This window comes from Vallitalea longa, assembly GCF_027923465.1.
Classification (GTDB): Bacteria; Bacillota; Clostridia; order Lachnospirales; family Vallitaleaceae; genus Vallitalea; species Vallitalea longa.
In genome coordinates, this window is sequence record NZ_BRLB01000010.1 from 1 (window position 1) to 57,671 (window position 57,671).

General features: G+C 29.9%; 49 protein-coding genes, 1 tRNA gene and 1 rRNA gene (1 of these 51 running past the window's edge). 6 read left to right on the forward strand and 45 right to left on the reverse strand.

Annotated elements, in window-relative coordinates; genetic code table 11:
• A 16S ribosomal RNA gene (locus QMG30_RS14970) occupies positions 1-114 on the reverse strand; the annotation flags it as partial.
• 599 nt (positions 115-713) lie between these two features.
• Here QMG30_RS14970 and QMG30_RS14975 point away from each other — a divergent pair.
• Both QMG30_RS14975 and QMG30_RS14980 read left to right on the forward strand, forming a co-directional pair.
• Positions 714-2,282, forward strand: a complete 1,569-nt coding sequence (locus QMG30_RS14975) for a zinc ribbon domain-containing protein (RefSeq protein WP_281816732.1) — start codon at positions 714-716, stop codon at positions 2,280-2,282.
• A 75-nt stretch (positions 2,283-2,357) separates the two neighbouring features.
• Positions 2,358-3,044 carry a hypothetical protein gene (locus tag QMG30_RS14980; RefSeq protein WP_281816734.1) on the forward strand — a complete coding sequence of 229 codons (687 nt, stop codon included), beginning with the start codon at positions 2,358-2,360 and terminating at the stop codon, positions 3,042-3,044.
• 71 nt (positions 3,045-3,115) lie between these two features.
• Here the strand turns inward: QMG30_RS14980 and QMG30_RS14985 are convergent, their stop codons facing one another.
• From QMG30_RS14985 to QMG30_RS15065, 17 genes are all read right to left on the reverse strand, one after another.
• Complete coding sequence (locus QMG30_RS14985; protein WP_281816736.1) at positions 3,116-4,945, reverse strand: ABC transporter ATP-binding protein; 1,830 nt, start codon at positions 4,943-4,945, stop codon at positions 3,116-3,118.
• Entirely contained in the window at positions 4,945-6,693 is a 1,749-nt protein-coding gene (locus QMG30_RS14990) for an ABC transporter ATP-binding protein (RefSeq protein WP_281816739.1), read from the reverse strand. Before QMG30_RS14990 ends, QMG30_RS14985 begins: the two co-directional genes overlap by 1 nt.
• A gap of 249 nt (positions 6,694-6,942) precedes the next feature.
• Entirely contained in the window at positions 6,943-7,392 is a 450-nt protein-coding gene (locus QMG30_RS14995) for a MarR family winged helix-turn-helix transcriptional regulator (protein WP_281816742.1), read from the reverse strand.
• Between the two features lie 166 nt (positions 7,393-7,558).
• A complete protein-coding gene (locus QMG30_RS15000; protein ID WP_281816743.1) occupies positions 7,559-7,759 on the reverse strand; it encodes a hypothetical protein in 201 nt (66 codons plus the stop codon).
• Between the two features lie 34 nt (positions 7,760-7,793).
• Positions 7,794-8,057: a hypothetical protein gene (locus QMG30_RS15005; protein ID WP_281816745.1), complete on the reverse strand. Its 264-nt coding sequence runs from the start codon at positions 8,055-8,057 to the stop codon at positions 7,794-7,796.
• 243 nt (positions 8,058-8,300) lie between these two features.
• Positions 8,301-8,699: a hypothetical protein gene (locus QMG30_RS15010; RefSeq protein ID WP_281816746.1), complete on the reverse strand. Its 399-nt coding sequence runs from the start codon at positions 8,697-8,699 to the stop codon at positions 8,301-8,303.
• A gap of 724 nt (positions 8,700-9,423) precedes the next feature.
• The gene (locus QMG30_RS15015; RefSeq protein WP_281816747.1) at positions 9,424-9,777 is read right to left on the reverse strand and encodes a hypothetical protein; all 354 of its coding nucleotides are present in this window, start codon (positions 9,775-9,777) and stop codon (positions 9,424-9,426) included.
• Between the two features lie 491 nt (positions 9,778-10,268).
• Positions 10,269-10,427, reverse strand: coding sequence for a hypothetical protein (locus QMG30_RS15020; protein ID WP_281816748.1), 159 nt, complete (start codon positions 10,425-10,427; stop codon positions 10,269-10,271).
• A gap of 38 nt (positions 10,428-10,465) precedes the next feature.
• A complete protein-coding gene (locus tag QMG30_RS15025) occupies positions 10,466-11,278 on the reverse strand; it encodes a creatininase family protein (protein WP_281816751.1) in 813 nt (270 codons plus the stop codon).
• 235 nt (positions 11,279-11,513) lie between these two features.
• Positions 11,514-12,416: a LacI family DNA-binding transcriptional regulator gene (locus tag QMG30_RS15030; protein ID WP_281816754.1), complete on the reverse strand. Its 903-nt coding sequence runs from the start codon at positions 12,414-12,416 to the stop codon at positions 11,514-11,516.
• Between the two features lie 181 nt (positions 12,417-12,597).
• Positions 12,598-14,466 (reverse strand): glycoside hydrolase family 13 protein, encoded by a 1,869-nt coding sequence (locus QMG30_RS15035; RefSeq protein WP_281816755.1) that lies wholly within the window; start codon positions 14,464-14,466, stop codon positions 12,598-12,600.
• Positions 14,467-14,524: 58 nt separating this feature from the next.
• On the reverse strand, positions 14,525-16,111 hold the full coding sequence (locus QMG30_RS15040) for an alpha-amylase family glycosyl hydrolase (protein WP_281816757.1): 1,587 nt from the start codon (positions 16,109-16,111) through the stop codon (positions 14,525-14,527).
• A gap of 18 nt (positions 16,112-16,129) precedes the next feature.
• The gene (locus QMG30_RS15045; protein ID WP_281816759.1) at positions 16,130-17,215 is read right to left on the reverse strand and encodes an ABC transporter ATP-binding protein; all 1,086 of its coding nucleotides are present in this window, start codon (positions 17,213-17,215) and stop codon (positions 16,130-16,132) included.
• Positions 17,216-17,260: 45 nt separating this feature from the next.
• Entirely contained in the window at positions 17,261-18,154 is an 894-nt protein-coding gene (locus QMG30_RS15050; protein WP_281816760.1) for a sugar ABC transporter permease, read from the reverse strand.
• Positions 18,155-20,236, reverse strand: a complete 2,082-nt coding sequence (locus QMG30_RS15055) for an ABC transporter permease subunit (RefSeq protein WP_281816762.1) — start codon at positions 20,234-20,236, stop codon at positions 18,155-18,157.
• A 16-nt stretch (positions 20,237-20,252) separates the two neighbouring features.
• Positions 20,253-20,711, reverse strand: coding sequence for a hypothetical protein (locus tag QMG30_RS15060; protein ID WP_281816764.1), 459 nt, complete (start codon positions 20,709-20,711; stop codon positions 20,253-20,255).
• A 70-nt stretch (positions 20,712-20,781) separates the two neighbouring features.
• Positions 20,782-22,155, reverse strand: a complete 1,374-nt coding sequence (locus QMG30_RS15065) for a sugar ABC transporter substrate-binding protein (RefSeq protein ID WP_281816766.1) — start codon at positions 22,153-22,155, stop codon at positions 20,782-20,784.
• Between the two features lie 431 nt (positions 22,156-22,586).
• On the opposite strand from QMG30_RS15065, the gene QMG30_RS15070 reads away from it, so the two are divergent.
• Together QMG30_RS15070 and QMG30_RS15075 are read left to right on the forward strand one after the other, a co-directional pair.
• Entirely contained in the window at positions 22,587-22,916 is a 330-nt protein-coding gene (locus tag QMG30_RS15070; RefSeq protein ID WP_281816767.1) for a helix-turn-helix domain-containing protein, read from the forward strand.
• A gap of 27 nt (positions 22,917-22,943) precedes the next feature.
• Entirely contained in the window at positions 22,944-23,468 is a 525-nt protein-coding gene (locus tag QMG30_RS15075; protein ID WP_281816770.1) for an ImmA/IrrE family metallo-endopeptidase, read from the forward strand.
• A 186-nt stretch (positions 23,469-23,654) separates the two neighbouring features.
• On the opposite strand, the gene QMG30_RS15080 is transcribed toward QMG30_RS15075, so the two are convergent.
• Positions 23,655-25,688 (reverse strand): glycoside hydrolase family 31 protein, encoded by a 2,034-nt coding sequence (locus QMG30_RS15080; protein WP_281816772.1) that lies wholly within the window; start codon positions 25,686-25,688, stop codon positions 23,655-23,657.
• A gap of 237 nt (positions 25,689-25,925) precedes the next feature.
• Complete coding sequence (locus QMG30_RS15085) at positions 25,926-26,267, reverse strand: helix-turn-helix domain-containing protein (RefSeq protein WP_281816773.1); 342 nt, start codon at positions 26,265-26,267, stop codon at positions 25,926-25,928.
• 499 nt (positions 26,268-26,766) lie between these two features.
• On the opposite strand from QMG30_RS15085, the gene QMG30_RS15090 reads away from it, so the two are divergent.
• Positions 26,767-27,294 carry a P-loop nucleotide/nucleoside kinase family protein gene (locus QMG30_RS15090; protein ID WP_281816776.1) on the forward strand — a complete coding sequence of 176 codons (528 nt, stop codon included), beginning with the start codon at positions 26,767-26,769 and terminating at the stop codon, positions 27,292-27,294.
• Between the two features lie 130 nt (positions 27,295-27,424).
• Here QMG30_RS15090 and QMG30_RS15095 read toward each other — a convergent pair.
• The 10 genes from QMG30_RS15095 to QMG30_RS15140 all read right to left on the reverse strand — a co-directional run bounded on the left by QMG30_RS15095 (position 27,425) and on the right by QMG30_RS15140 (position 39,886).
• Positions 27,425-27,512, reverse strand: a tRNA-Ser gene (locus QMG30_RS15095).
• Between the two features lie 81 nt (positions 27,513-27,593).
• A complete protein-coding gene (locus QMG30_RS15100) occupies positions 27,594-27,791 on the reverse strand; it encodes a cold shock domain-containing protein (protein ID WP_281816778.1) in 198 nt (65 codons plus the stop codon).
• A 380-nt stretch (positions 27,792-28,171) separates the two neighbouring features.
• Entirely contained in the window at positions 28,172-30,577 is a 2,406-nt protein-coding gene (locus tag QMG30_RS15105; protein ID WP_281816779.1) for an ABC transporter permease, read from the reverse strand.
• Between the two features lie 2 nt (positions 30,578-30,579).
• A complete protein-coding gene (locus QMG30_RS15110) occupies positions 30,580-31,254 on the reverse strand; it encodes an ABC transporter ATP-binding protein (RefSeq protein ID WP_281816780.1) in 675 nt (224 codons plus the stop codon).
• A gap of 128 nt (positions 31,255-31,382) precedes the next feature.
• Positions 31,383-32,639, reverse strand: a complete 1,257-nt coding sequence (locus QMG30_RS15115) for a sensor histidine kinase (protein WP_281816781.1) — start codon at positions 32,637-32,639, stop codon at positions 31,383-31,385.
• Between the two features lie 18 nt (positions 32,640-32,657).
• Entirely contained in the window at positions 32,658-33,344 is a 687-nt protein-coding gene (locus tag QMG30_RS15120) for a response regulator transcription factor (protein WP_281816783.1), read from the reverse strand.
• Between the two features lie 119 nt (positions 33,345-33,463).
• The gene (locus QMG30_RS15125; protein ID WP_281816786.1) at positions 33,464-35,566 is read right to left on the reverse strand and encodes a glycoside hydrolase family 13 protein; all 2,103 of its coding nucleotides are present in this window, start codon (positions 35,564-35,566) and stop codon (positions 33,464-33,466) included.
• Positions 35,567-35,601: 35 nt separating this feature from the next.
• Positions 35,602-35,799 carry a hypothetical protein gene (locus tag QMG30_RS15130; protein ID WP_281816788.1) on the reverse strand — a complete coding sequence of 66 codons (198 nt, stop codon included), beginning with the start codon at positions 35,797-35,799 and terminating at the stop codon, positions 35,602-35,604.
• 681 nt (positions 35,800-36,480) lie between these two features.
• Positions 36,481-37,473, reverse strand: a complete 993-nt coding sequence (locus QMG30_RS15135; RefSeq protein WP_281816790.1) for an asparaginase — start codon at positions 37,471-37,473, stop codon at positions 36,481-36,483.
• Positions 37,474-37,528: 55 nt separating this feature from the next.
• Positions 37,529-39,886, reverse strand: coding sequence for an ATP-dependent DNA helicase (locus tag QMG30_RS15140; protein ID WP_281816793.1), 2,358 nt, complete (start codon positions 39,884-39,886; stop codon positions 37,529-37,531).
• A 230-nt stretch (positions 39,887-40,116) separates the two neighbouring features.
• Between QMG30_RS15140 and QMG30_RS15145 the strand changes: the two genes are divergently transcribed.
• Positions 40,117-40,566, forward strand: a complete 450-nt coding sequence (locus QMG30_RS15145) for a YaiI/YqxD family protein (RefSeq protein ID WP_330680761.1) — start codon at positions 40,117-40,119, stop codon at positions 40,564-40,566.
• Positions 40,567-40,641: 75 nt separating this feature from the next.
• Here QMG30_RS15145 and ftsH read toward each other — a convergent pair whose 3' ends face one another.
• The 15 genes from ftsH to QMG30_RS15215 form a co-directional block, all read right to left on the reverse strand.
• Entirely contained in the window at positions 40,642-42,558 is a 1,917-nt protein-coding gene (gene ftsH / locus QMG30_RS15150) for an ATP-dependent zinc metalloprotease FtsH (protein WP_281816795.1), read from the reverse strand.
• Positions 42,559-42,615: 57 nt separating this feature from the next.
• A complete protein-coding gene (gene hpt / locus QMG30_RS15155) occupies positions 42,616-43,140 on the reverse strand; it encodes a hypoxanthine phosphoribosyltransferase (RefSeq protein WP_281816796.1) in 525 nt (174 codons plus the stop codon).
• Positions 43,141-43,151: 11 nt separating this feature from the next.
• A complete protein-coding gene (gene tilS / locus QMG30_RS15160; RefSeq protein WP_281816798.1) occupies positions 43,152-44,519 on the reverse strand; it encodes a tRNA lysidine(34) synthetase TilS in 1,368 nt (455 codons plus the stop codon).
• 353 nt (positions 44,520-44,872) lie between these two features.
• Positions 44,873-47,248 carry a stage II sporulation protein E gene (spoIIE, locus tag QMG30_RS15165; RefSeq protein WP_281816800.1) on the reverse strand — a complete coding sequence of 792 codons (2,376 nt, stop codon included), beginning with the start codon at positions 47,246-47,248 and terminating at the stop codon, positions 44,873-44,875.
• A 233-nt stretch (positions 47,249-47,481) separates the two neighbouring features.
• Entirely contained in the window at positions 47,482-47,775 is a 294-nt protein-coding gene (locus QMG30_RS15170; RefSeq protein ID WP_281816802.1) for an FtsB family cell division protein, read from the reverse strand.
• 39 nt (positions 47,776-47,814) lie between these two features.
• The gene (gene yabQ / locus QMG30_RS25245) at positions 47,815-48,303 is read right to left on the reverse strand and encodes a spore cortex biosynthesis protein YabQ (RefSeq protein ID WP_353511677.1); all 489 of its coding nucleotides are present in this window, start codon (positions 48,301-48,303) and stop codon (positions 47,815-47,817) included.
• Positions 48,304-48,310: 7 nt separating this feature from the next.
• A complete protein-coding gene (gene yabP, locus QMG30_RS15175) occupies positions 48,311-48,592 on the reverse strand; it encodes a sporulation protein YabP (RefSeq protein WP_281816804.1) in 282 nt (93 codons plus the stop codon).
• A 165-nt stretch (positions 48,593-48,757) separates the two neighbouring features.
• Positions 48,758-48,997: an RNA-binding S4 domain-containing protein gene (locus tag QMG30_RS15180; protein ID WP_281816807.1), complete on the reverse strand. Its 240-nt coding sequence runs from the start codon at positions 48,995-48,997 to the stop codon at positions 48,758-48,760.
• A 154-nt stretch (positions 48,998-49,151) separates the two neighbouring features.
• Entirely contained in the window at positions 49,152-49,430 is a 279-nt protein-coding gene (locus QMG30_RS15185; RefSeq protein ID WP_113673183.1) for an HU family DNA-binding protein, read from the reverse strand.
• Between the two features lie 77 nt (positions 49,431-49,507).
• Complete coding sequence (gene mazG / locus QMG30_RS15190) at positions 49,508-50,335, reverse strand: nucleoside triphosphate pyrophosphohydrolase (protein WP_281816813.1); 828 nt, start codon at positions 50,333-50,335, stop codon at positions 49,508-49,510.
• Between the two features lie 392 nt (positions 50,336-50,727).
• Entirely contained in the window at positions 50,728-51,279 is a 552-nt protein-coding gene (gene spoVT / locus QMG30_RS15195) for a stage V sporulation protein T (RefSeq protein ID WP_281816815.1), read from the reverse strand.
• A 217-nt stretch (positions 51,280-51,496) separates the two neighbouring features.
• Complete coding sequence (locus QMG30_RS15200; RefSeq protein WP_281816817.1) at positions 51,497-52,648, reverse strand: peptidylprolyl isomerase; 1,152 nt, start codon at positions 52,646-52,648, stop codon at positions 51,497-51,499.
• A 108-nt stretch (positions 52,649-52,756) separates the two neighbouring features.
• Complete coding sequence (gene mfd, locus QMG30_RS15205) at positions 52,757-56,272, reverse strand: transcription-repair coupling factor (protein WP_281816819.1); 3,516 nt, start codon at positions 56,270-56,272, stop codon at positions 52,757-52,759.
• A gap of 139 nt (positions 56,273-56,411) precedes the next feature.
• Positions 56,412-56,996, reverse strand: a complete 585-nt coding sequence (gene pth / locus QMG30_RS15210) for an aminoacyl-tRNA hydrolase (protein ID WP_281816821.1) — start codon at positions 56,994-56,996, stop codon at positions 56,412-56,414.
• A gap of 94 nt (positions 56,997-57,090) precedes the next feature.
• A protein-coding gene (locus QMG30_RS15215; protein WP_281816823.1) for a ribose-phosphate diphosphokinase crosses the window boundary here: on the reverse strand, positions 57,091-57,671 show its 3' portion. Its footprint extends 385 nt past the window's final position; 581 of the gene's 966 nt are visible here — the last part of the coding sequence; its start codon lies beyond the right edge, outside the window; the stop codon is at positions 57,091-57,093.

Sequence of the window (57,671 nt, forward strand, 5' to 3'; positions counted from 1 at the left end):
CGCTTTCCACTGTCTAAATCACCCGAAGGTTCAATAGTCAGCTTCTCGCTCGACTTGCATGTGTTAAGCACGCCGCCAGCGTTCATCCTGAGCCAGGATCAAACTCTCATGTTTAAGATTTTTTAAGGTTAGAAATTCTTAGCTTCGATTTTCAGTTTCATCGAAACTTAATTATCAAAGGTTAGTATTTCTTAGCTTAAATCATCGTTAAGATTTTTTAAGCTTAGCTTAAATCATCGTGTAAGTTTTAATCTTGACCAGATTGCTCTGGCTTATATTTTATAGACTATCGTCTTTATCCATTAATTTACTAAGGAATTTCTTGGGTTTATAAAAACTTTATTTAATAAAGTTTAGTTGTCTAATATACTATTTATTTTTCATTGTTCAAAACTGCGTCGGAGACTATAATAACAAATTATTATAAAAGTGTCAAGCGTTTTTATAAAAAAAAATTATTAGTAACAATTTTATATTCATTTCATTTACTTTAACCTATGCTTTTTCCCAATTAATTACTTCCTTATTATAATCACAAAAAAGGTATTAATAAATATATAACAATTACATAAGTTAATATTTAATTAATTATCTACAAAAAAACTTTATAAATAACTGGCTTGTGCTATAATTAAATATTATATATTCATTTACCAACTATTTTTTAATAGCTAATAGTTGAGTAATAAATAAGTATTATTTTAGGAGGAATTATGATTAAATATTGTAAAAATTGTGGTAACCCAATATCACCAGGTCAGGTATACTGTAGTAAATGTGGAACTAAAGTTGATGATAATGATAATTTTTCTAGCAACCAGAACCAATATGATTACAATGAATATAATCAAAACCATAATAATAGTGGCACTGGCAAAAGATTCTGGAACATACCTAGAGGTAGATTTTTCAATGGTGCAAAATATTCTTTGAATAAGAATAACATAATAGAAGGTATTATAACAGGAGCTATTTCTTATGGCATATTAATAGCTCTATGCTCTATCCTTGGTTTTATATTATCAGCGAATCTTAACGGTAATATAACTGGAATAAATAGTATTTTATCTATGCTGGACTTAGATCAGATTAATATTACTTTTAATCCATTTGATTTGATCAACTTCTCATTGTTCAATACTTATAATGTAAATATGACTGTAGCAGGTAATGTAGCAAGATTTGTATTAAGTGTTAGATTAATAATATTATTGATATTACCTTTTATTTCTGTATTGACTTCTTTATTTATAATTAAAAAAGTTAAGAAAAAAATCAATGTAAGTTATGATTACCTTATTAGCTCAAGTATAGTTGTAGGTATATTGAACCTAATCCTTATTATTGTAACTGGTAAAAGAGCAGATTTAGGTTATGTCGCTAAACTAAATAATAGTTTTAGCTATTCATATAGTTTATTTATGATTCCTTTACTTATATTCATAATTTCGTACATCTGTTCTTTAATTATGTATAAAGGACAACTTAGACTTCCTTCTCTAGGTTTTCTTAGAGACTTGAAACCATTGTACAAAAAAATATTTATATTATCATTAATATTACTTGTACCTATGTTGATATTTATTATTCGTACATCATATGGTTTGACTCTAGAAAACATTATAACTACATCATTGCTTCAAGGATTAAATATATTAGCATATATACTTTTATCTTTCTTTGGTATTCCCGCTACCATTGGTAATGATATCAATTATAGAAATAAATTATTCAGCTTTTTTGTTAATGGTCACTTTTCAGTTACCTCAACGTTACTATATATTGTTGTCATAATTGGTGTTTTTTATCTTTTATACACCTATTTCCATAATCTCCAAAAGGATAATTATACTCATAACTACATGAAGATAATAAAAGTAATAATATCAATAGCAATAGTTAATTCGATTATCGCATATTTTACAGAAATAACTATTATGATAAGAGCATCTAGGAGAACTGTTCCTGCATACATAATAGGTGTTCCAACATCTATAGCTTTTCCTGTAACAATAATTGTTTGTGGTATTATAGTTTTTCTAAGTAAATATATAGGTAAATATGTTGATAAGTATATTAATATAATTGAAAATAGCAAGAAAAAATTCTATACTTTGTATGTAATCGTTCTACTTGTTATTGCATGTTTAAATGTATTTTTTACACCTGTCAATCCCTCAGCAGAATTAATGGACGATTTCAAAAGTACTATAATGGAGCACAATACTAACCTTAATGAAATGATGGATAATTTTGACGAAGGAGATTTGAAGTCCTATTAAAATATAAAATATTAGATATACAGAAATTGAGGGGTATCAATTCGTACCTGAGTAAACTGAAAGGGATGAATGTTAATGGGGAAAAATAAGACTGTTATAAAAATAATTTTGCTGATATTATTATTTATATTATTTATATCAATTATAGTATTTATTATAAATCATAACAAAAAAATTAAGTACATTAACAATATAGACAAACAAGTTAAGGAACTTTTTCGTCCAGTTATTGAGAACACTTCTTTTAAAATAAATGATGATAGTTTTCTTTTAACGTTTAACGATGCAAAATTTTCTAGGATGAAAGAACTTTATTCTACTAGATTGGAAAATGACGTAATTGTGGAATTCAGTATTTATAAAAATGAAGTTTCAAGAAATAACTTTATTACTAAAGGTACTTATATACCAAGAGTTAAAAGAGACTCTTTTGATAGTCCACTGTATATTGTCAACTCTAAAAGATATAATAATATCGTTAGTTTGCTAGACAATTTTTATTCGACATATTATAGAACTCTTAATTATGAACGTTATGGCTCTCTTATAGATCAACCAGAGTATACAGAATATGAATCATCATCTAAATATGATTATTCTGATGTAATATATGATGACAAAGGTAATTTAATTCAATCAAATACAGTGTTTTTACAAAGTAATTATATAAATAACTCGAGCGAAACCATCTTTTATACTGAATTTGAAATGGTTGCTGATGGTGATAAAATTGAAATACCTATAATAGTAAAAAATAAATAATGTTTTAAAAATAGCCAGTCATTCACCTGATTTTTAAGCTAATGACTGGCTATACTTATTATTTAAATCTTTTAAGCTCCCATTGAAAGTTGATGATATTTCCCTTTTTGTTCTATAAGCTGTTCATGACTTCCTCTTTCAATAATTCTACCGTTCTCTAATACAATGATACAGTCACTATTACGTACAGTAGAAAGTCTATGTGCTATTACAAAAGTTGTTCGATTCTTCATAAGCTCATCCATACCTTTTTGCACTAGAGTCTCAGTTCTAGTATCAATACTAGAAGTTGCTTCATCTAAAATCAATACAGGAGGATCTGCTACGGCAGCTCTTGCTATGGCAATCAACTGTCTTTGTCCTTGTGATAAGTTTGCTCCATCACCAGTCAATTGAGTATCATAACCCTTTGGCAATCTTGATATAAAACTATCTGCATTAGTAAGTTTTGCTGCTTCTACACATTCTTCGTCAGTAGCATTAAGGTTTCCATACCTTATGTTATCCATAATGGTTCCTGTAAATAAATGAGTATCCTGTAATACCAAACCTAGACTACGACGCAAATCAGCTTTTTTGATTTTATTGATATTAATTCCATCAAAACGTATTTTTCCATCTTGAATATCATAGAACCTATTAATCAAGTTGGAGATAGTTGTTTTTCCTGCTCCTGTACTACCAACCAATGCGATTTTTTGCCCTGGCTCTGCATATAATTTTATGTTATGCAATACAAATTTTTCTTCATTGTAACCGAAGTCAACATCATCTAATATGATATCACCCTTAAGTTCTACATAAGTTGTTGTTTCATCTGCCTTATGGTAATGTTTCCATGCCCATGCACCTGTATTTTTAGTAGTCTCTACTATCTTGCCCTTATTGTCTCTAGTTATATTTACCAAGGTTACATAACCATTATCTATTTCAGATTCTTCATCAATCAATTTAAAAATTCTTTCTACACCAGCAACTGCCATTATTGCAGCGTTAAGCTGATTACTTATCTGACCGATTGGTTGGTTGAAATTCTTATTCAATGTCAGAAATGTTACCAAAGTACCTAATGTAAGCCCTGCATAACCATTTAAAGCCAAAACGCCTCCCAGTATAGCACATAAAACATAACTTATATTTCCAAGTTGTGCATTAATAGGCATTAAAATATTAGCATAGGAATTGGCTTTATCAGCGCTATCTCTTAAATTCTCATTTAGTTTCCTGAAATCTTGTATATTTTCTTGTTCGTGATTAAATACTTTCGCTACTTTCTGACCACTCATCATCTCTTCGATATAACCGTTCAATGTACCTATATCTTGTTGTTGTTTGACAAAATATTTTCTTGTATTTGATGCTATCTTAGAAGAAATCAAAACCATTAAGAATACCATTCCCAATGAAAGTACTGTCAAAGGTATATTTAAAATAATCATACTTACCAAAACACTTATAACCGAAATAAGACTACTTACCAGTTGAGGTAAACTTTGACTGAGAAACTGTCTCAACGTATCCGTGTCATTAGTATAAACAGACATAATATCTCCATGAGCATGAGTATCAAAATATTTAATAGGAAGAGATTCCATATGAGTGAAAAGGTCTATTCTCAACTTTCTCATGGTTCCCTGACTTACTGTAACCATTATCCTATTAAACACATAAGCACATATTATCCCTATAAGATAAATCCCTGCAATACCTACTAAAGCTGAAAACAATCCACTAAAATCAGGATTATCAACTTTTGTGAGAGGTATTATATAATCGTCAATCAATGATTGCATGAACATTGTTCCTGTTACTGTAGCCACAGCTGAACCTATTATCCCAATTAATACGAACAATAGATGAAATTTATAATCATGAAATAAAATACCCAATAGTCTCTTCATTACATAGCCCCCTTCTGATCAAAATCACCACTACTATCTCTTTGATTTTCATAGATGGTGCTGTATATTTTGTTAGTTTTTATAAGGTCTTCGTGAACACCAATATCATTTATTTTCCCATCATCAACTATGATTATCCTATCCGCATCTTTTACACTTGAAATTCTCTGAGCTATTATAAATTTTGTGGTATATGGTATTTCTTCTAAAAATGCTTTTCTGATTCTTGCATCAGTAGCTGTATCTACTGCACTTGTTGAGTCATCCAATATAAGTATTTTTGGTCTCTTTAGTAATGCCCTTGCTATACAAAGACGCTGTTTTTGCCCTCCAGATACGTTGGAACCACCTTGCTCAATATATGTTTCATATTTATCTGGAAAAGCTTGTACAAAATCGTCTGCACATGCCATCTTACAAGCTTGTACACACTCTTCATATGTTGCATCCTTATTACCCCAACGTAAATTCTCTAATATCGTACCAGAAAACAGTTCATTCTTCTGGAGAACTACTGCTACCTCATCTCTCAATACTTTCAGGTCATATTTTCTTACATCAAGACCACCTACGCTAACAGTACCACTGTTTACATCATATAATCTACTTATAAGACTTACTAGACTTGTTTTGGAACTACCTGTACTACCAATGATACCTATTGTTTCTCCAGATGAAACTGAAAAATTAATATCATCCAGAACATTTTTAATGCTATCTTTTTTATATGTAAAATTAACATGCTTAAATTCTACACTACCATCTTTTACTGCCATTATTGGATTTTCAGGATTTTTGATATCAGTTTCTTCATCAAGTACCTCAGTGATTCTCTTAGCACTGGACATACTGATTGTTATCATAACAAATAGCATTGAAATCATCATTAAGTTCATTAATATGCTCATAATATATGTAAACAGACTTGTAAGTTCACCTGTAGTAAGTGATCCTCCAACTATAAGATGAGCTCCCATCCATGAAACTGCCAATATGCAACTATATATTGCTAACATCATTATAGGATTGTTTAGTACTATCCTTCCTTCGGCTTTTACAAATTTCTTATATAGATTATCTACGGCATTAATGAATTTCTCATTTTCGAATTTCTCTCGTACGAATCCTTTTACAACTCTTATTCCAGTAACATTTTCTTGAACACTTGCATTCAATTTATCATATCCTTTAAATACCTTAGTAAATATAGGCATGACAGATTTTATAATCGTAAAAAGAGCAATAGAAAGAAACACTATAACTATTAAAAATATAATACTGACCTGAGGTGCTATAATTACAGACATTATCAGTGCACATATCAGCATAAGTGGAGCTCTGACACACAATCTAATTACCATCTGATATGAATTCTGCACATTGGTTACATCTGTTGTCATTCTCGTAACAAGTCCAGCAGTGCTGAATTTATCTATATTAGAAAAAGAGAAATCCTGTATATTAACGAACATGGCATCTCTAAGATTACGTGCAAATCCTGAAGAAGCATTAGCTGCAAATTTTCCAGCAGCTGCTCCACTAAATAATCCTACTAGTACTGCTATAATCATTATTCCCCCATATAAATAGATTTGGGAAATATTTCTCGCTTCAATTCCTTTATCAATGATAGCTGCCATCAATAATGGTATAGTGATATCAGTTACGACTTCCATTGCTGCAAATAGTATTGATAAAAAAGTTGATTTCTTATAATTTTTTACATATTTTATTAAAGTTTTTGTCATAATTCTCCTCCTAACCTTACTTGTAGCAAACTAGAAGATATTATACCAAACTTTCACACCTCAATATTCTATGCAGTTAAGTTAGTTAAAAGAATTATAGGTAGGAAAGTTGTGTTATATATATTAGTTCTATTTTTTTATCTACTAGTTTATTGCTTCATATAAATAACATTTTTAGTTTTGATGCTAATAGTTTTGAACCTAACTATTGATTTATTAATAAAAGTCGCTTATTAGCGACTATTTTTCTTATTGAAATTCTTGTTTAATCTTATTTAGTGTATGGATTAATTGATCTTGTTCCTTTTCAGATAATACTCTAGTGATTCTATTTTCAAAAATGGCTATTTCACTTGTCATTCTTTTATCTATATCAATTGCTTTTTCTGTTAGTATCACTTGTTTTAGTCTCGTATCCTCTTTAGAGTAAACTCTTTTTATAAGTCCTTTTTCTTCTAGGGTACGTAGCTTATTTGAAACTGTCGGTGCGGTTAATGACAAAAAATGTTCTATGTCTTTTTGATAAATTTCTTTATCATTATTTCTAGCTAAAAATGAAATGATTCTTGTATCGGTATGGAAAAGATTACCTTGTTCGCCTAATACTTTAAGTTTAACTTTTTCATGTGTCCTGTCTAGTTCACGTTTTATTAGATGTCCTGAAATCATTAATTGAAAACCGATTTTTTTATCTTCCATTAAAGCACCTCATTTACTTTTGTAGCTAACTGTTAGTATATAAAACAATTATTGGTTTGTCAATGTTATAAATGAGAAACTTTATTTATTTTGTTTATAATATTATACACATATTTAATTAACAATTAATTTTCTGTTAGCATAGTTTGTAATATTGATTTAATCATCAATGATTCCATTCTGTTGTTTTCATACCGCCGTCATTCATTATTCCTAATAAAATTCCTATTGTACATAAAGCTTTTATGATTGTCATTATCTGTTGGTTATTTACTTCTAAGCCAAGGTTTGTCAATATTAATATGACTGCACTTGTTATTCCTAAGACCGTTTTGGTGTTGGTTAATTTTTTAAGTATTTGTTTCATGGAAAAACCTCCTTTCTGTTGAGTATCTAGAATTTCATCTTATATTGCTTATTACTGCTAATATAGTAGCTGCTAAACCTACTATCCAGCCAACATATTCTCTATATGATTTCTTACTATTTGCATAATCTTCAAGTCTCTGTACTCTATCATCAACATCGTTAATTACTTGTCTAAGTCCATTATAATCTCTAATTAATGTCTTGGTTTCTGTCATAGCAATGGTTAAGTCATTGGTCTCTTTGGTGACTTTTTGCATTGCTTTATAGAATTCTTTTTGTGTGACAAGATTATTCATTGGTGTGACCTCCTTTTTCAAGTTTTATGGGATTAAGGTTATTGTAGCATGGAGGGACACGACATTAACACGAAGTATTTTATTAAAAAAACTATTCATATACATTAATGATATTAATATACATCATAAAAAAAATAACCTTCCACAATATTTGAAGTTATGGAAAGTCATTCTGTATTATAATTTATATTTTTTGTAATATGATTTTTATAAATAATTATATAAATAATATTATTATGGAACTTATAAATGTATAGTTTTTTCAAGTCTCTGTACCTGCCTCACTGATAGATATACTTCCTCAGCCGTTTGTTCTTGAGTCATTCCCTGTATAACTCTATGATAAAATATCTTCTCTCTATTACCTTGTAGCTGACTCATTATAGTATCAATATTTTCTTTTTCTTTTTGAAGACGAGTTAACTCTTCTTCATGTAATAATATATGAGAGTCTATTATTCTCATGTCTTTCAAGTAACTTTTGCAAGATATTTTTTCATCCTTAAATACCAGATTGCCTTCTCTTTTATTATTTATTACTTTTAACAGCAAGTCTTTTTCTTTCTTATAAGACTCTAATCTTAGCCTAATAATTGATATTCTTTTAATTAAATCCTCATAAGAACCATATATAATGTTCATATTTAACCTCCTATTTAATGTATCAATATCTCTTACCTATTTTTATATTATTGTAAAAATCAATTTAGTAAGCATAAAAATTGATAATACTTAGCTTTATTTTTCTATGAGAATAATTACAGTACTCAAATTGAGTATTCAAAAGTATAAATATATGCATCTAATCTATATATATAATTATTTTTGTGTCAACTAAATTACTATGTGTTTAGTATAATACTCATTTTGAGTAATGTCAATGCATTTTTATGATATTTTTTATAAAATTAATACATTACGCATAATACATTCTACTACTTTATTGCATTTGAATAAAATAAATCCGTAAAAGGATAGCAAAAGAAATATATTAGGCATATGTAATATATTTCTTTTTGTTGTATATTTGATTTTTTACACTCTTGAGTATCCTTGTTCGAATCTATTCAAAATTATTAATCTTTCTTGTCACAAAGTAAAAAGTTTCATCTAACTTCTGAATATTAATTAGATAATCCCAACATTTTGCGTGCATTTCAAGTATATTATTACTATCTATCAAGTACATTACCTCCTTAAAATTCATGATGTCAGGAACAAAATTATTATCCTGTTTTTAATTATTCTATTGTAAACCATAGTTTCTCTTAAGGTATATCCAATTAACATTATCTACATTTTATTTAACTTCATATTATTAGCCTAATGGGTAGTTGGTTAATTAGCAATATACTTAAAAACAAAACTACTTCATCTGATTTATAATAGCTTGTAGCCCTGTTAAATTTCTATTTTCTAGCGTAGAATAATACTCAATGTGTTTTTGAACTGCATCTAAAGCATTTTTAAAAGAATCCTCACCATAATCCTTCCTGATGCTTTCTAACAGAAATTTATTCGTATCATTATTAAATGCTCTTTTATATTCCTCTCCATTCATCATAGCCAAAAATATAGTAATAAAAGCCTGTGCTGAACCCACATTCATGCCAGTAGTCTTATTTATCTCAAACTTTCCTTCACTTCGTGTCACTTGTCCTGAATATACTTTTTTTGCTATTTCATAAGCACCTTTACTCATTTCAATAGTAATCTTCATATTTTTATCCTCCTCTTGTATAGTTGAATTAAGAATTCACCATAGATCCTATCAAAGTTTTTCTTCATTCCATTAAAAATTGCAATTTCCACTAATATACATTATATGTATTATCAAACTCTATACAACTATCATATCAAACAAAAAACATTTATACAACATAACACAATTTAATTTGTCAAATATATACATAATAATATTTTATTTGTTTAATTGTTGCTTAATATTCTGATATTTCCCTCAGCCTATGTTAAATTTGCTTATTCAATAATTACCTCCTTGTTATTATCATCTCTTTTATATCCATCTTTAAGGTATATAATTCATTTAAATACCTTTTTCTCTTTTACTAATTTTCATCATAAAAAATATAGGGCAAATAGCAACATACTTCACTATTCACCCTATAAAAATATCCTTCACTCATATCATATATTCCAATTCACATTACCTTTTTCAATCATAGTTTACATAAATACACTTTTTATTAATTAATTCAACTGACTACAAGCTACAGAAGCTTTCTTTTTATTGCTGAAAACAATTTTCTTAACACCATCTTCTATATAAATACTCGCTTTCACATATGCATATAACACTAATATTGTTCTTGTCAATGAATCTAGTTGCAATTCGTCCAATGAATTCATTTACAATAATACCTTTTAGCTCAACTATATACGTCATTCTATTTGACCAACTGTTCAATAGCATCCGTAATATAACCTACAATACAATCATTAATTTCCTTTGCTTTTGATAAATTTATCTTTGAAGGATTGCCACAATATCCATTAGGTATCAATTTTTTTGAAACTTCTCCCCCCTTGAATAGAACTGAAAAATCTTTTTCAGTTACTTCTGTTGGTTTTAGAGTTTTGGCTAATTCTTGGTCAACCAATTTTGGATATTCATTAATCATATAACTTGTTTCATAACTGCCTGCGTGAATATCTACATAATCCTCTTCTTCAATCTCAATCTCGCTCTCAATTGACAACAAATAATCTTCTTTACCAGTATATCCATGTAACTTAACCATATTATCTTGTAATGGTATATGCACATTAATATTGTGTTTCGACATACATTCTTTAGCTACTTCTATTATAACCTTATTATGTAAATAATCATTATGACCACTGATAGGTATAATTCTATTGAATCCCCACTTTTTCAAACACAGAATTATTTCTATTAGCATATTTTTCATTGTAGATTCCTTTGACGTAAATGACCCTGTAAATGCACTTGTTAAATGATTAATTCCCCAATAAAACGGTGGTACAATAACTGAATCAATACCCTTTTCATTCAATTTCTGTTTGATTTTAAAAGTCACATCATAACTTCCATAAACATCTGTACCTAAACACATATGCGGTCCATGTTCTTCAATGACAGCTATTGGAAAAAATACAATCGTTCCTTTAGAAGCTGCTTCTTCCACTTGTGTATATGTCATATCCGCCATAGTTCCTTCAAAAATAGAATAACTCATTATTTGTCCTCCTTAAATGTGTTGAGTCCAATTATACGAGATTAACTCAAATAATGGTAGTCTATTAATTTTATTATATTTATAGTATAATATATACATAAGGTAATATATATTTTTCTCTTTAAAATAATTATTTTCATAAAAAAATTATAGGGTAAATAGCAATATACTTCACTATTACCCCTATAAAAATATCCTTCACTCGATTCATATATTTCATTTCACATTACCTTATTTAATCATGGTTTATATAAATATCCTTTTTCCTATCATACTTTTTATTAATCAATTCAATCAACTGACTACAGGCTACAGAAGCTTTCTTTTTATTGCTGAAAACTATTTTATTAACACTATCTTCTATTAAATACTCGCTTCCACATATGCATATAACAGTGATATTGTTCTTGTCAATGAATCTAGTTGCAATTTGTCCAATGAATTCATTTACAATAATACCTTTTCTATCTTTATTCTCTTCTAGGAATTTTTTTAATCCCTCAACAGAATCCATTTCATAAACAAGTTCTCTTTTAAAAGTTTTCTCAATATATTCCATAAAACTCTTGTTATTAAACTTGTTGGTTACAAGAAATAGATCTTCTTTTTTATAATTCTTTTTGATAGAAGCTACTGCTTTTTCTATATTCCAATTTATTTTATAAAAATAGGTATCATCAATTAAGCTATCAACTATAACGAGAGGTGCTGATATCTTAGTTGACAACTTATAAAATATGTCTCCCCTCACATTAATCAAAAATACTCCTTCTATTTCTCTCTTTGGTACAATATCAATTTTAGGTCTTGAAACGCTAACGGTACTTAAAATGATGTCATAATTATTCCTACTCATGATTTTTACAATCGCCTCTATAAAATCTAGGTATAAAAACTTTTCCCAAGGTTTCTCATTATCATTTTTAATGATAACAATCCCCATAAGAGAAGATTTTTTATTTACAAGAGTTCTTGCCGCTATGTTAGGAACATAGTTTAGATCATAAGCTGTTTCCAGAACCTTTTCCTTTATTTCCTTACTTATCTTTTGATTAGTCTTATTATTTAGTACATATGAAACTGTTGCAATGGATACACCTGCACGGCTGGCAATATCCTTTAGCGTAACTTTTTTCATTATATCACCTATATATGTTGAATCAACATTAATTGATTCAACTCATTTTCTTAATATTAAAGAGAGATTTAACTTATTAAATTGATGATAATAAAACTCTAGTGGATTATACAGATTAGTGTAAATATAAAACTTACTTCCTTTAGTTTTATTATACTATATTATTATCACTAAAATAAATTTATTCTTTTTCAAATATTAAAAAAGATTTCTCTTTCATTATTACTTCATCAGTTAACATAATACCTTTTTGATTATAAATATCCATTACCTTTTCATTAACAAGTTCTTGTGGCAATTTTACATAAATCTCTTTATCACCATTATTAATTAAAAAATATATCTCTTGCCCATCATCTTTTTTCTTATAGATAAGATATTCTTTATCATCATCATAATCAAGCCATGTAATATCAGTGCTAGTAAAAGCTTTATATGACTTTCTAAGTTCTATTAATGATTCTAGATGATTTTTAATCTTATCATTTTGTTTGTTAACATCCCATACCATACATTTTCTGTTGTTAGGATCATTTTCACCACTCATTCCTACTTCACTACCATAATATATACTTGGTGTTCCTGGGAAAGTAAACTGGAATAGAAATGCCAAATTAGTTTTATCAGTATCTTCATGACAAACCGTATATATTCTTTTTGTATCATGACTATCAACTAAGTTAAACATGTTTTTCAAAATATTCTTAGGATAAGTAACAAGTACTCTATTTATTAGTTCTATAAATTTAGATGGTTTTATATGTATATTATCATTGGTATTCTGTCCGAAAAAAGACCAAATAGCCATAAGCAATTCATAATTCATTACTGAATCAAATTGTCCTGTGTTAAGCCAAGGATAGGCTTCATCCCAATTCTCTCCTAAAATGAAAACATCTTTCTTAACACCTTTTACTTCTTTTCTGAACTCTCTCCAGAATTGATGAGATACTTCATTGGACACATCTAATCTCCATCCATCGATATCGTAGTTTTCTATCCAATATTTAGCGGCCCCTATCAAATGTTCTCTAGCTATTTCATTTCCGGTATTCCATTTTGGCATTAATGGAGTAAAAGCAAAAGTAGCAAAATTCAAGCTCGTTATATCATCATATGTCATATCATTTATTTTAGGATTATTATTACCGTCTACAGGATAATTAATAGGTGTGTCTCCATTTATGAAAAAGCAATCATAATATTTAGATTCTCTTCCCTTGTCAATTACGTCCTGCCAATAAGGATGTAACCATCCACAGTGGTTAAAAACTGCATCCAGCATTATTTTAATACCTCTTTTATGGGCTTCTTGGACAAGCTCTTTAAATACCTCATTGGTTCCGAAATGCGAATCTATTGAATAATAATCTTCTGTATCATATTTATGATTGGTAGGAGCTTTGAATATTGGCGTGAAGTATATTCCTGTAAAACCCATATCTTTTATGTAATCTAATTTATTGATGACACCTCTCAGATCTCCTCCAAAGAACATGTCATTAGATACATTATCTGTACTTCCCCATTCCAATACATTGTCTTCATCTATTGATTTATCTCCATTGGAGAATCTCTCTGTAAAGATTTGATACCATACTGTATCTTGTACCCAATCTGGAGCTTCATAAACATCTTCATAATTGATGTAAGGGAAATTATAATAATTATTTAGATCATATAATCTTCTTTCATCATCTTCTTTATCAAGATAAATTATTTCTCTACTACCAAAAATAATTTTTGCTTTCCTATCTTCAATTAGAAAAGTATATTTAACTCTTTTCCAATCTGGTCTTATCTCACAGATCCAATAATCATGTAGCCCTGTAGAATGTTCTTTTATCATAGGTACACTTGATAGATCTTCTTTCAATTCCTTATCTTTATTATTTTCATTTTCTATATTCCAATAAAATGGATCTTTGTATATTAATTTTATCTTATCAACATCATTTTTCGCTGTTCTAATTCTAATATGTAAAGTCTCATTATCATATGCATAAGCATATTTGCTTTTTGCTTCATGGTATATTGCTGCTACATCCATTGAGTTTTTCCCTCCTGCTGTTTATAATAATTTTTTTCTAGTAAATTATATTAATAGATTATTTAACTCTAAAGATTGTCGTACTTTTGCCCGATAATCTTATGATATTGTCTTTTATTATTGGTTCTTGAGGATTAGAAAATATTACTTCATCTAATTTGAATTTTTTTTCTAATTCTTTTTTATAGATCTCTATATCCTCAGAAGATAGATTATGTACAACTACTAATGATTCATCTTGATAATTTCTCTCATATGCAACTACTTTTTGATTATGAGTTTCAATCCCTCTGAATTCTCCTGACATTAATGCCCTATTGTTTTGACGAACTCTAATTATTGTTCGATAATAGTTAAGTAATGAATCTGTTTCCTTATCTTGTTCCACTACATTAGGTGTATTTTCATTTGAACTTAAAGGTTCCCACGATGTCTGGTAATTATCATTATCTCCCCATATAAAAGGTTCACGTATATTTTCATCAGGTTTATTTCCCTTCATTCCAATCTCTTCACCATAATATATGAATGGGTTACCTGGTAACGTCATATATATGGATGCTGCAAGTTTCATATCTGATAAATCTCCATTTAGATAGTCCATTGATCTTTGCATATCATGATTTGATAGAAAGGGTGCGTCAATAAAATTATCACTATACTCATTTATTTTGGTGTAAATCTTCTCTAATTGGTTATTGAATTCATTGTTTTTACCATTAATATCTATTTCATTTTTTACCATACCCAATATACTATTTCCACTAAGGTCGAAATTGAATGTGGTATCAAAATATTTAGCATAAGATGCTCTAGTATTAATTGGTTCCCATACTTCACCTACCAAATAATAGTCTGGATAGATATTCCTTAATGAAGTATCAAATTCATTCCACCAATCTTGAATTTTATCATCATGACTTTCATTCCTTGGTAATTCTCCACTTCCGAAAATATGTGGAACTGCATCGATTCTAAAACCATCTACACCTTTTTCCAACCAAAATTTTGCTATATCTATAACTTCTTCTCTTAAAGCCTCTGAATTATAATTTAGATCCGGCATTCCATTCCAGAAAATGGCATAGTAATAGTTGCTGCCGATTTTATTCCACACTTTGTGTCCCCAAACTTGTTTGTTAAAATTGTAGCCTTCTGAGTCCTTTGAGACTATATCATAATAATCTCTATAGTCACTATTCTCATCACTAATGGCTTCCTTGAACCAAGGATGGTCTTTAGATGAATGATTAACAACTAAATCCATAATTACTTTTATACCTCTTTTATGAGCTTGTTCAATTAGAAGTTCAAAATCATCAAGTGTACCGTAATCAGTATTTATTTCGTAGTAATCTGTAATATCATAACCATGATAAGATGGTGACGGATTAATAGGCATCAACCATATACCATCAATTCCTAAATCATCATCTGTAGAAGGATCATTGTCATTCAAGTAATCCAATTTGTCTACAAGTCCTTTTATATCTCCTACACCATCTCCATTACTATCCGCAAAAGATCTGACAAATATTTCATACCATATACCTTCTCTATCATTTTTACTTAAACCATCTTTAGCACTTGTACATCCGCTAAACATAAACAGCACAATAATAACGATTACAAGTTTCTTATACATATCTCTTTCCTTTCATTATTAATTGATTCTATTCTGTGTTTCACTGTCAAAGAAATGTATTGCAGATAAATCAAAACCAAATCTATGGTGCTCTCCTTCATTGTATTCATAATGTCCTGGTGTAGATATAATAATGTCTTTCCCTGTTTTGGTCTTAGTATAAAGTATCTTTTCTTTTCCTAGCATTTCAATCACATCTATAATACATTCAAATGTATCTGTTAACCCCTCACCATTAATGAATCTTTCTGGTCTTAATCCCACTGTAACTGCTTTATTTTCATAAGGGTTCAAAAACTCCAGATCTTCTTCTATTGGTCTTAGTTTGATAGCTTCATCATCCGAAACGAACATGCCATTGATCATTTTCCCTTTTATCATGTTCATTGTTGGTGAACCGATGAATTTAGCAACAAATATGTTATTTGGTCTGTTATAGAACTCTTCAGGTTTTCCTGCCTGTTGGATTTTCCCACCATTCATAAGAACTATCTTAGTAGCCATTGTCATTGCTTCCGTCTGGTCATGTGTTACATAGATAGAAGTCGTACCTAATGTTTTATGTAAACGAACAAGTTCAACCCTCATATGCTCTCTTAGTTTTGCATCAAGATTGGATAGTGGTTCATCCATTAGAAACACACTAGGTTTTCTAACCATAGCTCTTCCTAATGCAACACGCTGTCTCTGTCCTCCTGAGATATCAGATGGCTTGGAATATAGATAATCCTTTATCTGAAGAACCTCCGCTGCTTCCATAACCCTATCATGTATGACCTTTTTCCTTTCTTTCCTCATGGATAGAGAAAAGGCCATATTGTCATATACAGTCATATGTGGATATAATGCATAAGATTGAAAAACCATTGCTATATCCCTATCTTTCGGAGCTACTTTATTGACTCTTATACCATCAAAAAGAAGATCTCCTTCAGTAATAGAATTCAGTCCTGCAACCATTCTAAGTAATGTAGTCTTACCACATCCAGAAGGTCCCAGAATTACACAGAATTCTTTATCTTCTATATCCAGATTAATGTTTCTTAATGTAAAATCCTCTCTGCCTTCATACTTTTTACCAATATTATTTAATTCGACTTTCATATTGCCTCCTAATTTATGTATAGATTATTTTAATATAGTATCTAATTAACCTTTTACCGAACCTTTTGACAATCCTGATACCAGCTGTTTCTGCAAGACTATAAACATAATAACGATAGGTACTGCTGTTAGTAATCCTCCAGCTGCGAATGCCGGTTGATTCAAGGACCTTTCATTATTAACAAGTGTAAATAAACCTGCAGCAAGAGTATACGATTCAGGGCTAGTCAGTAATACTTTTGGTAATAAATAATCCATGAAAGGGCCAATAAATGACCACAAAGCTATGATTGCCAGCATTGGTCGTGCAATTGGCATAATAATTAATCTGTACACTTTCATATTAGAGCACCCATCAATTTTAGCTGCATCATCTAATTCTGTAGATATTGAATCAAGATATCCTTTTAAAATAAATGTATTACCTGCGATTCCACCTCCAGAATAGATAAGTATCAACATCATCTGTCTAGAAAACGATGGAACGACTGATGAAATAATTGAATGCATTGTAAAATATGCTGTAATACCTGCAAAAGCAGGAATAGTTTGTATTAGCATAATAGTCATAAGGGAAGCTTTTCTACCTTTGAATCTATACCTTGAATAAGCAAATCCAGTAAATGAAACAATAATCAATGTTAGGATTGCAGTTGTGATAGCGATAAATATGGTATTAGCTACCCATCTAAGATACAAGGTTTCATTAAATAAATATTCAAAGTGTTTAAAAGAAAACTCAAAATTTCCATTAAGCATCAAGTTTTTCCCTTGTTCACCGTTAAAAGCTGATACAACCATTTGAAATAAAGGCCATAGGATAGCATATGACCAAATAATCAACACAATATAGGATAGTAATAATCCTATTTTGCCCACTAATGTTAAAGGTTGTTTATCAGATAAATATAAGTCATTCTTTTTCTTGAATATTCCCATTTATAATTTCTCCTCTTTAAATGCTTTAGAGTTCTTAAAACCTATGAATGCAAATAGCATTAACCCTAAAGAAATAAATACTGTTATCGCTGCTCCAATAGCCTGATATTGATTTTCCGTTGTTAATTTAAAAATATATGAAATCAGTAAATCCGTTGTTCCAGCCAGATTACCATATTTACTTGGATTAAATGGTCCACCACTATTAAACAAATATATTATTGAGAAGTTATTGAAATTAAATGTATATTGTCCAACAAGTAATGGCGCAGTTTGAAATAGTACTATAGGTAGTGTTATTCGTTTTAGTTTTTGCCATGCAGTAGCACCATCTATGACTGCAGCTTCATATAAATCTCCTGGTATCGCTTGTAGTACTCCAGTAGATAGTAAAAAAATGTATGAACTACCGAGCCAAGCTTGTATTAATATAATAGTAATCCTTGATAGATTCGGATCATTTTTCACTACAATATGTCTTCCAAATAAAGAGGATATTATATCTGTTAAAGCTCCATTAGGCGAAAACATGATACTAAAAAACATTATAGTTATAAATGCAGGAACAGCCCAAGGTAATAGATAAATGGATCTGAATATGACCTTGCCTTTAATCCTTTCATTATTAACTAGAATAGCTAAGAAGAAGCCAATCAAAATCGCTAATGAAGTTGCAACTAATGTCCAAATTATAGTCCACCACAATATTAACCAAAACGCTGAACCGGCAATTCCTTCTCCCAGAACTATCATCTTATAGTTTTTCAAACCAATCCATGAAAACTTAGATTGATGTTTTGGATCCATTCCAGTGAATGATAATAATATTGCCGTTGTTATAGGAACTAAAACAATAAAAATAGTAACTAACAGTGCTGGTAGTGAAACTATATAAGGAAATCCTTCTTCTGAAATACATGTTTTGGTTTCAAACCAATTGTTTGGACGAATTCCCTTTATCTTATTCTTTTCCACACTATGTACATCTCTAAAAGATATATAAATCAATATAACTGCAATGACCACAAGAAATATGGCTATTATACCTTCAATCAAGAATATTAAGGACTTATCAATCTTCCTGCCTCCTTGAGCTAGAGATACAAGACCCGCAATTCCGTTACCTTGATAATTACCAAAACCTAACGCATATGGTATTGCTACCACATAAACAAAAAAACTTACTAATAAAAATAACGCTGCTTTTATATATTGCTTGTTAAGTAATTGACCTAAACCTGGTATTAAAAAAGTCAAGAAACATTTATAAGGAATTTTATTTTCTACTTCAACTGGTGTTTTTCGTCTTAAATCCGAGATATTTGCATTAAGAACTATTCTTTTTCTCTTGGAATTACTGTTAATCTCAAATTTCTTGTTTTTAATTAATTCATTCTTATTTTTTTCAGGTAATTCATATGATTTAACACTGATATTCGCTTTATATTGGATTTTTAATTCACTAATACCATCATTTAAAGCTTTTTTCGAAATCTGTCTATCTTTTCTCTTCTTTTTTAGCTTAATAATATCATTCTGTAAAACTTCTTTTTCCTTTTTTCTATAATCATTAAAATCTTCTTTTGATTTTGCTTTATCTTCATTACTTACATCTTTTCTATTTCTTATAGTCTTTAGTTCATTTTCATTAATATCAAGATGTTCTATTATTGATGGTAATTGATTTACTTCAATAATAGCTTTTTCATATTCATATTGTGCTTCATAACTAATATCTACAAATTCCTTATAAAAATCTTTTCTAAGTCCACTTATGTATAATCTGACTTTCAATTGCTTCATTTTACCAGATAGATTTTTTGGTAGAGTTTCTATATATTTACTCTTCTTAGCTTGTATTGAACTATTGAATTTCTTTTCCTTATGTAAATAATCATTGAGTTTTATTATGTATGGATGATTCTGTTTGTTTTGTCTTAATTTCTTTATTTTATCTAATGCTTTTTTATCTTTAGTTTTATCGTATTCATCATATAGTTGAGCGATTTCTTTTAGATATAAATTTTTTCTATCATAAGTATTACCAATATCGTCATATAGAAATTCGTTGATTCTTTTCAAGTTGATACCACACCTTTCAGGATTTTTCACTTTTATCTATAACTGTCAGCAATGATAGAATGGTGAATATCACTATAATATATAAAGCAATATACATATAAGTAAATATTGTATAATTTTCTAGACCCACAATAGTATATAAAACAGATCCTATCAATAATACTGTCCATATAAATACAAATAACTTATTGATTCTTATCTTAGCATAAGATAAATAAGTATGGATTCCCAATGCCATAGGAACGATTATCCTTTGAAAATACATGGATAAATTCATTGATACATATATGTTAAATAATTCTGTTTTAGTGGTATTAGTTCCAGCATATTGTTTATTATCATTCAGCCAGTCATTATAGATATTTATATCTTTCACTTTCATCATGATTTCCAATGATAATAAAAAAATCAATATCCCAAGTACGGATATTATCAGATATAAATGTCTCTTAGGTAATCTAGTATAGCCTTTCAAATATAACACCACCTAAAATTAAAGAGAGACTATTATAACTAACCTCTCTTTAATTATGTATTTTGGTTACTTAAAAATTAGTCATCATAGCTTCAAAAGCAGCTTTTACTTCTGCATACGCCTCTTCAGCAGTTTCTGGTTTGACAGCTGACCATGATAATACAGCGTTTTCCCATGTAGACCATACTGAACCCCATTCAGTAAACAATGGTCTTGCTGGAGCATTTTTATATGACTCGATAACAGCTGATATAGCCTTTTTATCCATTTCTCCCAAATCTGACTCTTCATATACTGATATATCAACATTTTCTAATATTTTACCTGTATTCTTGAATAAATCTATAGCGTAATCAGTATTAACGATTTCTTCTATCATTGCTTGAGCAAGTGCCATTTTATCTTTATCGTCCTCAATTCTTGCATTGACACCAAGTCCCCATCCACTCTTCCAATGATTTAATGGTTTACCATTAACAGTAACTCGATTAATAGGCATAATATCAAGATCTTTACCATCATTACTTATCTCTGATAAACCTGCTATTGCCCATGGACCTTCTAAACGAATAGCGTTATTTCCGCCACTGGTAAATTCTGAATCCATATATCCTCCAATTGCTTCTTTATCCCATAGATCAGTACTAGCATCATTATGTTTCTTCCAATAATTGAATAAAACTTCAAAAAGGTCTTGTTGTTCTTTACTAAGATCTGAAAAATCTTTTGTCATATCACTATATAACTTACCTGAATCATCTCTACCTAGTAACTCAATTCCTACTGAATTAGTAAAAGCAACACCAAACCAAGCATCAAATACTTTAACTAACATATCTCTATATCCAAGTTCACTGAATTCCATAGTCTTTGATAAATCAATTCCATGTGCTTCTGCATTTGATGTATTTACAAAATTGATTAAAGTCTCTATATTTAGAGGAAAAGCTAAATAATTACCATCAACATTGAAATTACCTCCAAGACCATTATCATAATCGCTAAAACCACCTACATCAGTTGCCATTTTTTTAGCATCTAGATTAGCTAATGCTTCATTTTGAGCTAATCCAAAAACTCTATCAGCAGGGAATGCAAATACGTCTGCAACATCTTCATTTGTAACATCTGTAGAATCAAGTACATCTAAATGATCGAATGAACCCACTTCTTTGAAATCAATCTTTGCATTTGGATTCTTAGCAAGTACTCTATCAGCTGCTTCCCGATAGTAGAAAACCCAATCTTTTTCAACTTGAACAGTAATTGATGCATTTATTCCATTATCAGAGCTATCTTTAGATGATGAGTTCCCATCTTCTTTTCCATCAGTTATATTAGTAGTAGTATCTTCTTTCTTATCTTTGCTACCACACCCAGTAAACAAACCCATTACAACAACAAATGTTAATAGTAAAGATAAACACTTAGTTACTTTTTTCATTAGACTTTCCTCCTAATTTTCATTAATCTCCTAAAACCCATATAAATTATAGAATAAGTTTCTTTATCCCAATTCATATACCACCGCCTAAGTTTTAATTTATTGATTAACTGCTAAACACATAATTAGTTAAATTATCTACTTAACAGATATATCACTTCTGCTTTTTTACTTAATCGTTTAAGTAAAATAATAATAGTAAAAACAACTACACATAATTTATTCGAGCAACCGTTTGCACTATACTATTAATATTACTCATTTTTCATGTTTTGTCAATACTTAACATTAAATTATTTCAAATTTATCGACAATTATATCCTCTGTGAATTGACATGACTCATATCGTGCATTATAATAATTATATAAATTAAATACTAACAATTTTATTTGTACGAATGTTTATTCAACATTATGTCAGGAGGGAAATTATGACTTTAGGAGAAAAAATTAAGTATCTAAGAAATGAAAGAGGCTTATATCAGCGTGATTTGGCCAATGCATTAAATATAGCAGTAACAACAATTTCAGGATATGAAAGAGATGACAGAAGACCTAATCCTGAGACATTAAAGCAGATAGCTGATTTTTTTGGTGTTACGATAGATTATCTTGTAAGTGGTAATGAAAACACAATGGATTATCTTGAAGAGGAATTTCCTGAAGGTGTAAAAGTATTAAGACGTGCTACAAAAGAATTAACACCAGAAGCAAGAGCTAAGATGGTTAAGCTAATGAAAGCTTTTTTGGAGGACGAGTAATCATTCCCATAAGGAGGAATCGTTATAGTGAATGTACCTAAGAAACCAAGATATGAACATGCCAAATTAGTAGGACGAACTTTTATTAATAGTCTTAATATAAAATCTTATCCTATTGATCCTATAAAAATCGTATACCTTATGAATTGGAGATTCGAAATTGATAATTTGTATGGAGAAGAAGGTTATACATTCTATAATACTAAAAACAAGAGCTATTGTATTGTAATTGATAACGCTCAAGGTATTAAAAAACAACGATGTAAATTTACTATAGCTCATGAAATAGGACACATAATCATGAATCACTATACTTCATATGATATTGGCTCATTAACCGAAAGTGAGTATCGTATATTAGATTTGGAAGCAGATGTAGTGGCTGGTGAAATTCTGATGCCCTATATATCTATTAGAAAAAATCTTAATAGAAGCATATTATATCTTGCCAATAAATTCGACGTTTCTTATAGTGCCATGGAAACAAGACTCAAGTTTCTTAATGTCTATAACTTATGTAATGAAAATAATCTAGCTACGACAACAAAATAAATTGAAAACATAAATAGGTCATGACTAGTTATAGTTTCAAGTAAACTAAATTAGTACTTCATTGATTAAAAGAAAAAACTCCTTCAATAAGATTCAATAAGGGAGTTTTTTCTTTGATAATAGGAATCCTAGTTAATTATTTATCATCCATCTTAGAACAGCTCCTATAATGCTATCTAATTATCATCAAATCAAGCATTCAATTAATTTATCTTGGCTTTCTCTTACAAATAAAGGTATCACATCAATAGGTGTTAAACATTCAACACTTTGTCCTCCATCATACTTTTTACCGCTATTTACATCAATCCATGACGTTCCATTAGGAAGATAAACATTTCTTTTTTCCATACCTAGTTCTACTACAGGTGCCACTAGTATATCTTCCCCAAACATATATTCATCATTGATATCCCATACGTCTGTATCATCTGGAAATTCGTAGAACAAAGGACGTATTATTGGTGTCCCTTTCTTATGTGAATCATCCATTAGCTTGCGTATATAAGGTTTCAATTTATTTCGTATTTCAATAAAGTGTTTCATTATATGGTAGTTCTTATCTCCAAATGACCAAATTTCATTATCTGCACCACTACCACATCTTCCACCTCCGACCTTACTCATAGGTGCTTTCAGTGGCAAACGATTACCGTGCAAACGCATAACAGGACAGAATGTTCCATATTGAAACCATCTAATAAGCAGCTCTTGAAAATCAGAATCATCCACAACACCATCATGAAATCCACCAATATCCGTTGTCCACCATGGAATACCGGCAATCGCCATCTGCAAACCACATACGATTTGGGTTTTTAATGACTCAAATGTAGATGGAATGTCACCAGACCAAACCAATGCTCCGTATTTCTGACTACCAGCCCATGCACATCTAACTAAATTTACCGCATCTACACCTTCTTGTTTCAATCCCTCATAAAATGTTTTGGTATACATAACTGGATAAACATTTCCCACTTCTGAACAAGAACCTTTATGGTACCTGTAATTTTCAAAATCACAACTTGTAAATTCAGGTTCGGCAACATCAAGCCAAAAATCTGTAATACCATATTTAACATAATTGTCCTTAGCTTTTTGCCACATATAATTTCTTGCATCTGGGTTGGTAACATCTACAAATGACGTTGGGTCAATCATAAGCATATTGATTTTAACCCCGTTTTCACTTCTAACTAGATAACCCTTATCCTTCATTTCTTTGTAATATGGTGAATAAATAGAAACTGTTGGCCAAATTGATACCATTAGCTTAGTACCCATTTCTGTCAGTTCTTTTACCATTGCAGCTGGATCTGGCCAATATTCAGCATCAAATGCCCAGGTTCCTTCCAATGTCCAATGAAAAAAATCGGCAACGATTACATCAAGAGGAATTCCTCGCTTTTTATATTCTCTAGCAACTGTTAACAATTCATCTTGTGTTTGATATCTTAGCTTCGACTGCCAGAATCCTAATCCATGCTCTGGCATAACCGGTGGTTTTCCTGTTACTGACATATATGTTTCAATAATCTTCGACGGATTATCTCCAGCAGTAATCCAAAAATCAATTTGTTTAGTACTTGAAGCTTCCCACTCTGTTATGTTTGTGCCAAAAGACACTCTACCAACTGAAGGGTTGTTCCAAAGAAATCCATAATTTAAACTTGAATACATGAATGGTACAGATGCCTGAGAGTTTCTTTGAGCCATCTCCAATACGCAACCTTTTAAATTAAATATACCATTTTGATACTGCCCCATACCATATATTTTCTCATTTGGGTCAGAATCGAATTTTAGACTTGCAGAGAAATTTCCACCTCTAAGACCTTTTAATTGTCTTGACTGTATCTTTAAACTAGTATGTCTGTTGCTTTCAAATTCCGTAAGTAATATCTTGTCTTGATTATTCTTAATAATTAATTTACCAGCATTATTGATTATAACTTTGATGTTTCCATTAACTAGGACTGCTCCATCAGTTTCAATTTTTTCTTCAGAATTAACCTTTTGCTCATTTTCTTGTTTTTTGCTATAAGTTAACTCTATCTCAGGAATAATTTCTTCTTGAGGAATCAATGCCCAGTTTTCATTTGTAAATTTATCCAATTTAGTAACTCTAACACGTACACTATTTTTTCCAAAAGTCTCTACTAACATTTTTTCACTATCATAAACTCTTAAAATACCTGTTTTTGTAATAGAAATCATTAAATAAACCTCCTATAAGAATTATGTCAAAATCATATTTATTTATTATCTACATTCTACCATTAATAATATCATACTTTTGTTATGTATTTCATCACAATAATACCAGGTGTCAATAAGTGATTTTTGTCTGTTAATTAACAAACAGCAAAAGGACTAGGAAAATGTCCCAATCCTCTTTCATTATATCTCATTTGATTTCTAATAAACATATACAAATTATATGAGTGATAATACTTATTCTTTTTTCGTTAACTTGTAAACTGCATTAATAAGTTCCAATATGCATTCTTTTTCATCCGAATTCATCATTATTAATTTAGCATTTATAGTTGACAATAGTTCATCATCCCTACAATCTGAATGCTGTGTTTGTTTAAAAAAATCTTCTAAACTTACCCCCATAGCAGTAATGATTTTGTCTATCATTTCAATGGAAGAGTTGCTTGTACCTCTTTCAATTCTGCCTATATGAGAAGTATCCACATTCGCTAAAAGGGCTAATTGTTCTTGGCTTAAATTTTTAATTGTCCTAAAATGCCTTATTCTATCTCCAACTATTTTCAATAAATCACTCATTTAATCACCCCGTTTTCCATGTTTATAAATTACATATATCTGATAATTTCAACAAGTGATTCTACTCTTTATTTTTTCAAATAATAAGGATTATATGCTTGACAAAAGAAAATGTATTTCTTATACTTGTTATAGGTGAAATTGTTGATCAGCTTAATGAAACAGGGCAAACACTATTAGAACGGGAATAATGGTGTCTTAGAATTTGTATAACAGTTTCTCCCCCTTTGAATAATAATATAACCAGTATAACACTACATTTTACGGTTATACGCACCGTTAAATACCACTACGAGGGAAAGTTGGCAGGTGTAAAAAAAGCAAAGGGTATTTAAAGACTGGGTAACACCAGTCTTTTTTTATGATTTTGATTTAATTATGGTATAATTGTATTTGGTACTAAATAGGAAAATTTTTTCTTAGATAAAATAAGCTTATTCATTTACAGAAGTTATCTTTTGTCACTTAATATTTCAATCTAATGGGAGGATCATTAATAATGGGAACTGTATATATTTTCAGAGGTAAGGCGGCAACTGGTAAATCAACATTAGCAAATATGTTAGCCAAAAAGTTGTCAATTCCTGTTTTTTGTAAAGATGATGTTGTAGACGCATTGAAAAGTAGCAAAAACATAGATAAAGCAAGTATTAATAACGAGGTCTGTTATAACATTTTATACAAAATAATCCAGACAAATCTTGATTTAAATACTGACTTTATCTTAGACATTGCTCTTGGTGATAGAAACAAAGCAAAATGGTTTTTTGGAAGACTAAATTTTAAGGATAATAAAGTTATAAAATTTTTTACTGATTGCAGTGATGAAGATGAATGGAAAAGAAGACACGAGGAAAGAATTAAAAATCCCTTACCACATCAATCTTTTAAATCAATTGAACATGTGATTGAACACTATAAAAAGCTAGATGTGAATCCTTTTGATGATGAATACATAATTGATACTAGTAAATCTATTGAAAAAAGTTTCATTGAAATTAATAGAATCATAAGTTCTTACCTTTAACATAGAGGTTCAACGTTCATAGACCACTGGATATTAGTCCAACGGAACAAACTAAAAGTGAAAAGGTCTCACAATGAATTATCATTATAAGACCTCTAATTATACATAAACACTGACTTCTTTTACAAAACGGAGAGAATGGGATTTGAACCCATGGTGCGGTTGTGCCGCACAGCGGTTTTCGAGACCACCACCTTAAGCCACTCGGACATCTCTCCAAAATATGTACCCAAATATTATAGCACTAATCATTGCAATAAAAAAGACCCAAGATAAAATCTTAGGCCTATTTTTTATAATTATAAACTTACGATATTTTCAGCTTGAGGACCTTTAGTTCCTTCAACAACGTCAAAAGAAACTTTTTCGCCTTCTTCTAAAGTTTTGAATCCGTCTTTTTGAATTTGTGAGTAATGAGCGAATACGTCATTTCCTTCATCTGTTGAAATAAAACCAAAACCTTTGTCTGAGTTAAACCATTTTACTGTACCTGTCATAATTTACATACCTCCGAATTTTTATTTTTCCTTATATCACTTGTAAATAATTCATCAATAAAAATTCGAATTCTATTTATAAATCTAATTAGATAATTCTCGTTTATTAATTTGATAATTCTTTACTTATAATGCAAGGTTCTATATAATCATATACCATTTCAGAAAAAAATCAAGGGGTATTTTAAAATTTATTTAATTTTTTTTATTATCTCATGAAAAAATCCCCTACAATCGTGTAAATTTCAATATTCTTGATAAAATAAGAAAGTTTTACTTTTTTCATCTTTATTTTTATTATAGGCAATATCTTTGTCTATCAAATTATTGATACTCTTCTTTGCTTAATTGAATATTAAATCAATAATATATATTTATTTTTAAACACGAATTATTCTATCAATTATAGACTCTTTATTGAGTAACTTAGTTATAAAATAAGTTACTACATATTGAACAATTACTAAAACAGCTATCATTATTAATATTTCTTTTACTGGACTCTGCCATCTAGCATATGTAGCTTCTCTACTGAATATATCAAAACATGATTTTGCAATACGTGATCCAATGACCGTTGATAGAAGACCACTGATTAAAGCATAGTACATACCTTCTACTTGTAACATTAGATTCAACTGTTTATCTGATAAACCAATAGCCTGTAACATTCCTAATTCTTTCTTTCTAGTCAAAATACTAGTAACCATGGTATTGATTAAATTAAGTAAGCCAATAAATGCTATTACAACAACAAGGACCATACCGATAAGCTCTATTGAACTTTTCTGTGAATGATGTTCATTATAAAGAGTTTCATATTCAGTTATATCAATATCTTCATACTTTTCTTGTATACTTTCTATCTTTTCTTTTGCTTCATCATACATATTTTTATTAACATCAACAGCTATTTTTTTATAGTTATCTTCATTGAGATACTTGGATACAATCTTCTCATAGGCAATAAAAGTAGGTCCTCCATTTTGCCTATCATTTCCTATAGGTAGTGTATCGGTTTTTGCTAATATGGTGAATTCTTCAGTATAAGTAGAATCTTCATCCCTTTGTACATTAAATTTAACTTTATCCCCGATTTCATAACTATCTTCACCTTTATCCCCATAATAAATCACATATCTATCATTATTCATTTTCTCTATATCTAATGCACCTTCTAGAATGTTGTCTTTCAATTTGTCCAAGGTAGCAACTTCATATCCATATATATCACAATTGATTCTTCCATCATCATAAACATACTTTAATTTATGTTGTTCCATCTTTTCTTCATCATATTCCATTGTTACTACAGTATGTCTTGATTTTTCTATACTTTCTACTTCTTCCATATCAGTTAATTCATCTATTATGGAATTAATATCATCACTATTATCAACTTCATATGAAGTATTGACGATATCAAAGTCTCCTGCTACATAATCTTTAGTAAGATTATCAACTCTCATACTATTGAAAATAGATGTAAATGTTATGAATAACATTCCACTCATTGTTAGAGATAGAATCGTCATTATTGTACGTTTTTTGTTCCTCCATAGATTCAGATAAGCCATTTTGCCTACAGCACCTAATCTGCTGTTCTTAGTCCTTTTGATAGTTTTTTTACCAGTAGTAGCAACACCGGAGTATCTAAGAGCTTCTATAGGTGATATTCTAGCCGCTATTTTACTTGGTTTCATTAATGCTATCACTATCGTGAACAAAGAGACTGCCGCGGATAAGATTATAATATATGGTGAAAATACCATTTCTACACTGTCACTAAAAGGTATCATAGGAACCAATACTTTACTAATAAGATATCCAAGTAATATACCAAGAGGGATACCTTTTACAGATGATAGTATTCCTTCATATACAATCATTTTTTTCAACTGCTTAGGAGAAGTACCTATTGAACTTAGCATACCAATCTGTTGTATCTTTTCCACTACAGAAATATAATAAATATTATAAATGACAATTATAGTCGCTATGATAACAAGAATCCCTAATATTACAAAAGGTATAATTTTAGTACTACTTTTTTGCCTTCCATCTAATAACATGCTATTGAAATAAATATCAGCACCATCAATATTAAGTTCATTTGCTATCCTAAATATTCTATTATGAACATCTTTACTGTCTTCTAATTTTATTGCTACATTTTTATGTACTAGTCTAGAATCCATCTTACTCATGAATTCCTGTGATACTAGACCAATACCTACTTTACTTTCTAGTAACATGCTATTTTCTCTAAGTATTCCAGTAACTGTGAATTTTTTACTATCTTCATAGTATAGATTTTCATCACCTGTATGGTATTTCAAATTCAATTTGCTTCCTATAGCTACAGGTACTTCATATTTCTCAAGTACTGAACCAAAAACAGCAATTTCATTTGCTTTTTCAGGTAATCTACCCTCAATGACATCATATGATAATAAATCTGCTGCTTGATCATCTACATACTCTAGAGATAAATTATAATTATAAGTATCTTCCACATCAGCTAAACTTGAATTTATCCCAACTTGTTCTAATTCAACATGGTGTTTTAAAATATCAATCTGTTTATCATCAACATTAATTATCCTAGCCTCTGCTTTTCCATAGGAATTTATTATGTTATTATAATTCATTTGATTCATGCTTATTGCAAAAGTAGCTATAGTAGTTATTAAACAGGTAGATAATATGATAGCCAATAATATCAATCTTGATTTACATTTAGATGCTTTTCCGTATTTACTTGCTAATTTAATCATCATGTTCATATCTATCTACCCCCTTCTGTTATTTTCCCATCTTCGATCCTTATGATTCTATCTGCCATCTGAGCTATGTAATCATCATGTGTTATCATTACTAGAGTCTGGTGATATTTTTTCACAGATAATTTCAATAATCCAAGGACCTCTTCACTTGTTCGTGAATCAAGATTTCCTGTTGGTTCATCAGCTAAGATGATTGAAGGTTTTGATGCCAACGCTCTTGCTATAGCGACTCTTTGCTGCTGTCCTCCTGACAATGCACTTGGTAGATGTTCTTTTCTGCTATATATATTTAGAGTATTCATTAAATCATCTACGTACTGTTTATCTACTTTTTTACCATCTAGTTCTGTAGGTAATGTTATGTTTTCATAAGCATTCAAAACAGGTACCAAATTGAAAAATTGAAAAACAAATCCTATCTTTCTTCTTCTGAATATTGCTAACTGTTCTTTTTTCATTGAATATATATCTTTATTTTCAATATATACTTTACCATCTGTCGGTTTGTCTAGTCCTCCCAGCAAATGAAGAAGTGTGCTTTTTCCAGAACCTGATGTTCCTACTATTGCTACAAATTCTTTTTCTTTCACTGTTAAATCAATGTTATTAACCGCCTTTACGATATTATCCTGTTTACCATAGATTTTTTGAAGATTCTTTGTCTCTAGTACATTCATCACATATTCCTCCATAAATTAATTATTCTATAACTGTTTATTTTTTATTGTTTTGATTATGTAAGCACTCAATTAACTTTATGAGATAATTATATATGGCTAAGCTTACATTTTTATTTCATTTTATCTTACAAATCTGTAAGGAAGAATAATACGGTGAATGTTGTACCCCTGCCTTCTGTTGAACGTACTGCTATCGTACCCCCTTGGTCTTCAATTATTCTTTTGGTTAGATATAATCCTACACCAGAGCCCTCTTTCTTTTGAACTTCACTTGACTCGCCTCTGTAGAATCTATTGAAAACTTTGAATTGCTCTTTTTTGGGTATTCCTATTCCTGTGTCTTTTATCACTATTTTTATTGAAGTTTCTAGCTTTTCCATGGCAATGTTTATACTTCCACCTTCTCTAGTATATTTGACACCATTTTCCAGCAGATTGAAAATTGCCTCTTTTGTCCATTTCCTATCATGATTAATATCTATGCTAATCAGATTTTCTATGTTGATATTAATATCTTTTTCGCTGGCAGATAGATATATGCCATTTACAGCATCTAAGATGGTTTTTTTGATATCACTTTTTTGTTTATTGAGCTGAATCATTCCTGCTTCTAATCTGGATATCTGTACAAGAGATTTCACTAACCATTCTAACTTGTTGACCTCTTCTCTTGTTCTCTCTAAAAACTTTAATTCATTTTCTCTGTCTACCTCATCTTCTATCATCAAAGAATTAAATAGTTTAATTGAAGAAAGCGGTGTCTTGAATTGATGGGATATATCTGTCACTATGGATTTTATCTGCTCTCTTCCCTTTTTTATTTCCTCTATGCTTAACGATAGCCTTTTTGACATTAGATTGAATTGATGCCCTATCCTATCAACTATACCTTCATTGTCAGTTGACAGATGTATGGAATAGTCCCCATCCATTACTTTATCTATCCCTCTAGAGAATAATTCTATCTTTTTCATTATGTATATGATACTTTTTATAAAAAAGATAAGAAGAATTATAAAAATAAACAAAAGTATAATAATATTCATTACCATATTTTTTTTCACTGTATCGTAAAAATATTTACTGTAACTCATATTCATATTTTCTGTGTATCCATATTTACTTAAAATATTCTTTCCAGTGGAAACATACTGATTGCTGTTCTCTTCCAAAAAGATACTGACTATTTCTTGTTCTTCATCTGGAATAACCTCTATCAATCCTCCTATGAGATTATAGTCATCTATTACTTTCTGCTTATGCAATTGTTTAACCATATTACTGCTGACTAGGTAGAACATAATAATTATAGCTATCATCATAATCAATGATAGCTTCGTTCTTTTATATATATAAGGTTCTTTTTTAATATATTTTATCATTTATTTTCCACTCCATATTTATAATACTTTTTTATTCCAGATATATCCTACGCCTCTGACCGTCTGTATATATTCTGGTTTTGAAGGATTGTCCTCAATCTTGGATCTAAGTCTTCTCATATATACAGCAAGAGTGTTTTGGTCTATGTAATTGCCTTCTATATCCCATAGATGTTCCAATAATTGTTCTTTAGTCAATATCTGCAGTCCATTGTTCATAAAATAATGTAGTAGTTTGTATTCTGATTTGGTTACATCAATTTCTTTTGCATTCTTATATACTTTCATTTTATCTGGATGTATTACTATTTCATCAGATGTAATGGTATCATTATTCTCTTTATTGGAAGTTCTCCTAAGTACTGCATTTATTCTTGAAATAAGCTCTCTCAGCTTGAATGGTTTAGTTATGTAATCATCTGCTCCCATATCTAATCCTGTTACTATATTGACTTCTTCATCTAATGCAGTAAGAAAAATTACAGGTATGTCTTGTACTTTTTGGATATCAGAAAATAACTCATAACCATTTCCATCTGGCAATGTTATATCTAATATTGCTAGGTTGAATCTATCTTCCAAAATTGCTTTTTCTGCTTCTGTTTTAGTCTTTGCATGTATTACTTTATAATTTTCTTTTTCTAGAGCGAATTTAATTCCCATCCCCAGAGAAAAATCATCTTCAACCATTAATATCGTATTCATTTTTATATCCTCCTACCTCTATATATGCTACATGTAATATTATTTAATTGATCAATGCATAATCAATAAAAATCAGGAGAGTATGTAAAAAACTACTTTCCTGATTCTCGATATCTTTTTTAACCTGATATAATTATAGCACTATACATTGGTAATGTTAATTCTATTTTGCCTTGATTTACTTGAAATGTTTTGGCTTCTGTAGTGATATCTTCTTGTGTAGTTAAAATAATCTGTTTCATTTCACAAGAATCCGTAACACCTATTTCCCATACAGGAATATTGAAAGTCTTATTTTCGTTATTATTATTAACTGCTATTACTAACTTCTCCGAATCATTCCATCTTCCATAACTGATAATTCCCCATTCACTATGGAGATATTTTAGACAACCTGTTCTTAGAGCAGTATATTTTTTGTGAATTCTAATTACTTCTTTATGGAACCGTATTAATTCCTCATCCTCGTTCCCCCATGGATAAGTTCTCCTATTATCAGGATCTGTCCATCCACATTGACCTGCCTCATCTCCATAGTATATAGTAGGTGCTCCTTGCCAAGTCATTTGAATTACCACTGCTTCTTTCATGATACCTTTATTAACATTTTCATTTGCTTTTTCAGGTCCTACATTATTGGTTCTGCCTATCTTATGATTAGTTCTCGTCAAGAACCTTGAATGATCATGGTTAGATAGTTCATTCATAGCTGTGAGAAGTGAACTGGTTAAGAAACTTCTCATATTATGAGTCATGACATCAAAGAAAGCTCTATCGTTATTAAGCAATTCTTCTTTATATTCATCACTATGTTTTTCAAGTCCAGTCAAAAACCAAGTAACAGGCTCCATAAAAGCATCATAATTCATTATTGTATCCCATTGGTCACCTAACAGCCAATCCTTATAATCATCATAATGCTCAGCTAAAATGATCGCATCTTCTTTGGCGGATTTAACTGCTTTTCTGAAGTCTCTCCAGAATCTATGATTAAAATCTTTGGAATATCCAAGATCAGCCGCAACATCCAATCTCCAACCATCTGCATTGAAAGGAGGACTAATCCATTTCTTACCTATATCCATTATATAGTCATATAGTTTTTCTGAACCTTCATAATTAAGTTTTGGCAATGTCTCATAACCCCACCAACCATCATAATTAGTATTATTGGGCCATTCACATTTACTATGGAAATGGAAAAAATTATTGTATGGACTGTCTTTTGATTCATATGCTCCAATATCATATTCATCTTGATTTTTATATATGTTTTCTCTATCAAGCCACTTGTTGAAGGAACCGCAATGATTGAATACTCCATCAAGTATAATTCTCATACCTCTGGAATGAACTTCATTAATCAATTCTATCAATAACTTATTACTTGCTTCAAGGTTTTCTTTATTCGTAGTTCTTATTATATATTTGGTTGCGTATTCATTATATGGATTACTGCTATCTAGAACGTCTCCACCATCATTGACTATGACACCAAAATGAGGATCAACATAGTCATAGTCTTGAGTATCATATTTATGATTAGATGGAGAAACAAAAATAGGATTCAGATATATTACATCAATACCAAGGTCATTTAGATAGTCTAGCTTTTCTATGATACCTTTGATATCACCGCCATAGAAATCTCTGACACTATCGGCATCTGGATATTGTTTCCAATCATTAATCTTCCTTGTTAGTTTTTCAACATATAGATATTCGTCGTCAACAACATCATTACTTTCATCACCATTATAAAATCTATCAACGAATATCTGATAAAATACTGCACCCTTAGCCCAATCTGGTGTTTTAAAACCCGGTGATATTCTATAATTATAATGGTGATTAGGTTCACGACTAATACCTTTTTTATTATAATAGCAATTAAAGTCACCAATATTTATTTCAAAATAATATTCTATAATTTTATCTCGAAGTATAATCTCACCAATATAATAATCAAATAATTCATCTGATTTTTCTTTTTGTAATTCTATCTTATTATCTTCATATATAAGAAAAGTTTTATCAACATTATCTCTTTTGGTTCTTAATCTTACTTTTACAGTTTCATTGACATTTGGTTCCGAAGGTTCTCTATATTCCTTGGTACCGTCACTAAAGAGTGCTCTTTCATCTAATATTGGTTTATTATAATCAATATAAATCAATAATTTCTGTGCTTTAGAAAGTTTTTCATAAGTTTTATGTAACATAAAAATAAAATAACCTCCTTATCAATCTGATAGAATCACTCTTCTACAATATCATATCCCCAATTATATAGATGGTCAATTCTATTACTATATCTTGTTATAGCTTCTTTTTTTGAAGGAAAAACATCTGTGTTAATGTATACTACCACATTATTCTTTATATCATTTCCGATCTCAATCACTTTTTTATTATTTGCATTTAATATTAATTTTATAAAATTATTTCTTTTCATAAAACAACTCTTATAATATGTTCTCACTATAATATCACCTCAATACACTATATTCACTTATAATATAAGTTATACAAGTTTTATATATCTACTTAACCCTTTATTCACATTCCTCTTTGTAATAAATCCAGAAAATAGTAAATTAAGTTGTCTATATTCTTCCCAAATGAAATTAATTATTTCACAGACCAGCATAAAATATTGAAACGGGAAAGTTGAGTTAATAATCCATGAGAAAGATAGTATAAGATATTGGGATTGGAAATCATCATTGAACATATTACTTTTGAATATTTATTCTAAAAAAATAGAATTGGAATCTTTCAATTCAACAGAGAAATCACTCATAATGTAAATAAATAGAATCTACCATTTGTTTTCTTAAACAATAAAAAGACAGCCTACCGATCGGCTGTCTTTCCCTTTAAGGAGAAGGTATTTGTTCTTATGGGGTGTAGCAAAAACTTTATTATTTATATATATTGTATTGGGGGGTTTTACAATAATAATTATAGCATTAACCCGCGAATAAGTGTGCATAAACTTTCAATAATTTGACTTTTTTTATTAGCAGTATTATACAACTAATATTTTTATTACTTTACATACCTTCTAATTATATACAAAAAGTTCAAACTAATATAGCTAGTTTTTGCACCCCCCCATTTTATAACATTTTTCCTATATTTTTTTGTATAAATCTTTTTCGAATATCTGCCTAACCTCTCCTACATCTTTAGTTATTCCAAGCACAATCATCAATTTGATTCTTGCTTTTTGTCCTGATAGATTATCGCCTAAAATAACCCCCATATCTCTTAATTGTCTTCCTCCACCTTTGTATCCATATGAATCAAGTACTCTTCCTTTTGCACATCTCGATACTATGACTATAGGAATATCTAAGTCAATAGCTCTTTTAATACCCTCTAACATAGCAGGTGGTACATTACCCCTTCCTAGAGCTTCAATAACAATACCTCCATAATTATTATCAACCAGATAGTTAATGAATTCTGAACCGAGTCCAGCTACCGCTTTTACAAGTGCAACTTTGTTTTCTATGGTATCAGTCACAATTTTAGAAGCTTTCTTTCTGTCTCTATAATAAATGACTTGATCTGAATCTACAATGCCAAGAGGACCGAAATCCATACTTTGAAATGTATCAAGACTTAATGTGTGGGTCTTCGTCACTTCATCAGCTGCATTAACTTGATTATTCATAACTACTAATACACCTTTATTCTTTGACTCTTGTGAGCAAACAGTACATATAGAAGCTGCCAGATTGGCAGGACCATCATATCCAAGTTCGGAACCATTACGCATGGAACCTGTTATGACAACTGGCTTTTCTGAATCAATAACGAGGTCAAGAAAATATGCTGTTTCTTCAAGTGTATCTGTACCATGTGTTATTACTACACCTGCTATATCTTCTCTATCAAGAAGTTCTTTAGTGACTCTTGCAATATCTAACATCATATTTGGAACAATATGAGGTCCGGGATAAGCTCCATAATGAATAACTTCAATCTGTGCCATTTTTTCTATACCTGATACTTTTGATATTATATCCTTATCTGATAGTGCCGGTATAGCGGCTTTCAACCTTTCATCTACCATCATAGATATTGTTCCCCCTGTAAAAATCAATGCTACTTTTTTCATATAATACCCCATCCTTTCATATATATAAACTTACCAACAATATTATCAGGCAAGTTTATTTACTTTGATTTCGCCAAAAATCATCAACTCTATTTTTTAATAAATCATTAGTCAGATACTTGGCATGATTCCATTCGTATGGAAAAATTCTTTTATAATAATTACCACCGAATCTCTCATCAATTAGAACCACGACACCCACATCTCTACTAGTTCTAATTACCCTTCCTGCTGCTTGCATTACTTTATTCATTCCAGGATACATGTAAGCATATTCAAAACCATTATGCGATTTTTTATCAAAATACTCTTTTATGAGATTCCTTTCATTGCATATTGAAGGTAACCCAACCCCTACAATAACTGCACCGCTAAGCTTCTCACCTGTTAGATCTATACCTTCCCCAAACATTCCGCCTAGTACAGCAAAAGCAGCAAATGAATTTTCTCTGTCATTATGAAATTCTTCTAAAAAATCTTCTTTTTCTGTTTCACTAAGTCCCCTTTCTTGTTTTATAACTTTTATGTCTTCATCTTCTATTATATCCACATAGATATCATAGACATCATTCATATACTTATATGATGGGAAAAACACTATATAGTTGCCTTTTTTCCCTTTTATAGTGTTATATATAGTCTCCACAACATTAATGTAGGTCTTGTCCCTGTTCTTATATTTTGTAGATATGTTATTATTTATTAATAAGCATAGATTTTTTTGTTCAAATGGTGACTGTAATGTCAAGCCGTAATTGTTTTCATTGCCACCAAGTATTTTTACAAAATAGTCCATTGGGGTCAAGGTAGCAGAAAAAAGCACAGATGATTTGGAATTATTCATGTAATCTCTCAAATTACCTGAAGGATCCAAGCAAAAAAGTTTCATTTTAACATCATCTTGAATTTTTTCATAATAGGTTATATATCTATCATCATAAAGCTCAGCTTTTTTTACAAAATCATAACTATCAAAATAGAAATCCAATAATTCATCCATATGTTCCCATTCCACTAGATTGGGAAATATTTTTTCTGTCCTATGCAGGATACCTCTAAGTATATCAACAAATTCTTCAGAATAATATTCATCAACTATAAAATCTCCTGAAGCCTCACATTCATGTCTCTTCTCAATCATAAAACTGTTAAGTCTACCTAAATATCTATACAGGTTTTTATCTATATCCTTTATTTTTCTTCTAAGGCTTAGAATAGGCTTTTTCAACATGTTGGCAGAGTACATTTCTCTTGCTCTATCAACTAGATTATGTGCTTCATCTATTAAAAATATATATCTTCCGTTACCTTCAGTAAAGAACCTCTTAAGGACTGCACTAGGATCAAAAGCATAATTGTAGTCGCATATTATACAATCACTGAAAAGTGTTAAATCCAATGTAAGTTCATAAGGGCATACCTGATATTTTTTTGCATACTTAATGATTGTTTCCCTGTCATAATTGTCAGTAGCTGTTAATAGTTCGCTGATAGCTTCATTTATCCTGTCAAAATGTCCTTTTGCATACTTGCAATATTTGCTATCACATTTTTTGGTTTCATTCAAACATATTTTATCTTTTGCAGTTATAAGAACACGTTTTAATTTCAGACCTTTATCCTCTAATAGGTTGATTGCTTTTTCTGCTACATCTCTTCCGATGGTCTTAGCTGTAAGATAAAATATCTTGGATTTTTTCTTATCCAAAGATTTTATTGCAGGAAAGATAGTCCCCATTGTTTTTCCTATTCCAGTAGGCGCTCTTGCAAATAGTTTTTCATCTTCCATTATGACCTTATAAACACTATTCATGAATTTCCTCTGACCTTTTCTAAATGATCCAAAAGGGAAATCAGTGTTTTCTATACTTATATCTCTCAATTTGTTATATTCAATAATTTTCTTTGCGAAATCTATATATGAATTTATTACTTCCAGGTAAAATTCTTCTAATTCTTTTAATTGGAATTCTAATTGAAATTGTTTTATGGCATAACTTTTAAGCTCAACATAAGTTAATTGAACTTTCAATTCGTTTAAATCATTTTGTTTTCCATATATATATGCATACATTTTCACTTGTGCCAAATGGAGTTTATTATAGGTTTCTATACTTTCTATAGGTTTATTTACCGATTTTATTTCATCAATAATTATTATGTCATCAAATATAATACCATCGATACGTCCATTGATCTCAAGTTCTATATCATCAATGTAGACTTTATCTTTCACAGTTATTTCTGACTCATACTTCTCATATTCTTTACTGAATTTTTTTTGTATCTTCTGGTGTGCTTTTATACCATCAACTGCTCTTGCTGATGTTAGGAAAACCGATTTTATGTCACCAGACCGTAAAACAAATTCTATTAGCTCTCTTACGGAAATACTTAATTTATTAGAATCCATGTCATTACCTCATTTAATTACCTTATCGTAAAATTCATAAAATTAACTAAATCTAATGCATCTATATTATAGCAAACAATCTTATATTATTGTATAATAATATTATCTCATCTACCAAATTTAATTATTTTACATAAATACTAATATTTTCTGTTACAAATTGAGATATAATATTATTATAAAAACTTTGATGAACTATTGTTTTAATTAAGGAGAGGTTTATTATTAAGATACTTGTTGATGGGGACGCTTGTCCTGTAAAAAATATCATCATAAAAATCGCTAAAGAGTATAACATACCTGTAGACATTTTTATTGATTCATCCCATATATATGAGAACGACTATTGTAATATTATAGTTATTGGTAAAGGAAAAGATGCTGTAGATTTTGCGTTAATCAATAGAACAAACAAAAACGATATTATTATTACTGGAGACTATGGTGTAGCAACTATGGCACTAAGTAAAGAAGCATCAGCTATCCATCCTAATGGTTTCATATATACAAACGATAATATTAATAGATTATTAATGGAAAGGCATATATCTGGGCAAGCTAGAAGGTCCAAAAAACGTTATGCTAAAATGAAAAAAAGAAGTATAGACCATGATATGAAATTCGAGTATAATTTTCGCAAATTAATCCTATCTGAATCAGTAAATGATATTAATATTTAATTATATCAATCTACAAGGCTAGGTAAATATTGCAAGATAAAAAAAGATGGCGCATTGCCATCTTTTTTTATTATCTTATTCATTATTTTCGTTTTCATTATTTTCATTATTTGTATTATCCAATAATGGTTTTTCAACAGGTCCCACTACTACTTTATCAATATCACGTTTATCTGTTTTCTTATATTCTTTATCAAATAAACCAGCGAATTCTTCACCAGATATTTTTTCTTTTTCAAATAGTAAGTTTACTGTTTTATGCATAACTTCTAGATTTTCATTTAATAACCTTATAGCTTCGTTATAAGCATTATCAACGATTTTCTTGATTTCGCTATCAATCAATCCTGCAATGTTTTCTCCATAATTTCTTGTATGACCCCAGTCTCGTCCAATAAATACTTCATCACTATCGTTTCCAAACTGAATAGGTCCTATTACATCACTCATACCGAACTTGACTACCATATTTCTAGCTGTCTGAGTAACTTTCTGTAAATCACTATAGGCACCAGTAGTAATATCATCAAATATTATTTGTTCAGCAGCTCTACCACCTAAAGAAACAATTATGTCTTGTTCCATTTCTTTTTTACTTTGATAAGTATCATCTGTCTCAGGTAATGGCATAGTATATCCACCAGCATAACCTGTAGGTATTATTGAAATACTGTGAACAGGGCTTACAAGAGGTAATACATGGAATAATATAGCATGACCAGCCTCGTGATATGCTGTAATTTTCTTTTCTCTTTCCGTCAGTATCTTGCTCTTCTTCTCTGTACCTACACCAATTTTAATAAATGCCTTTTGTATATCTTCTTGTTCAATAACCTTTTTGCTTGCTCTTGCAGCATATATTGATGCTTCATTCAATAAGTTTTCAAGATCAGCACCAGTAAATCCTACTGTAGTTTTAGCAATAACATTAAGGTTAACATTATCAGATAAAGGTTTTCCCTTTGCATGTACTTTCAATATTTCTTCACGGCCTTTGACATCAGGTCGTCCAACCACAACTTTTCTGTCAAATCTACCTGGACGTAATAATGCAGGGTCTAATATATCTGCTCTATTAGTTGCAGCTATAACGATAACTCCTTCATTAACTCCAAATCCATCCATTTCAACAAGTAATTGGTTAAGAGTCTGCTCTCTTTCATCATGGCCTCCGCCAAGTCCTGCACCTCTTTTTCTACCGACAGCATCAATTTCATCAATAAAAACTATACATGGTGCATTCTTTTTTGCTTGATCGAATAAATCTCTTACCCTAGAAGCACCTACACCAACAAACATTTCTACGAAATCAGAACCTGAAATACTGAAGAATGGTACTCCAGCCTCACCTGCAACAGCTTTTGCAAGTAATGTTTTACCTGTTCCCGGAGGTCCTACCAATAGAACTCCTTTTGGTATTCTAGCACCAAGTTCTACGAACTTACGCGGACTCTTGAGAAATTCTACTACCTCTTCCAATTCTTCTTTTTCTTCTTCAAGTCCAGCAACATTTTTGAATGTAACCTTTTTATTTTCGTCCACTACCATTTTAGCTTTACTTTTACCAAAAGACATGACACGGTTTCCACCACCGCCGCCTTGTGCTTGATTCATAATGAAGATCAGTAAAAAAATCACTGGAATAAGAATTATAAGTGATGGAAGTATTTGTATAAACCAGCTTGGCCTTACAATATCTTTGACAATATATTCTATTCCGTATTCATCTATTTTTTCCTCGAATCTGGAAGTATTAGTAATTGGAAAACTTTTATACTCAGCATTTTCAAAATAAACTGTAACTATACCAGTAGGTATTTCCGCATTCTGCTTAATTTCGATTCTGACAACATCATCAATCTGTTTCATAAAATCTTGATATCCGTAGTCACCTTTCATATTATCCCATTTGTTGTTTGATACGACAACTGCGATAAGTAATACTAAAAGTAAAAGCGCATAAAAACTAAATCCTTTTATATTTTTTTTCATGTGCTTGCCTCCTTTCCTATCTTAAAAATATTCATATTTCTGTTTTTGAAATCAATATTAACTATCCATTGTACCGATATATGGTAGATTACGGTATCTTTGCATATAATCAAGTCCATAACCTAAAACAAATTTATCAGGTATTTCAAATCCTTTGTAATCAACTTGTACATCGATCACTCTTCTATCTGGCTTATCTAACAATGTACATACTCTTATACTGTTTGGTTTCCTATCTTTTAGAATATGTACCAAATAACTTAGTGTCCTACCTGAATCTATAATGTCTTCAACGATTATTAATTCTTTTCCTTCAACTGATTCATCAAGATCTTTTACTATTTTTACTACCCCACTGCTTGATACTTCATTTCCATAGCTTGAAAGAGCCATAAAGTCCATTGTAACAGGAATATCTTGTATCTGTTTTGATAAATCAACCATAAACATTACTCCGCCCTTTAAAACGCAAATCAAGTGAACTTCCTTACCTTTGTAGTCCTCAGATATTTGTTTACCTAATTCTTTGATTCTTGCGTTTAATTCATCGGCAGATATTAATGTTTTTATATTATGCATCATAATATCCTCCTCTAATAGTATCTTACTTCTAATATTTTTTTGGTTGAAGCAGAAATTTTATATTCTTCGTTTATTCTATAACCGATGATCCAAATAATATCATGTCCATCAGCTAATAGAGGGATTTCATTTCGTTTTTCTAATGGGATTTTACAATCTATGAAATATTTTTTTAATTTTTTAGCTCCATTAATCCCTTTTATAGCGATTACATCTCCACTCTGCCTACTTCTAACCTTCAAATTATCTTTTATTTTATCATAATCAAACCATTTCGTATATAAATTTTTAGGAATATTATAATTTTTGTTTTCAATAATTCGAAAATCTAAATGTTTATTTAATTCTTTTATATAGATTTTTGATAAATCTCCTATAATATATTCAAACTCATCTATTTTATTTTTTCCCAATTTGGTTATTATGATACTGTCATAAGTTCTTTTTGCTGTTAATCCTTTTGGTAAATTTATTCTTTTGCTGACCTGTTTACCTCCTAACTTAATTATTTCTTCGATATGTTTAAATTCAATATCTTTTAATGAACTCATTTCACCAATTATGTGTCTGACTAATCGTCTTTTTATAACAATATCCAACTGTAGAAATTTATCTAAGTCAATAATAAACTCATTATTTAATTTTTTTACTGTTTGTTGTTTCTCTTTCAAAACAATCTTATCTATATAATCATCTTCACTTCTTACTAGATTAGCAGTATTAACCAAATTAGTAATGAAGTTTTGATTAAAATTATTTTCAATGTAAGGAATTACTGTATGACGAATCTTATTTCTCGTATAGATCTCCATTTCATTAGTATAATCATCTCTGTATATAATATTATTAGTAATACAATAATTTTCTATTTCTTTTCTAGTACATTCTATCAACGGCCTAATAATATTATCTCTAACTGGTCTAATTCCACCAATGCCTTTGATACCAGTTCCTCTTAGCATATTTATAATTATAGTTTCCGCATTATCATTGATATGGTGCGCAAGTGCTACCTTAGTGCCTCCAAATTCTGATACTGCTTCACTAAAGACTTGATATCTTACTTTTCTACCCATTTCTTCTTCTGATAGTTTATTTTCTTTAGCTAACTTTTTAACATTAAAATAATACACATGACATTTAATGCCTCTTTCATCACAAAAATCTTTGACGAATTGGGCATCATCATCTGCATCTTTCCCTCTTATACCATGTTGAACGTGAACAACATTCAAATCTATATTCAACTTATTCTTAAAATCATTCAGTAAATGTAATAGACATATGGAATCAGCTCCACCAGATACACCAATAATAATATTATCGTCTTTATCTATCATATTAAACTTAGATATAGTGCCTAATACCTTATCTACCATATAATTTTACATCCTTCTTATTTTCTTTAGTCATAAATAAGTGACTCTTTTAATATACTAGACTTATGGAAATAAATCAATAGTCAAGTTAAATCTTCGTTACGAAACATATTAATATTAACAGTTTGTTAATACCTTATAAACAAATCATTCATTTTTGAGTTTATGAGATGACTTATCATATCTCCACTAAGGATTATATGAATATTAATGCTATAATTTTTTCAATTAGCGCAAACAAAATAGCGGAGAAAAACCTACTTTATTTTATTCTCCGCTATAATTATACCATATTAACGACTTATTGCCATTATGATTTTATGTAATAATTTTATTTAATAATGTTTTAAACACTATCCTGCCTTCTCCCAGATTCTCATCACCAGAACTGTCATATCATCTTTTAATTTGCCCCCTGTCTTTTCTCTTGCAGATTCTAATATATAGTCTGCCATATCTTGAGGATTTCTACTATCCAATTTATGTAGTGAATCCTCAACCCACTTTTCTTTATCTATCTCTTCATCTTCACTATCAAGGATACCATCTGTAACCATTATAATCATATCGCCATTATTTAACCTTTTAGTAGTTGATTCACTTTCAACATCATTTAACATCCCTAATGGAAGTGACGTCGATTTTACAACTTCTACTTTGTTTCCTGTTTTAATAAATGACGATGCAGCCCCAATCTTAACAAATTCACACATACCTGTATATCTATCAACCAAAGTCATATCCAATGTAGAAAAAGTTTGTTCACTGGATTTTAGTACAAGTATGGAGTTAATCATTTTAATTGCCGTTTCTCCATCAAAACCAGCCTCTAATAGCTGTTCCAACAATTCAATAGCAGATTTGCTTTCTTTAAAGGCCTTTAGCCCTGTACCCATTCCATCAGAAAGAGCCACAATATCCTGCCCTTTGGGTAGATTCAAAAAGGTATAGCTGTCACCTGATACATCTGTATAGTCTTTACTGACTCTAGCAACACCTTTAGCGATTCTATAAACCTCACTTTCTATAAATTTCACTTCACAGTATTTACTCTCGTTAATATATTTGCACCCTTCCACTAATCTCATTTTTTTCTTGGTGAATTTATTAATTACGGGAGTAATATCTTTCATACACCTTGTTTTTTTCCCACTGTATTTTATTTTCATACTGACTTCCATTCTTTGATTTGGAGCTTTATAAACCACCACATTCTTAACAGTAATATTATCTTTCTTTAATTCCTCTGAAATTTTTGTTTCTAAATCCGTGTTGAATTCAATATTTTTATATAAATTATTACCTAACTTGTCGATTATATCAGATACAGAATAAAACTGCTGGGAAATCAGTTGTCTATTTTCTGCAATTTTATTTTCCCAAGTTAGATTTATCTTATAGAGCTCAAATAACCTATTCGTTGTTGTTATGAATTCCTTAGGTTTTATACATTTCTTAATAAACACATCAGGAATATCCTCTTCGGTTATATGATTTTTGTTTTCTACAGCGGAAAAAATACTAAACACCGTTCTATATGTATCATAGAATTCTTTTTGCCAACACATCTTACACATACTACAGTCCTTACATACTTTTTCCGCTACATCATCTAAGAGCTTATTCACCTCCTCGGTTGTTAGATTGCCTCTCCTTTCAGATATATGTTCAAAAGTTTTACCTACATTCTGGAACGAATTAGAAAAACTATTTAATTTTTCACTAATGATACCTTGGACTTTATCTATGTATTTATCTTCTTCAATAGATGTTTTTTTCATTGAGTATATTTGTTCTTTTTCATTTGGCAATATTGCAAATATACCCACACTAACTATTAATGCTTTTACTATCTGAAAATCTAGGTTTAGTGGTGATATGAAGTACCATAAGCCAATAGTTCCTAAAGAGAAACCTATAATACTACCAACTTTACCTAATTCTCTAAACAAGGCAGATAATATTCCTACCATACCAAATATACCTATAATCTCAGCATCATATCTGCCCATTAGAACTAAAACTATTCCAGATATAACACCAATGATTGCACCTGTTCCGATACCATGTCTATATCCCAGAATCAGAACAACTGAAAATATCCATATTTCAATAAAACCTAATCCTAATATAGTAATATCTGCAATTCCAGCAACTGCTGTACCCATTATTATGGCTTCACTTATTAATATTTCATTAGTCGCTTTTTTATTCTCTTCGTCATCAAATAGATATTTGAGTCCACGACCATATATTAGTACTAATGAAAATATAAAGGCACCTTCTAATAATGCTATCAAAATGTTATTTGCTACATTATGTTGTATGATTCCAGCAGTGATCGTTATAATCAAACAGCTGGTTGCAGCTATCACCCCCTCATGGATAAGCGATAGTTTCTTACCTTTAATATCTAGTATGGAATTTATTGATACTATAAGTATCATAATTAGTGCATATTTTAATGCATCTATTATTGGCATCGCAGTAAACAATCCTATTATTACAGATAAGAACATCCATATTCTACTTTTCTTATCTGTATATACAGCTGCGAAATATGCCACAGCCATAGGATTCATATTATTATAGATGGCTGCTCTCCCCATCATGAAACCCACTACATACAAAAATATCAACTTCAATATTTTAAATCCTTGTTTCTGTAATATTTCTTTCTTTTGTATCAGCATTTGGGTTTGTCCTATAGTAGTATTAGTTTTCCCCATATACTATCCTCCCCTTTGCAAAAAATTGTTTATTTCCCTTGGTGAGAACTAATTATATATTACGAGATTTAAATTGTTTGTCATAACTTGTATCCAAAATAAAAAAAGTTTTAGACAAATTTTCTCATTAATAAGTTAATTATCGAATGGAGGTATAGCTAATGTTTTCAACGAGAATAAAAAGTAGAACTTTCCTATTTAATAAAAAAAGTTGTTTCCCTTAAGAAACAACCTTAATCTTCATCTTCATTAACGAATATAATCTCATCAGGCTTAACTAGTCCAAATTTCTCCCGTCCTAATTGTTCGATATATTCATCTGATTTTATGTATTCTTGTTCTTTTAACAAATCAATATGTTTTTCTTGTTCTGCTTCTATTTGCTCTTCTAAACTTGATTCTTGTTTTTCTAAACCGATATTCTTAACATATAATGATGATACCTTAATGCCAACAACTGTAGTTAATAATATCAACACTAATGTAGCAAATAATATAGCTTTTGTTTTTTTCTTTTTTCTTCTCAAGTACACTATCATTCCTTTCCATAGCAATTAGTAAATGATCTATTTCTTTTTAAATATGATTTTAATCTCTTTAGTAATCTTCTTATATTTTATTATCAACCATTTTCCCATTTTTTTCAAGAGTTTATATATTTTTCTGACTATAAAAAAAATAGGCGTTAATAATAATTTAATTGGCTTAATTATTAACTTGAACAAAAATTTAATTATGTTAGCTATGAAAGAATAGATTTTTATAAATACCTTTATAACGAGCTTTGAGATGAGAAAAAAGTAAAATATGAGTCCTAGAAACACACCTATGCATAAAAACCCTCTTAATGTACCATTATTGTTTTTGAATATATCAATAAAGATAATTATGCTACCGAAGAGCCAGAATATTAAGTCCTGTATATTTATAAGCCATTTAGGATGCTTAATTATTCTTCTGAAGACTCTTAATAGATCATATACAAACCCTAGAAAAAGCCCATTTAGTATTGACATTAAGAAACTGATTGCTTGAGCACTTACTAAACTATTCATATCTCACCTAACCAAATAATTTTGACATAAATGAACCTTTTGATCCGTACCTAGCACCATCATTATATTCTAAACTTTCTATCTGCCCATCTAGCTCAAGTTCTTCTTTTTCTAAGTTCAATCTATTAACGTGTAATTCTGCTCCTTTAATTGTAAGTGTACCCATTTCAGTTTCAACCATGACGATATCTGTATCGAAAGATATAACATCTGAAACTCCAGTTATTGATACTCTTTCTCTATCATTGATAACTAACCTGTGATTCATGTTAATATGCTTTTCTTCCATTTTGACACCCTCCTCTTAATGTGTATTATATAATTCATTATATTAACTTATAAGAGGATTTATTCTAATCTGTTAAATTTTATGGGACGACTAAAAAACAAAAAAGGCTGTTTGAATACATTTGGAATCATAATGATACTAACAATGTACTAAACAACCTATGGTCTATAAATATTTGAACATATCTTTTGCTTCATCTTTTTTAACTGTTTCTTTTACTATCAAAACTTCTACTTTAACTGCCTTATTACCGAATTGAATCTCTATTATATCACCAACAGATACTTTTGCACCTGCTTTCGCCACTTTATCATTAATCTTGATTCTACCACCATCACATGCTTCATTGGCTACTGTTCTTCTTTTAATTAATCTTGATACTTTAAGATATTTATCTAATCTCATAATATCACCTACCTTAAGCTATATTTGAAAATTATAAAGACCAAAGAGACTACGCCTCATATTAGATTTCAAGGAAAAGGGAAAGTAGATCTTTCCTTTTCAACAAAAAAATCTGCACTATCAAGTGCAGATTTTTAGAATTCAATGGTATTAACTAACGACCATTCACAGCATCTTTTAAAGCTTTTCCAGCTTTAAATCTTGGTGCTTTTGAAGCTGCTATTTGCATAGGTTCACCAGTTTGTGGGTTTCTACCTTCTCTTGCTGCTCTTTCAGTAACATCAAAAGTACCAAATCCAACTAATTGAATTTTACCCCCATTGCTTAATTCGTTTGAAACTACATCGATAAATGATTTTAAAGCTTTCTCTGCATCTTTTTTACTTAATTCAGTTTGTTCTGCCATAGCCGTAACTAATTCAGCTTTGTTCATAATAACTCCTCCTCTACTTTAATATTATATTATTTTGAACAAAGGCGCATATATGCGCTGCTAAGAAAATCTTAGCTTTATAAACAATCGTCTAAACGATTATTCTTATTGTTCTTTTTAAGCTGCTCCCATAACTTGTCCAATTCAGTCATTGTTATGTCGTTCATGCTTAAACCTTTTTGTTTTACAAGGTTTTCTATTCCCTCAAATCTATTTATAAACTTTTCTGTAGCATTTGTCAAGGAAAATTCAGTATTTAATTTTAAAAACCTTGAAATATTAACCATCGAAAACAGCAAATCACCATATTCTTCCATAATATTACATTTATTTCCATTATTCATGGCTTCTTCCAATTCAGCTAATTCCTCATGAATCTTAGCTGTTACTTGGTTGATTTCTGTAAAATCAAACCCAGCTTCTTTTGCTTTTTTTTGAACTTTTGTCGCTCTCATTAATGCAGGAAGTGCTTTTGGAATTCTTCTCATATCTTCTGTATAGGAAATATGATTTTTCTCAACTTTTTTAATTTCATTCCAATTAGCAGTAACTTCTTCAGTTGATTCTACTTTCATACCTTTAAATACATGAGGATGTCTTCTAACAAGTTTCTCACATATTCCATTAATAACTTCATCCAGATTAAAAGTATCGTTATCCTCAGCTATTTTTGAATGGAATACCACTTGAAGCAACATATCACCTAATTCTTCTTTAAGGTTCTCCATATCATTATTGTCTATAGCTTCTAGGACTTCATATACTTCTTCTAACGTACCATTTCTAAGACTTTCATGTGTTTGAACTTTATCCCATGGACATCCGTTTTCACTTCTTAATATGCTAATGATGTTTTTGAGATCTTCAAATGAATAATTTTTTTTATTTTTGTAGTCTTTTGTCATACAATCATTCCAATCAGATAATATATTACAAATTATATCATATTATATTTTAGTTATAAATAAATATTTTTCAATTTTTTTTATAATTAGTTTGATATTATCAGTTTTTTTTATTTTTTATAGGCCTATATCTTAATTAATAGATTGAATTTACTATTAAAACTAAATACTAATTATTGAAAACACATTATTTTTTAATAAAGTAAAATATATATAAATTCATAGATAATTTGTTTTTAGGTATATATTCTTTTTCAGATAGTAAATTATGCCTATGTAAAAGATATGGTTTTATAATGAATCCTTTACAGAGAATTTCATAAATACAAGTTACTTTTACTATTTATGTAAAATTAAATAAGACTGAGTTATTTTTTAACCCAGCCTATTTTTTATTGTTCCATTTGTTTTCCTAAAAATCCTGCTGCAGAATGAGCTAATTTTGTTTCAACTTCACCCATTTTTATTTTGTTGTCTTTACTTAAGAATATAACAGCTCCTATAGCATCACCTTCAGATATAATTGGTGTTATAACTTCAGCGATATATTCTTCATTTTCGCCATCATATAAAATGTCAATAAATTTCTTCTCATCTTTGTTAGCCAATATTGTTTCTCTTTCTGTTATTGCCTCTTCTAGCTCTTTGCTTATTTGTTTCTCTAAAAACTCTCTTTTGGATCCACCAGAAACAGCTATCACTTGATCTTTATCAGATATACATATAGTATGTCCAGTTGTTTGTGCTAAAGCTTCTGCATACTGTTTCGCAAATGTTCCAAGTTCACCTATAGGGGAATACTTTTTAAGTATTATTTCTCCATCTTTATCAGTAAATATCTCTAAGGGGTCTCCTTCTCTTATTCTTAATGTTCTTCTTATTTCTTTTGGTATAACTACCCTACCTAGATCATCTATTCTTCTTACAATACCTGTTGCCTTCAAATTATTACCTCCTTTAGATAGTCATCACAAAGCTGTCAATAATAGTATGCAACAATTTAACTATAATATTCATAATTTGACAGTTTTAAACTAAAGACCATATACCAATTTATTGAAATAAAGTTAATTTTTATATCAGCTTTGTTGATGTTTAATAATTAATAAAAAAGAACTAAGATTATCTCTTAGTTCTTATTATTAGATATTAACATTTATTTCATTCAATCTTTTTGTCACCTATTGGATTTTCATTAATATTACCGAAAATATCCATCTTAGCCCATAATTCTTCATTCAAGTCGACAACTACATTATTTTCCCATTCATTATATATTTTATTAAATGCATCATTTTTCAATTGTTCTTTGTACCGTTCTTTTAGTTGATTTTCATAATTACTAAATTCAATTTCAAATTGTTCAATTTCTTCTTTCGTAGGAGATATTTTTTCTAAGATCTTGAATATATGATATCCATAATCACTTTGTATTATTTGACTTATGTCTCCAGGTTCTAAATCTTTTAGACTATGGAATTTTTCGTCTAACAACCTTAGTGGAAGAATATATTCCCCATCTTGTTCTTTAGAATTTTCATCCTGTGAATATTGTTTTACTAACTTTATATAATTTTCTCCTGAAACTGCTTTATCATATACCTCATTAGCCTGTTCTTCAGCTTTTTCTTCAATATCTGGAGATATAAGTATATATTCGTCATCGTCGTTTTTTTCATGTGTTTTTATCAATATATGCCTAACTCTAATATTTATAAGTAATTCTTCTAAGTCACTAGATCTCAAAGCTACATATTCTTGATTTTCCAATAGCTTATTCTCTAATTCTTCATCTTTCGGAATATAATCTTTAGTCATTTCAAAAGTTACTTTATTAGCTATCCTATACTCAATAAATGAGTTTAAAATACTCTCTTTGGTTAAACTATAACTTTCTATATCTGCTTCATCTAAATCATTATAATATTTCAGTGCTTGAGACTCTATTTCCTTTTTTTCATCTTCAGTAATTGCTATATCCATATCATTAGCTTTTTCTACTAATATCTTAGTACGGATAATATTATCTAATACTCCTAACTTAGCAACATCTTCAGCTTTCTTCCCTCCACTAAAATCATTATGATCCCAGACATCTTCTCCACCTAATTCTTCAAACTCCATTTTAACCTGTAATAAATACGGCATTACCTCATCAGTCTTAATGTCTATATCATCAATTGTAATTAATGTTTCATTATCTTTGTTGACATCAAGTTGTTCCCCTTTTGATTTATTAACACTACAACCCACTAAGAAGATGCACATGAAAAGCAGAATAAATTTACTTATATAACCATAAGTGCTTTCCATTTATCTCTCTCCTAACATAGAAACCATTGATAACATCCAAAATTTTTATATCTCATATGTTATTTAGCGTTTCCTAAATTATATGTCTAATTCCATTATAGAGTAAACCTAAGCATCCTTCAAATCTTTTATGTCTTGTAACACATTCTTAATATGTCTGAAAAATTGTTTTTTGTCGACTCTATTTATTTTATAAGTAAAATATGGAGCTTTATTAATTGTGAAAAACAACTGATTCCTATATTTATTTAACATCTCAGGAATCTTGTCTGGATTGATTTTAGCATCTTTTTTAGCTTCAAACTTGATATTATCTCCCTTTTGCTCAATGTTCACTATATCCGCTTTATTAGCTATAGCTTTGATATAAGCGATATCCAAGAGATTTATAACCGATTTTGGTAAGTCTCCATATCTATCTTCAAGTTCTTCTTGGACATCATAATAGTCTTTTTCGTTCTCAATACTTGCAATCTTCTTATATGCACCAAGTTTTCGTATTTCATCTTTTATATAAGTAGACGGTATGAATGCATCGACATTCAATTCTACCGAAGTTTCAAAATTTTCTTCGACTTTTTCATTACTCACTTCATGAATTGCTTCCTCTAACAATTTACAATACAAGTCATAACCTACAGATTCCATATGCCCATGTTGTCTTGCCCCCAAGAGATTACCTGCTCCTCTGATTTCAAGGTCTCTCATGGCTATCTTGAATCCCGAACCAAATTCAGTGAATTCTTTTATTGCCTGTAATCTTTTTTCAGCTGTTTCCTGTAATATTTTATCTTTTTTGTACAGTAAATAGGCATAAGCAACTCTATTAGATCTTCCAACTCTACCTCTTAACTGATATAATTGAGATAAGCCCAATCTATCTGCATCTTGAATTATTATAGTATTGGTATTTTGAATATCAAGACCTGTTTCAATGATAGTTGTACAGACAAGTATATCAATATCACCATTGATATACTCGAACATGATATTTTCAAGTTCTCTCTCATTCATCTGTCCATGAGCAAAAGCCACATTAGCTTCTGGTACCATTTTACTAATCCAGTCAGCAACCTCGTCTATTTTTTTTACTCTATTGTATACATAATATATTTGGCCACCTCTTGAAAGTTCTCTATAAATAGCATCTTTAATAAGCTCATCATTATGTTCGAGTACATATGTCTGAATAGGATGTCTTTCTTCAGGCGGCTCTTCAAGCACACTCATATCCCTTATACCGATTAAACTCATATGTAGAGTTCTTGGTATAGGGGTAGCTGTTAAAGTCAATACATCTATATCCTGTTTTACCTTTTTTATTTTCTCTTTATGTGATACACCGAATCTCTGTTCCTCATCAATAATCAATAATCCTAAATTTTTGAAAACTACATCTTTTGATATTAATCTATGTGTCCCTATCAGTATATCAACTAGTCCTTTTTTAGTATCTTCAATTATTTTCTTTTGCTCTTTTTGACTTTTGAACCTAGACAACATCTCAACCCTTACAGGAAAATCTTTCATCCGTTGTAAGAAATTATTATAATGTTGTTGAGCCAATATTGTCGTTGGTACTAGATAAGCTACCTGTTTATCATCTTGCACTGACTTAAATGCAGCCCTTATAGCTACTTCGGTCTTACCGTAACCTACATCTCCGCATATTAGTCTATCCATGATTTTTTTACTTTCCATATCGGTTTTTGTTTCTTCTATCGCTATCAATTGATCATCGGTTTCTTCATATGGAAACATTTCTTCAAATTCTTTTTGCCATACTGTATCTCCAGAAAATTCGTATCCCTGTTTTGCTTGTCTTTTAGCATATAATTCCACCAGGTCTTTTGCTAAATCTTCAACAATACCTTTAACACGGTTTTTTGTCTTTTTCCATTCATTCGTACCTAATTTATTTAGTTTTGGTTTTTTACCTTCCGAACCTATATATTTTTGAATAACATCCAATTGGCTTGTTGATATATACAAATTACCTTCGTCTCTGTAAGATATTTTAATATAATCTTTACTGACACCATCGATCTCAATTTTTTCTGTTCCTCTGAATATCCCTATTCCATAGTTTTCATGTACAACATAATCTCCTATTTTCAATTCTGTGAAGCTCTCTATTTTACTTCCTTTGAATTTTTTCTTTTTCGTCTTTTTCCTTTTCTTACTCTTACCTACTAAATCAGTTTCGGAAATTATAACGAATTTGATTAACGGATATTCAAATCCTTTGTGAAGGCTTCCATAGCTAACAGCAACTTTGCCTTTTGGAATTTCAGCATCGAGTTTGGATAAATAGAAAGCATCGATTCCTCTATCTTTTAATTCATATGATAATCTTTCTGCTCGAGTTTTTGAACCCGTAATAAGGAGTGTTCTATATCTATTATTGCTCCAATATTTCAAGTCTTTCTCTAGAATCTCCATACTTTTATGGTATGGATTTATAGATTTTACAGAAAAATTTACGTTATATTTATAATTGAATCTATCTGTTTTCTGCTGTAAAGTGCTAAGTAGAACGCATGTGTAATCTTCGATTTTGTATAGCAAATCATCTATCGTTCTAAGAATCTCAGTTTGCCCCTTCAACAAATAGCCTTTTTCAAACCTGTTAATTATACTTTCATTAAATTCCTTTTTGGTACTTTCCCATTTTTCATTTATCCTTGTTGGTTCATCAATATATATTAACGTATTTCTAGAAAAATACTCTAAAAAAGAAACCGTATCTTCATAAAAATATTCGATATAACCTTCTATACCGTTAAATGTTTTTTGATTGTTTATTTTGTCTATTAAAACATCAACACTATCTTTCAATCTTTCTATTTCTTCTGTTTTATCATTTGCTTTAAATGATTTTATTAATGTATCTCTATCTTGTTTTATGTTCTTTATTGCTTTTTGTATTCTTTCTTTGTTGACTATAACTTCTCGTGCGGGATATATTTCGATTGAATCAATTTTACTAATAGATCTTTGACTTTCAATATTCATCATTCTTATGGAATCAATTTCTTCATCCCATAATTCTATTCTGTAAGCATTTTTATCCGTTGGTGGATAAATATCAATAATTCCACCTCTTATAGCGAATTGCCCTTTACTTTCAACTTGAGAGACTCTTTCGTATCCCATAAACATCAATTTCTCACTCATGGAAGTTAGGTTAATCGTATCTCCAACTTTTTTATTGATTATGCTATCTTCAAATACAGATTTGCTGATTAATTTATCCATTAAAGCTTCTATGGATAATATTACTGTATATTCACTGCTATCATATAATTTCTTGATTACATTTATACGTTGTTCAATAATGTCATTGCTATGTACATCAGCACTATAGAATATTACATCTTTAGCTGGATACAAAAATACATTATCATCATTGAAGAACTTCATATCTTCATATACTTCTCTTGCCCTTAATTCGTTATACGTAATTATCAATTTATTTCTGTTTTCACCTAAAGCATGCATTAGGTGACATTTTTCTGAATCTATAGCTCCAGTTAAATATATTGGAGATATTTTTTTATTGATTTTTTCCAGGGCATCATTAAAAGCCTCTAATTCTCTTAAAGGTTGTACTAGTGTTTTCAATTTATCACATCCAAATTTCCTATTTTAACGAATGTACAAAAGTAATATATTATATTATATACCATTTATTATATATTATATCTAGGGAAATTTAAACAATTATCTATTATACACTTCTATGGTCTAATATATATTAATGTCATTCTTCACATTCTTTTTTAATTTTCACATTGTATACATTCATTGCGTTATCTATACCTTTTGTTACTATATCTTCAATCGCATCACTAGCTCTTTTTATTTCTTCTATCATCTGTTTTATGTCTTTATCGTTAAATTTACTGAGTACATGATCTTTCAAATCCCAATTGGCACATTTATCTCCTACACCTACTCTTACTCTTGCAAAACCATTAGTACCCAGATGATTTATTATATTTTTCATGCCGTTATGCCCACCAGCACTGCCTTTTTTCCTTATCTTTATGGTGCCCACATCAAAACATATGTCATCATATACAACTATCAAATCTTTTTCACTGCATTTATAAAAATCCATTATTGCCCTAATGCTTTCGCCACTTTGGTTCATGTATGTCTGTGGTTGTACCAACACGACTTTCTCATCACCTATTACTCCACTGCCTAGAACAGCTTTGAATTTTCTTTTATTTAGTTTAATATTATTTTCATAGGCTAATCTTTCAACAACTTCAAAACCAACATTGTGTCTCGTAGCCGCATACCTCATACCAGGGTTGCCTAATCCAGCAATTATATACATAGTATCACCTTTCTCATTTATTTACCAAAAGCCCTAGTATATACTAGGGCTTTATCATAATCAAATTATCATATTTTCTTTCAATAGTCAATTTTTAATTGAATAATTTTGACACTGATTTGTTGCAGTGTATTCTATGTATAGCTTCTGCTAGAATTTGTGCAACAGATAATTGTTTGATTTTATCGATTTTCTTTTCTTCTGGAAGAGCAATTGTGTCAAGTACAACTAATTCTTTAATCTGTGATTTTTGAATTCTTTCTATCGCAGGTCCTGACAAAACTGCATGAGTACAACAAGCATATACCTCAACAGCACCTTGTTCTTTTAATGCATTCACTGCATTACAGATAGTTCCAGCAGTATCTATCATATCATCAACCAATATTACTTTTTTACCTTTAATATTACCGATAATATTCATGACTTCCGAAACATTTGCTTCCGGTCTTCTTTTATCAATTATAGCCATAGGAATATCTAACTTTTCTGCAAAAGCTCGAGTTCTTTTAACACTTCCAATATCTGGTGATACCATAGCTATATTTTCCATATCATTAGCAAATTTTTCTCTATAATATTTTACAAGTAATGGAGCACCTAACATGTGGTCTACTGGTATTGTAAAAAATCCTTGAATTTGAGAACAATGTAAATCCATAACTAATGCTCTAT

What these genes read in the sequence shown, in the direction of transcription:
- QMG30_RS15080 (WP_281816772.1), bottom strand. Translation starts at nt 25,688, where the DNA reads ATGATTTCTATTACAAAAACAGGTATTTTAAGAGTTTATGATAGTGAA.
- yabQ (WP_353511677.1), bottom strand. Translation starts at nt 48,303, where the DNA reads ATGAATAGTTTAGTAAGTGCTCAAGCAATCAGTTTCTTAATGTCAATA.
- QMG30_RS15200 (WP_281816817.1), bottom strand. Translation starts at nt 52,648, where the DNA reads ATGGAAAGCACTTATGGTTATATAAGTAAATTTATTCTGCTTTTCATG.
- QMG30_RS15085 (WP_281816773.1), bottom strand. Translation starts at nt 26,267, where the DNA reads ATGAGTGATTTATTGAAAATAGTTGGAGATAGAATAAGGCATTTTAGG.
- QMG30_RS15105 (WP_281816779.1), bottom strand. Translation starts at nt 30,577, where the DNA reads ATGAACATGATGATTAAATTAGCAAGTAAATACGGAAAAGCATCTAAA.
- QMG30_RS14985 (WP_281816736.1), bottom strand. Translation starts at nt 4,945, where the DNA reads ATGAAGAGACTATTGGGTATTTTATTTCATGATTATAAATTTCATCTA.
- QMG30_RS14995 (WP_281816742.1), bottom strand. Translation starts at nt 7,392, where the DNA reads ATGGAAGATAAAAAAATCGGTTTTCAATTAATGATTTCAGGACATCTA.
- QMG30_RS15065 (WP_281816766.1), bottom strand. Translation starts at nt 22,155, where the DNA reads ATGAAAAAAGTAACTAAGTGTTTATCTTTACTATTAACATTTGTTGTT.
- QMG30_RS15110 (WP_281816780.1), bottom strand. Translation starts at nt 31,254, where the DNA reads ATGAATGTACTAGAGACAAAGAATCTTCAAAAAATCTATGGTAAACAG.
- QMG30_RS15185 (WP_113673183.1), bottom strand. Translation starts at nt 49,430, where the DNA reads ATGAACAAAGCTGAATTAGTTACGGCTATGGCAGAACAAACTGAATTA.
- spoIIE (WP_281816800.1), bottom strand. Translation starts at nt 47,248, where the DNA reads ATGGGGAAAACTAATACTACTATAGGACAAACCCAAATGCTGATACAA.
- QMG30_RS15040 (WP_281816757.1), bottom strand. Translation starts at nt 16,111, where the DNA reads ATGTATAAGAAACTTGTAATCGTTATTATTGTGCTGTTTATGTTTAGC.
- QMG30_RS15000 (WP_281816743.1), bottom strand. Translation starts at nt 7,759, where the DNA reads ATGAAACAAATACTTAAAAAATTAACCAACACCAAAACGGTCTTAGGA.
- QMG30_RS15090 (WP_281816776.1), top strand. Translation starts at nt 26,767, where the DNA reads ATGGGAACTGTATATATTTTCAGAGGTAAGGCGGCAACTGGTAAATCA.
- QMG30_RS15025 (WP_281816751.1), bottom strand. Translation starts at nt 11,278, where the DNA reads ATGAGTTATTCTATTTTTGAAGGAACTATGGCGGATATGACATATACA.
- QMG30_RS14980 (WP_281816734.1), top strand. Translation starts at nt 2,358, where the DNA reads ATGGGGAAAAATAAGACTGTTATAAAAATAATTTTGCTGATATTATTA.
- QMG30_RS15010 (WP_281816746.1), bottom strand. Translation starts at nt 8,699, where the DNA reads ATGAACATTATATATGGTTCTTATGAGGATTTAATTAAAAGAATATCA.
- QMG30_RS15030 (WP_281816754.1), bottom strand. Translation starts at nt 12,416, where the DNA reads ATGAAAAAAGTTACGCTAAAGGATATTGCCAGCCGTGCAGGTGTATCC.
- tilS (WP_281816798.1), bottom strand. Translation starts at nt 44,519, where the DNA reads ATGGTAGATAAGGTATTAGGCACTATATCTAAGTTTAATATGATAGAT.
- QMG30_RS14975 (WP_281816732.1), top strand. Translation starts at nt 714, where the DNA reads ATGATTAAATATTGTAAAAATTGTGGTAACCCAATATCACCAGGTCAG.
- QMG30_RS15045 (WP_281816759.1), bottom strand. Translation starts at nt 17,215, where the DNA reads ATGAAAGTCGAATTAAATAATATTGGTAAAAAGTATGAAGGCAGAGAG.
- mazG (WP_281816813.1), bottom strand. Translation starts at nt 50,335, where the DNA reads ATGACAAAAGACTACAAAAATAAAAAAAATTATTCATTTGAAGATCTC.
- QMG30_RS14990 (WP_281816739.1), bottom strand. Translation starts at nt 6,693, where the DNA reads ATGACAAAAACTTTAATAAAATATGTAAAAAATTATAAGAAATCAACT.
- hpt (WP_281816796.1), bottom strand. Translation starts at nt 43,140, where the DNA reads ATGATGCATAATATAAAAACATTAATATCTGCCGATGAATTAAACGCA.
- QMG30_RS15070 (WP_281816767.1), top strand. Translation starts at nt 22,587, where the DNA reads ATGACTTTAGGAGAAAAAATTAAGTATCTAAGAAATGAAAGAGGCTTA.
- QMG30_RS15120 (WP_281816783.1), bottom strand. Translation starts at nt 33,344, where the DNA reads ATGAATACGATATTAATGGTTGAAGATGATTTTTCTCTGGGGATGGGA.
- QMG30_RS15135 (WP_281816790.1), bottom strand. Translation starts at nt 37,473, where the DNA reads ATGAAAAAAGTAGCATTGATTTTTACAGGGGGAACAATATCTATGATG.
- QMG30_RS15140 (WP_281816793.1), bottom strand. Translation starts at nt 39,886, where the DNA reads ATGGATTCTAATAAATTAAGTATTTCCGTAAGAGAGCTAATAGAATTT.
- QMG30_RS15100 (WP_281816778.1), bottom strand. Translation starts at nt 27,791, where the DNA reads ATGACAGGTACAGTAAAATGGTTTAACTCAGACAAAGGTTTTGGTTTT.
- QMG30_RS15005 (WP_281816745.1), bottom strand. Translation starts at nt 8,057, where the DNA reads ATGAATAATCTTGTCACACAAAAAGAATTCTATAAAGCAATGCAAAAA.
- ftsH (WP_281816795.1), bottom strand. Translation starts at nt 42,558, where the DNA reads ATGAAAAAAAATATAAAAGGATTTAGTTTTTATGCGCTTTTACTTTTA.
- QMG30_RS15130 (WP_281816788.1), bottom strand. Translation starts at nt 35,799, where the DNA reads ATGAAAAGAAATAATTTTATAAAATTAATATTAAATGCAAATAATAAA.
- QMG30_RS15035 (WP_281816755.1), bottom strand. Translation starts at nt 14,466, where the DNA reads ATGGATGTAGCAGCAATATACCATGAAGCAAAAAGCAAATATGCTTAT.
- pth (WP_281816821.1), bottom strand. Translation starts at nt 56,996, where the DNA reads ATGTATATAATTGCTGGATTAGGCAACCCTGGTATGAGGTATGCGGCT.
- QMG30_RS15050 (WP_281816760.1), bottom strand. Translation starts at nt 18,154, where the DNA reads ATGGGAATATTCAAGAAAAAGAATGACTTATATTTATCTGATAAACAA.
- QMG30_RS15125 (WP_281816786.1), bottom strand. Translation starts at nt 35,566, where the DNA reads ATGTTACATAAAACTTATGAAAAACTTTCTAAAGCACAGAAATTATTG.
- QMG30_RS15180 (WP_281816807.1), bottom strand. Translation starts at nt 48,997, where the DNA reads ATGAGATTAGATAAATATCTTAAAGTATCAAGATTAATTAAAAGAAGA.
- QMG30_RS15020 (WP_281816748.1), bottom strand. Translation starts at nt 10,427, where the DNA reads ATGAATTCATTGGACGAATTGCAACTAGATTCATTGACAAGAACAATA.
- yabP (WP_281816804.1), bottom strand. Translation starts at nt 48,592, where the DNA reads ATGGAAGAAAAGCATATTAACATGAATCACAGGTTAGTTATCAATGAT.
- QMG30_RS15115 (WP_281816781.1), bottom strand. Translation starts at nt 32,639, where the DNA reads ATGATAAAATATATTAAAAAAGAACCTTATATATATAAAAGAACGAAG.
- QMG30_RS15015 (WP_281816747.1), bottom strand. Translation starts at nt 9,777, where the DNA reads ATGAAGATTACTATTGAAATGAGTAAAGGTGCTTATGAAATAGCAAAA.